This window comes from Bacillus sp. OTU530 (assembly GCF_038440375.1).
The window spans coordinates 1-57,671 of the sequence record NZ_JASATP010000017.1; the positions used below are offsets into that span (position 1 = coordinate 1).

General features: G+C 40.3%; 52 protein-coding genes, 1 tRNA gene, 2 other RNA genes, 1 pseudogene and 1 riboswitch (1 of these 57 running past the window's edge). Of the genes and pseudogenes, 35 read left to right on the plus strand and 21 right to left on the minus strand.

What is annotated here, in order from left to right; genetic code table 11:
* Nucleotides 1-445 precede the first annotated feature (445 nt).
* Nucleotides 446-835, plus strand: an RNA gene (gene rnpB / locus AAHB12_RS14030) — RNase P RNA component class B.
* 152 nt (nt 836-987) lie between these two features.
* Nucleotides 988-1,072, plus strand: an RNA gene (ffs, locus tag AAHB12_RS14035) — signal recognition particle sRNA small type.
* A gap of 14 nt (nt 1,073-1,086) precedes the next feature.
* On the opposite strand, the gene AAHB12_RS14040 is transcribed toward ffs, so the two are convergent.
* The 3 genes from AAHB12_RS14040 to AAHB12_RS14050 form a co-directional block, all read right to left on the minus strand.
* Entirely contained in the window at nt 1,087-1,875 is a 789-nt protein-coding gene (locus AAHB12_RS14040; RefSeq protein ID WP_129729197.1) for an HAD family hydrolase, read from the minus strand.
* Nucleotides 1,876-2,106: 231 nt separating this feature from the next.
* Nucleotides 2,107-2,304 (minus strand): hypothetical protein, encoded by a 198-nt coding sequence (locus AAHB12_RS14045; protein WP_342045762.1) that lies wholly within the window; start codon nt 2,302-2,304, stop codon nt 2,107-2,109.
* Nucleotides 2,305-2,700: 396 nt separating this feature from the next.
* Complete coding sequence (locus tag AAHB12_RS14050; RefSeq protein WP_129729196.1) at nt 2,701-2,865, minus strand: 2-isopropylmalate synthase; 165 nt, start codon at nt 2,863-2,865, stop codon at nt 2,701-2,703.
* 379 nt (nt 2,866-3,244) lie between these two features.
* Between AAHB12_RS14050 and AAHB12_RS14055 the strand changes: the two genes are divergently transcribed.
* The 5 genes from AAHB12_RS14055 to AAHB12_RS14075 all read left to right on the plus strand — a co-directional run bounded on the left by AAHB12_RS14055 (nt 3,245) and on the right by AAHB12_RS14075 (nt 8,290).
* Nucleotides 3,245-3,469: a hypothetical protein gene (locus AAHB12_RS14055; protein ID WP_342045709.1), complete on the plus strand. Its 225-nt coding sequence runs from the start codon at nt 3,245-3,247 to the stop codon at nt 3,467-3,469.
* A gap of 333 nt (nt 3,470-3,802) precedes the next feature.
* The gene (locus AAHB12_RS14060; protein ID WP_342045710.1) at nt 3,803-4,381 is read left to right on the plus strand and encodes a hypothetical protein; all 579 of its coding nucleotides are present in this window, start codon (nt 3,803-3,805) and stop codon (nt 4,379-4,381) included.
* A gap of 300 nt (nt 4,382-4,681) precedes the next feature.
* Nucleotides 4,682-7,372 carry a PAS domain S-box protein gene (locus tag AAHB12_RS14065; RefSeq protein ID WP_342045711.1) on the plus strand — a complete coding sequence of 897 codons (2,691 nt, stop codon included), beginning with the start codon at nt 4,682-4,684 and terminating at the stop codon, nt 7,370-7,372.
* A 253-nt stretch (nt 7,373-7,625) separates the two neighbouring features.
* Entirely contained in the window at nt 7,626-7,847 is a 222-nt protein-coding gene (locus tag AAHB12_RS14070) for a YdbC family protein (protein ID WP_129729192.1), read from the plus strand.
* Between the two features lie 143 nt (nt 7,848-7,990).
* Nucleotides 7,991-8,290, plus strand: a complete 300-nt coding sequence (locus AAHB12_RS14075) for an iron-sulfur cluster assembly accessory protein (RefSeq protein WP_342045712.1) — start codon at nt 7,991-7,993, stop codon at nt 8,288-8,290.
* Between the two features lie 71 nt (nt 8,291-8,361).
* Here the strand turns inward: AAHB12_RS14075 and zwf (AAHB12_RS14080) are convergent, their stop codons facing one another.
* Complete coding sequence (gene zwf / locus AAHB12_RS14080; protein ID WP_342045713.1) at nt 8,362-9,858, minus strand: glucose-6-phosphate dehydrogenase; 1,497 nt, start codon at nt 9,856-9,858, stop codon at nt 8,362-8,364.
* A gap of 901 nt (nt 9,859-10,759) precedes the next feature.
* Between zwf (AAHB12_RS14080) and zwf (AAHB12_RS14085) the strand changes: the two genes are divergently transcribed.
* A complete protein-coding gene (gene zwf, locus AAHB12_RS14085; protein WP_342045714.1) occupies nt 10,760-12,217 on the plus strand; it encodes a glucose-6-phosphate dehydrogenase in 1,458 nt (485 codons plus the stop codon).
* A gap of 569 nt (nt 12,218-12,786) precedes the next feature.
* Here the strand turns inward: zwf (AAHB12_RS14085) and AAHB12_RS14090 are convergent.
* The gene (locus AAHB12_RS14090; protein ID WP_342045715.1) at nt 12,787-14,064 is read right to left on the minus strand and encodes an erythromycin esterase family protein; all 1,278 of its coding nucleotides are present in this window, start codon (nt 14,062-14,064) and stop codon (nt 12,787-12,789) included.
* A gap of 466 nt (nt 14,065-14,530) precedes the next feature.
* On the opposite strand from AAHB12_RS14090, the gene AAHB12_RS14095 reads away from it, so the two are divergent.
* Nucleotides 14,531-15,415, plus strand: a complete 885-nt coding sequence (locus tag AAHB12_RS14095; protein WP_342045716.1) for a phosphatidylinositol-specific phospholipase C/glycerophosphodiester phosphodiesterase family protein — start codon at nt 14,531-14,533, stop codon at nt 15,413-15,415.
* 273 nt (nt 15,416-15,688) lie between these two features.
* Here AAHB12_RS14095 and AAHB12_RS14100 read toward each other — a convergent pair whose 3' ends face one another.
* Nucleotides 15,689-15,838, minus strand: coding sequence for a hypothetical protein (locus AAHB12_RS14100; protein ID WP_342045717.1), 150 nt, complete (start codon nt 15,836-15,838; stop codon nt 15,689-15,691).
* Nucleotides 15,839-15,978: 140 nt separating this feature from the next.
* Here AAHB12_RS14100 and AAHB12_RS14105 point away from each other — a divergent pair, with 140 nt between their 5' ends.
* Nucleotides 15,979-16,110, plus strand: coding sequence for a hypothetical protein (locus AAHB12_RS14105; protein WP_342045718.1), 132 nt, complete (start codon nt 15,979-15,981; stop codon nt 16,108-16,110).
* A gap of 69 nt (nt 16,111-16,179) precedes the next feature.
* Here the strand turns inward: AAHB12_RS14105 and rluF are convergent, their stop codons facing one another.
* Both rluF and AAHB12_RS14115 read right to left on the minus strand, forming a co-directional pair.
* A complete protein-coding gene (gene rluF / locus AAHB12_RS14110) occupies nt 16,180-16,887 on the minus strand; it encodes a 23S rRNA pseudouridine(2604) synthase RluF (RefSeq protein WP_342045719.1) in 708 nt (235 codons plus the stop codon).
* Between the two features lie 152 nt (nt 16,888-17,039).
* A complete protein-coding gene (locus AAHB12_RS14115) occupies nt 17,040-18,707 on the minus strand; it encodes a glycoside hydrolase family 13 protein (protein WP_342045720.1) in 1,668 nt (555 codons plus the stop codon).
* Between the two features lie 381 nt (nt 18,708-19,088).
* Here AAHB12_RS14115 and AAHB12_RS14120 point away from each other — a divergent pair, with 381 nt between their 5' ends.
* Both AAHB12_RS14120 and AAHB12_RS14125 read left to right on the plus strand, forming a co-directional pair.
* Nucleotides 19,089-20,735: a PTS transporter subunit IIBC gene (locus AAHB12_RS14120; RefSeq protein ID WP_129729173.1), complete on the plus strand. Its 1,647-nt coding sequence runs from the start codon at nt 19,089-19,091 to the stop codon at nt 20,733-20,735.
* A gap of 3 nt (nt 20,736-20,738) precedes the next feature.
* On the plus strand, nt 20,739-21,533 hold the full coding sequence (locus AAHB12_RS14125) for an endonuclease/exonuclease/phosphatase family protein (RefSeq protein WP_129729172.1): 795 nt from the start codon (nt 20,739-20,741) through the stop codon (nt 21,531-21,533).
* A 155-nt stretch (nt 21,534-21,688) separates the two neighbouring features.
* Here the strand turns inward: AAHB12_RS14125 and AAHB12_RS14130 are convergent, their stop codons facing one another.
* Both AAHB12_RS14130 and AAHB12_RS14135 read right to left on the minus strand, forming a co-directional pair.
* Nucleotides 21,689-22,024, minus strand: a complete 336-nt coding sequence (locus tag AAHB12_RS14130; RefSeq protein ID WP_342045721.1) for an ATP-binding protein — start codon at nt 22,022-22,024, stop codon at nt 21,689-21,691.
* A gap of 7 nt (nt 22,025-22,031) precedes the next feature.
* Entirely contained in the window at nt 22,032-23,000 is a 969-nt protein-coding gene (locus AAHB12_RS14135) for an MEDS domain-containing protein (RefSeq protein ID WP_342045722.1), read from the minus strand.
* Nucleotides 23,001-23,245: 245 nt separating this feature from the next.
* Between AAHB12_RS14135 and AAHB12_RS14140 the strand changes: the two genes are divergently transcribed.
* Entirely contained in the window at nt 23,246-23,554 is a 309-nt protein-coding gene (locus AAHB12_RS14140; RefSeq protein WP_129729170.1) for a DUF4870 domain-containing protein, read from the plus strand.
* A gap of 191 nt (nt 23,555-23,745) precedes the next feature.
* Here AAHB12_RS14140 and bluB read toward each other — a convergent pair whose 3' ends face one another.
* Nucleotides 23,746-24,387, minus strand: coding sequence for a 5,6-dimethylbenzimidazole synthase (gene bluB, locus AAHB12_RS14145; protein WP_129729169.1), 642 nt, complete (start codon nt 24,385-24,387; stop codon nt 23,746-23,748).
* A gap of 209 nt (nt 24,388-24,596) precedes the next feature.
* Nucleotides 24,597-24,904, minus strand: a riboswitch (cobalamin riboswitch).
* A 259-nt stretch (nt 24,905-25,163) separates the two neighbouring features.
* Between bluB and AAHB12_RS14150 the strand changes: the two genes are divergently transcribed.
* The 7 genes and pseudogenes from AAHB12_RS14150 to AAHB12_RS14180 all read left to right on the plus strand — a co-directional run bounded on the left by AAHB12_RS14150 (nt 25,164) and on the right by AAHB12_RS14180 (nt 33,243).
* Nucleotides 25,164-25,652, plus strand: coding sequence for a MarR family winged helix-turn-helix transcriptional regulator (locus AAHB12_RS14150; RefSeq protein WP_342045723.1), 489 nt, complete (start codon nt 25,164-25,166; stop codon nt 25,650-25,652).
* Nucleotides 25,646-27,373, plus strand: coding sequence for an ABC transporter ATP-binding protein (locus AAHB12_RS14155; RefSeq protein ID WP_342045724.1), 1,728 nt, complete (start codon nt 25,646-25,648; stop codon nt 27,371-27,373). Before AAHB12_RS14150 ends, AAHB12_RS14155 begins: the two co-directional genes overlap by 7 nt.
* The gene (locus AAHB12_RS14160; RefSeq protein ID WP_342045725.1) at nt 27,370-29,262 is read left to right on the plus strand and encodes an ABC transporter ATP-binding protein; all 1,893 of its coding nucleotides are present in this window, start codon (nt 27,370-27,372) and stop codon (nt 29,260-29,262) included. The genes AAHB12_RS14155 and AAHB12_RS14160 overlap by 4 nt, the downstream gene beginning before the upstream one ends.
* Nucleotides 29,263-29,336: 74 nt before the next feature.
* Nucleotides 29,337-29,483: pseudogene (locus AAHB12_RS14165) on the plus strand (GNAT family N-acetyltransferase); the annotation flags it as partial.
* A gap of 153 nt (nt 29,484-29,636) precedes the next feature.
* On the plus strand, nt 29,637-30,401 hold the full coding sequence (locus tag AAHB12_RS14170) for a MerR family transcriptional regulator (protein ID WP_342045726.1): 765 nt from the start codon (nt 29,637-29,639) through the stop codon (nt 30,399-30,401).
* A gap of 376 nt (nt 30,402-30,777) precedes the next feature.
* Complete coding sequence (locus AAHB12_RS14175) at nt 30,778-31,944, plus strand: glucose-1-phosphate adenylyltransferase (protein WP_129729165.1); 1,167 nt, start codon at nt 30,778-30,780, stop codon at nt 31,942-31,944.
* A 690-nt stretch (nt 31,945-32,634) separates the two neighbouring features.
* Nucleotides 32,635-33,243 (plus strand): SAM-dependent methyltransferase, encoded by a 609-nt coding sequence (locus AAHB12_RS14180; RefSeq protein WP_129729164.1) that lies wholly within the window; start codon nt 32,635-32,637, stop codon nt 33,241-33,243.
* A 320-nt stretch (nt 33,244-33,563) separates the two neighbouring features.
* On the opposite strand, the gene AAHB12_RS14185 is transcribed toward AAHB12_RS14180, so the two are convergent.
* Nucleotides 33,564-34,982: an amino acid permease gene (locus AAHB12_RS14185; RefSeq protein WP_342045727.1), complete on the minus strand. Its 1,419-nt coding sequence runs from the start codon at nt 34,980-34,982 to the stop codon at nt 33,564-33,566.
* A gap of 618 nt (nt 34,983-35,600) precedes the next feature.
* Between AAHB12_RS14185 and AAHB12_RS14190 the strand changes: the two genes are divergently transcribed.
* Entirely contained in the window at nt 35,601-35,774 is a 174-nt protein-coding gene (locus AAHB12_RS14190) for a hypothetical protein (protein WP_342045728.1), read from the plus strand.
* A 160-nt stretch (nt 35,775-35,934) separates the two neighbouring features.
* Here AAHB12_RS14190 and AAHB12_RS14195 read toward each other — a convergent pair whose 3' ends face one another.
* A complete protein-coding gene (locus tag AAHB12_RS14195) occupies nt 35,935-36,120 on the minus strand; it encodes a hypothetical protein (RefSeq protein WP_129729162.1) in 186 nt (61 codons plus the stop codon).
* A gap of 337 nt (nt 36,121-36,457) precedes the next feature.
* Between AAHB12_RS14195 and AAHB12_RS14200 the strand changes: the two genes are divergently transcribed.
* The 3 genes from AAHB12_RS14200 (at nt 36,458) to AAHB12_RS14210 (ending at nt 39,000) form a co-directional block, all read left to right on the plus strand.
* On the plus strand, nt 36,458-37,432 hold the full coding sequence (locus AAHB12_RS14200) for a Gfo/Idh/MocA family protein (RefSeq protein WP_342045729.1): 975 nt from the start codon (nt 36,458-36,460) through the stop codon (nt 37,430-37,432).
* A 693-nt stretch (nt 37,433-38,125) separates the two neighbouring features.
* Nucleotides 38,126-38,554: a VOC family protein gene (locus AAHB12_RS14205; RefSeq protein ID WP_129729160.1), complete on the plus strand. Its 429-nt coding sequence runs from the start codon at nt 38,126-38,128 to the stop codon at nt 38,552-38,554.
* Nucleotides 38,555-38,601: 47 nt separating this feature from the next.
* The gene (locus tag AAHB12_RS14210; RefSeq protein WP_129729159.1) at nt 38,602-39,000 is read left to right on the plus strand and encodes a VOC family protein; all 399 of its coding nucleotides are present in this window, start codon (nt 38,602-38,604) and stop codon (nt 38,998-39,000) included.
* A gap of 77 nt (nt 39,001-39,077) precedes the next feature.
* On the opposite strand, the gene htpG is transcribed toward AAHB12_RS14210, so the two are convergent.
* A complete protein-coding gene (gene htpG / locus AAHB12_RS14215) occupies nt 39,078-40,958 on the minus strand; it encodes a molecular chaperone HtpG (RefSeq protein WP_129729158.1) in 1,881 nt (626 codons plus the stop codon).
* 344 nt (nt 40,959-41,302) lie between these two features.
* Here htpG and AAHB12_RS14220 point away from each other — a divergent pair, with 344 nt between their 5' ends.
* Nucleotides 41,303-42,373 carry a PTS fructose transporter subunit IIC gene (locus AAHB12_RS14220; protein ID WP_129729157.1) on the plus strand — a complete coding sequence of 357 codons (1,071 nt, stop codon included), beginning with the start codon at nt 41,303-41,305 and terminating at the stop codon, nt 42,371-42,373.
* 131 nt (nt 42,374-42,504) lie between these two features.
* Nucleotides 42,505-42,978, plus strand: a complete 474-nt coding sequence (locus AAHB12_RS14225; protein ID WP_342045730.1) for a phage holin family protein — start codon at nt 42,505-42,507, stop codon at nt 42,976-42,978.
* 443 nt (nt 42,979-43,421) lie between these two features.
* Here AAHB12_RS14225 and AAHB12_RS14230 read toward each other — a convergent pair whose 3' ends face one another.
* Both AAHB12_RS14230 and AAHB12_RS14235 read right to left on the minus strand, forming a co-directional pair.
* Nucleotides 43,422-44,186, minus strand: a complete 765-nt coding sequence (locus AAHB12_RS14230) for a hypothetical protein (protein ID WP_342045731.1) — start codon at nt 44,184-44,186, stop codon at nt 43,422-43,424.
* A gap of 38 nt (nt 44,187-44,224) precedes the next feature.
* Entirely contained in the window at nt 44,225-44,362 is a 138-nt protein-coding gene (locus AAHB12_RS14235; protein ID WP_342045732.1) for a hypothetical protein, read from the minus strand.
* A 126-nt stretch (nt 44,363-44,488) separates the two neighbouring features.
* Between AAHB12_RS14235 and AAHB12_RS14240 the strand changes: the two genes are divergently transcribed.
* The 5 genes from AAHB12_RS14240 (at nt 44,489) to AAHB12_RS14260 (ending at nt 49,305) form a co-directional block, all read left to right on the plus strand.
* Entirely contained in the window at nt 44,489-44,815 is a 327-nt protein-coding gene (locus AAHB12_RS14240) for a nucleoside triphosphate pyrophosphohydrolase (protein ID WP_342045733.1), read from the plus strand.
* The gene (locus AAHB12_RS14245; protein WP_342045734.1) at nt 44,808-47,228 is read left to right on the plus strand and encodes a DEAD/DEAH box helicase family protein; all 2,421 of its coding nucleotides are present in this window, start codon (nt 44,808-44,810) and stop codon (nt 47,226-47,228) included. The genes AAHB12_RS14240 and AAHB12_RS14245 overlap by 8 nt, the downstream gene beginning before the upstream one ends.
* Before the next feature lie 192 nt (nt 47,229-47,420).
* Nucleotides 47,421-47,675 carry a DUF1292 domain-containing protein gene (locus AAHB12_RS14250; RefSeq protein ID WP_342045735.1) on the plus strand — a complete coding sequence of 85 codons (255 nt, stop codon included), beginning with the start codon at nt 47,421-47,423 and terminating at the stop codon, nt 47,673-47,675.
* Nucleotides 47,676-47,777: 102 nt separating this feature from the next.
* Complete coding sequence (locus AAHB12_RS14255) at nt 47,778-47,927, plus strand: hypothetical protein (protein WP_342045736.1); 150 nt, start codon at nt 47,778-47,780, stop codon at nt 47,925-47,927.
* Nucleotides 47,928-48,276: 349 nt separating this feature from the next.
* Nucleotides 48,277-49,305, plus strand: coding sequence for a phosphotransferase (locus tag AAHB12_RS14260; protein WP_342045737.1), 1,029 nt, complete (start codon nt 48,277-48,279; stop codon nt 49,303-49,305).
* Between the two features lie 185 nt (nt 49,306-49,490).
* Here the strand turns inward: AAHB12_RS14260 and AAHB12_RS14265 are convergent, their stop codons facing one another.
* Together AAHB12_RS14265 and AAHB12_RS14270 are read right to left on the minus strand one after the other, a co-directional pair.
* Nucleotides 49,491-50,093 (minus strand): YczE/YyaS/YitT family protein, encoded by a 603-nt coding sequence (locus AAHB12_RS14265; protein WP_342045738.1) that lies wholly within the window; start codon nt 50,091-50,093, stop codon nt 49,491-49,493.
* A 209-nt stretch (nt 50,094-50,302) separates the two neighbouring features.
* Entirely contained in the window at nt 50,303-51,082 is a 780-nt protein-coding gene (locus AAHB12_RS14270; RefSeq protein WP_129729150.1) for an AraC family transcriptional regulator, read from the minus strand.
* Nucleotides 51,083-51,433: 351 nt separating this feature from the next.
* On the opposite strand from AAHB12_RS14270, the gene AAHB12_RS14275 reads away from it, so the two are divergent.
* The 3 genes from AAHB12_RS14275 (at nt 51,434) to AAHB12_RS14285 (ending at nt 54,298) form a co-directional block, all read left to right on the plus strand.
* On the plus strand, nt 51,434-52,204 hold the full coding sequence (locus tag AAHB12_RS14275; protein WP_342045739.1) for a sugar phosphate isomerase/epimerase family protein: 771 nt from the start codon (nt 51,434-51,436) through the stop codon (nt 52,202-52,204).
* A gap of 82 nt (nt 52,205-52,286) precedes the next feature.
* Complete coding sequence (locus AAHB12_RS14280) at nt 52,287-53,333, plus strand: Gfo/Idh/MocA family protein (protein WP_342045740.1); 1,047 nt, start codon at nt 52,287-52,289, stop codon at nt 53,331-53,333.
* On the plus strand, nt 53,330-54,298 hold the full coding sequence (locus AAHB12_RS14285; RefSeq protein ID WP_342045741.1) for a sugar phosphate isomerase/epimerase family protein: 969 nt from the start codon (nt 53,330-53,332) through the stop codon (nt 54,296-54,298). Before AAHB12_RS14280 ends, AAHB12_RS14285 begins: the two co-directional genes overlap by 4 nt.
* Before the next feature lie 336 nt (nt 54,299-54,634).
* Here AAHB12_RS14285 and AAHB12_RS14290 read toward each other — a convergent pair.
* Nucleotides 54,635-54,705 (minus strand) — tRNA-Ala (locus AAHB12_RS14290).
* Nucleotides 54,706-55,186: 481 nt separating this feature from the next.
* Between AAHB12_RS14290 and AAHB12_RS14295 the strand changes: the two genes are divergently transcribed.
* Nucleotides 55,187-55,408: a hypothetical protein gene (locus AAHB12_RS14295; protein ID WP_129729146.1), complete on the plus strand. Its 222-nt coding sequence runs from the start codon at nt 55,187-55,189 to the stop codon at nt 55,406-55,408.
* A 117-nt stretch (nt 55,409-55,525) separates the two neighbouring features.
* On the opposite strand, the gene ku is transcribed toward AAHB12_RS14295, so the two are convergent.
* Nucleotides 55,526-56,359, minus strand: coding sequence for a non-homologous end joining protein Ku (gene ku / locus AAHB12_RS14300; RefSeq protein WP_342045759.1), 834 nt, complete (start codon nt 56,357-56,359; stop codon nt 55,526-55,528).
* A gap of 82 nt (nt 56,360-56,441) precedes the next feature.
* On the minus strand, nt 56,442-57,671 hold the 3' portion of the coding sequence (locus AAHB12_RS14305; RefSeq protein WP_129729145.1) for an MATE family efflux transporter. It continues 132 nt past the right edge of the window; the window shows 1,230 of its 1,362 coding nt (coding positions 133-1,362); its start codon lies beyond the right edge, outside the window; the stop codon is at nt 56,442-56,444.

Consider the following 57,671-nt stretch of genomic DNA (forward strand, 5'->3'; position numbering starts at 1 on the left):
GGTTAAGCTCTTCAGCGCCGATGGTAGTTGGGGGTTTCCCCCTGTGAGAGTAGGACGTCGCTAGGCATAAAAAACCTTGTTTTGCATCATGCAAAACAAGGTTTTTTATGTATGAATAGGAAGAATATCAAAGGGTAGATTGAAAAGAAAAAAGTCGGACAGGACATCGGTATAGGAAGTTATACTATATGATGTAAAACTAGTTGCCTTGTGACTATTTGTGTTTATATGATATATGATTGCCGGTATAACGCAAATATCGAGGGAATCTGGAAAAAATTATACATTTATTAATTTTGTTTTATAGATTATTATAAGAATGTACCACAGAGGTGATACAAACGAAAGAAAAGGCAATACAGTCGCTTGTTCTCTCACAGTGCTAAGCCTGTAGAGCACTTGCGTGAAAGTTTCTTTTATGGAAATATTATAGATAATCATATCGCACTCGAGAGAATCGCGCAGGCTCTTTAGAGAGCCTGTGAGGAAAGTCCGTGCTCGCACAAGCTGAGATGCTTGTAGTGTTCGCGCCTGGCGAAACCGTAAGCTAGGGCAGTCAAGTATTTGGCTGACGGCAGGGAAAAAACCTAAGTCCAATAGGGATATGGTTCGACTACCTTGAAAGTGCCACAGTGACGAAGCTCTGATGGAAACGTCGGAGGTGGAACGAGGTAAACCCCGCGAGCGAGAAACCCAAACAATGGTAGGGGAAGTGTCTGAAGGGAATTGGAACTGACAGACACCGTAGCAATTATGCTGCGAGATAGATGATTCTCCATCCTATGCGAGGATTTGATCCGTTTGCAGCACAGGATGAACAGAACACGGCTTACGAAGGTCGATATGATTGTATATCCTATAGAAAAGGACAGAAAGAATCCTGCAATTCTTCCTGCCCAATTTCACCTAATTATGGAGCTATAGCCAAGAGGTAAGGCGGACAGATTCTAACTCTGTCGTTCGTTGGTTCAAATCCAGCTAGCTCAGTTTATCGTCCAATTGTAAAACTGTGAACGGGTCAGGGCAGGAATGCAGCAGCCATTAGCAGGAAAGCAATGTGGGCGGTGTTTACATAATAAAGATTATTTATTCTAAGAGCCCTAGTGATTCTAGTCCATTATAAATTCCAGACTCTGTTACGCTTGTTGTTGTATGCTTTGCATATGGAAATAGATTAGGATGTGCATTCCCCATCGCAAATCCTTCACCTACATAACTTAACATTTCTTTATCGTTCATGCCATCACCAAAGGCAATTGCGCTCTCTTTAGGAATACCGAGGCGCTCTAGAATCATCTGAACGGCTAGACCTTTGTTCACCGTGTCTCTGATCACGTCATAGCTATGGCGAAAACCCTCAATATTTACCTGTGATAAATGAATTTCAGCATCCTCTTCATATAGTACATGTTCATTTTCACTTAAGTTGATAAGGGTGATACCTAAAACTTGATTGAGAATGTCATCTGTGATGGTATCATTTTTATACAGATGAAATTTTTTCATAAATTCCTTTGTAATTGGAGCCTCTAAAGAAGTAAATGCATTCTTGTCACTCGTATACAGAACAGCTTCATGACCATGTGATTTGGCAATGTCTAGAAAGTGTTTTACTGTATCCTTGTTCATTGTTTCACGGAAGATTGTTTCACCTTTATAGATTGCGAATGCTCCGTTATAGCCGATAAAGGAGTTGATATTGAGCTCTTCTCCGATGTTTGCGATTTCGTGTAGAGGTCTTCCTGTTGCAAGAAATACTTCCAGACCCTTTTGCTGTAACTGGGCCACAGCCTGCTTCGTAGAATCTTGAATCGTATCATCAGGCGTAAGAATTGTTCCGTCAATGTCTAAAAATAAAATCTTGTAGTTTATCATTGGCTCTCTCCATACTCATTGCATTTTTTACAGCAGTTTGCTAAAGCTGTATAAGGGCATTCTATCATAAAACATGATTTGGCAAAACAAGGATATGAAGGTGGAGGAGCTGTTTGGTACGGATAGATGCAGGAAGAAATTTAAGTAGGAATAGAATGAAACAAAATGATGGGACACCTCTGACTATTGCCATGTAAGCATAGTTAAAGGTGTCCTATTATGCTGGCCAAGTTATGAATTTTCGTTTTGTTGTCCTAACTCCTTTTTAGCTAGAAACATGTTGGCAATCTCTAGGCGTTTATGCTCATTAACGGAATCGCCTGGATATATCTGTTCTGTTTTAGTAGGATGCTTTGTGTCCAAAGCAGATGTAACTCCTACCGTTGCTTCTTTTGGTGCATTCGTTTGTAAAGACTTATCTTTCATCATGTCCATATTCCTGGTTCACAAAACTTACTAAAAGTTACAATTCAACATTGAACTTACAAGCTTTGCATCTCCTTTCGGAAACGTGTGCTTCACAGGATTCGCACACTAGAGGACCGCTCTCGCTCAGTCAATAAGGGATATTCTTGTTCCTTATTATAGGTGTAACCTATCTCTGTAAAGATAACCGCAACCTTCTTCACGATGTTCCAGTTAAACGGTAATCTTATTATACATCCTGTATCCACAAGCTATCAATGGATTTTGTATAATTCTTCCACTTTTAGTGTTGTTTTGCAACCAATCTTCACCTCCTTTTGAAATAATATTTAATCATTTTTGCGAACTTCCAGCAGCTTATTTGCAGCTGTTGTAACCTCCTTATTAAAGTACGCTGCGTTATCGTAAAGAAGAAAGGAGGAGAAGCAGAATAAAGATGAACACAGCTAAGCCTGGGAAGAGGGGGGACAGCTTACTTCCTTCTTCCTTCCGGACATCTTGGCGGCTGCCGGGTGAAATTTCCTGTGCAAACTCCTCGTTGAAATTGTTTTGATCGTCTTTCATCGGTTATACTCCCATGTTGCGGTTTTTTGCACTTTAAAGGATAAAGTTCTAGCAGGAAGACAATTCGGCGTAGTTAGAAGTTTTAAGAATACAGTGTAAATGCAACTACGCCTCTGTCTTCGCCCAAGAGCGGGGCTCGCCAATCGGCGAGTTTTCTTTACACTGCAAGAAAGTATAAATTTCCAGCTAGGTGAGTCAGGCTATTGCAATGCCTAAAATACAATTTTAGATTGAACAAAAGCAGTGTTTCTCATGCATGCGATAGCAGTAAAAATGATTTGTAGTTGTTTTACTTGGTATAGAAAGCAAATCCTGCATAAAAATATGCTGTATAAAAGGGATAAAAATAGCAGAGTATAGAGAGGAAGGGGGACTTTATATGAAGATAAAATCAAAAAATATGCATGGTCAAGCATCCAATCTAGATGGACGTCTTGAAGGGCCCATTAATGATGCGTTTCCGGATTCAGGACGCCAAATGGGAGTTAGGATTGATGCTGATCCAACTTTGCCTAAGCAGTCGATAAATCCGTTTCATGCGACTCCCCAGACTGACCCGGGTATGGAAAAGCTGCACGAGATAATGAATGCTAAAGAAGTATAGAGAAGAGAACGAGAGGCGAGAATAGGCTTCTATACCACTGTAGGAAAGTATAAATTTCCAGCTGGAAGATTATTCGACGTAGTCGGAAATTTTAGGAATACAGTATAAGTAGGGCTACGCCTTTGTCTTCGCCTAAGGACAGGGCTCGCCAATCAGCGGGTTTTCTTTAAATCAAATTTGATGAGATGTGGAAGAATAAATTATAGAAGAAGCTGTTTCTATCAAAAAATAGAAGCATTTTCTTCTATTTTTTATTTAGATGGATAAATATACAATCCAATCTATTACATTTTAATAGAATATAGTACAACTGAATGAGGAGGGAAGATAAAAATGACAGAGAAGAGAGTGTATGTTAATGCTGAGGTGCAGGGAGAGCGAACTGTTACAGAATACGATGTAAACGGAAAATTGAAGCTTACTGTTGTGATTAACAATCAATTTACAAATGCTCCAAATACAACACAACTTGCTAGCGGAGCAGGGCGCAGCAGCACAGCTGGAAATAATGCTGCAATCGATTCATCAAATACGGAGCAGCAGCAAAGCGTGGGCGGACAAGGACAAGCGAAAAACGAAGGTATGAAGGGTGAGCAGTTTCAGCCGCAGGACAAGCATGCGGGTTATCATGATAATGATGAAATTGTGTTTGTTATCAATAATCAGATTCATTGCAGCGGAGAGACTGATGCGGCTGCTACCCAAGTAGCAAGCGGCGGCGGTGTATACAGCGCAGCTGGCACAAATGCTGCGGTTGAAAGCACGAATACGAAGCAGCAGCATGCTGTTGGCGGCGATGAAACAGGTCGGGCAGTGAATACAGGTATGAATAATAAGCAAATCGAAAAGCAGAGCAGCTTTCATGAAAAGCAGCAGCAGTCGATCGATGGACTTAGGCTTTTTTTGAGATAAAATAGGGAGTACACATAAAAAGGAGAGTACGACACTCTTCTTTTTGTACATAAAAGGTAGAAAAAGGATATTGATAAAAATTTATGATCTTCACCATTGTTTGAAATAGGATGGTTTGTTATATAAAATAAACATGACATAGCAAAGCAAAGGAAAGATACGCATCCTAAAGAGTTTTGCTCATCATTTTTTCCTTTTTTATGCTAAAAAATGAAAATTTATCTTTACTATTCCTATTCTTGTTTTCTATGATAGTCGTAAGAGAGACCTGCAGCAAATTGGATGTGGAGGAACGTGAAAATGGAAAGAACAAGGGCTGTGAGCGAATCATTTCAGAAGTTATATAAGCAAATCCCTATCCCCCTTGTTGTACTAGATACAAAAGGAAGGATTGTCTGCCAAAATCCTCTTATGGATGATTGGCTTGATGTAAGAGAAGATAGCACAGGTCCTAGCTCAATTTATGAGTTGATCCATCCAGAGGAACGGGAGCTGTGTAAGCACATTCTTGATGAAGGGTTAGAATCCATGTTAGAATCCATCTCTTCACCTGTCTCAATCGAAACAAAGTGGATTGGAAAAGGAAGGGTAAGGTTTGTGCGGCTTTATGCTTCTTTCATAGAAGAACAGGGTGAAGCATTTATGGTAATGCAGCTTCAGGATATGACAGAGCAAAAACAAGTACAATCTCTGTTATATATGAAAAAGATGATATTAGAATCGATTGTCAAACGGGAATCTTTATGTCATATTTTGCGAATACTTTCGACAGAGATAGAACAACAGCTTAGCAGGGTTACGTATTGTTCCATTTTGTTATTAGATGAGAGCGGAACAAAGATCAAGACTTCTATGGCTCCAAATTTGCCAAGCTCCTTTAGCGAGTCCTTGCTGAATATTGAAATAGGGCCTAATGTAGGCTCCTGTGGTACAGCGATGTATCGAAAGGAGAATGTGATTGTTTCTGATATTGCTGCTAGTCCGCTCTGGAATGATTATGGATCTAGGGCATTAGAGTTAGGGCTTCATGCTTGCTGGTCCGTTCCTATCCTTATAGATGAGGAGGTTGTCGGCTCTTTTGCGTTATATCATAGAGAACCCTCTTGTCCTACCGAGTTGGAGCTAGAAACGGTAGAAATGTGTGCGGATTTGGTTGGACTTGCTGTGGAGCGGAGCCGCATTGAGGAGCAGATTGTAGCGGAGCAAGAAAGGCGATTTCAAGCACTAATTGATGCGCTTCCAGATCTTGTTGTTTTTAAAGATCAGGACGGGAGATGGTTGAATCTTAATCAGGCTACCATACAACAATTTCCTGTGTTGGGTAATATTCCATACAAAGGAAAATCAAATGAAGAGCTGACGCAAATCTTTCCAACACAAAAGGAGCTCTTAGAATATTGTCAAATGAACGATTATCGGGCATGGACAACAGGAGAAGCTGCCCGGATTGAATGGAGCTTGACAAATCAAGCTGAGGAAGAGCGTACATTTGATTTTATGCAGGTGCCTCTTTATGGATGCAGTGGAATAAAAGACGGAATTCTTGTAATAGGGCGAGATATTACAGAGAAGAAAAAGGAAGCGCTTCACCTTGAGGAGAGCGAACAAAAATATAAATCGTTGTTTGAGCATAATCCGAATGGAATTTATTCTATGGATGCAAGCGGGCGGATTACGAGTTTAAATGCTTCTATGCAAGAAATGCTTGGTCTGAAGCAGGAGGATGGATTGCAATCTCTTGTGCCCTTTATAGCTCCAGATTATGTAGAACAGATGCAGGAGCACGTTCTGAAGGCATTAAAGGGAAAAGCACAAACCTATGAAACGGTAGCAATCGATAAGGAGGGGCATCCTGTATTTTTTAAGGTTACGAACATTCCTATTATTGTACAAGATGAGATTGTCGGGGTATACGGAATTGCTAAGGATATTACAGGGCAGAAAGGAAAAGAAGAGGAACTGCGACAAACAAAGGAGCTGCTGGAGTCGCTCTTCCATCATAGTGCAGATCCGATTTTGCTTCTCTCGCTTGATAGCGTTGTACAGGACATTAATGAAGCGGCAAAAAATGTATTTGGTTGGGAGGTTCATGAAGCAAGGGGGCTGTTTTGTCCTATGGTGCCGGAGGATCGGAAAGAAGAGCTTCAGAGAGTTAGAGAAAGCATTCAATCTGGCAAGGAGGTAGTAGGGCTAGAGACCATTCGAAGGAAAAAGGATGGTTCGCTTATCGATGTTAGCATTACCTTTTCACCGTTAAAGGATGGAAAGGGGAATATTATCGGGATGGCGGCTATCGCAAGAGATATTAGTGAGCGAAAAAAGACAGAGGAACTATTAAGCAGATCTGAAAAGCTGTCAGCCATTGGCCAGCTTGCGGCATCTATTGCGCACGAAATTCGGAATCCGCTTACATCGATTAAGGGATTCATTCAATTTTTCCGCGGAAACATTCAGGAGCAATTCGTAGATCTTATGTTATCGGAGCTAGAAAGAATTGAGTTGATTGTGACTGAATTTTTACTGTTGGCAAAGCCGCATGCCACGCATTTCATTGAAAAAAATATCAACTCTATTATTCGCCATACCTTACCAATCATTGAAGCGCAGGCAATTATGAATAAGGTTAATATTGTAGCATCACTAATGAATCCAATTCCGTTAATCCATTGTGATGAGAATAAAATTAAACAGGTATTAATTAATGTGTTTCAAAATGCAATTGAAGCAATGCCAAATGGTGGAACAATTCATGTCAGCACGGAGCTTCAAGAAAATGAAGTTTTAATTCAGGTTACAGACGATGGGTATGGAATACCAAATGAACGAATCAAAAAACTAGGTGAACCGTTCTACTCCAATAAAGAGAAGGGAACAGGCTTAGGGCTCATGGTATGCTTTAAAATTATGGAGGAACACGGGGGCAGGATGGAATTTGAAAGTAAGGAGGGTCATGGAACAACGGTACGTATATTTTTACCCGTTGGCGCTTAGAAACGGTGTTGTCTAAAGCAGTTTGAGAATTTCGAGCTGCTGTTTTTTTGATATTATGTAGATTCCGTGGTTTGCTTCTGGCTTCTACAAAAGCTTCCTGGAATAGGCTTTTCATGAATCTCGAGAACTGTATTTACAGGGGCTATACCCTTACTATGCAAAAAAGTCTGCCATAGCAGCCTAGATAAATTTGTTGTAGCTGGAAGCAACCCTTATAATGGATGAGAGAATGAAATCAGCGGAGGTGCAAGAAATGGCCGAGATTAAGTTTGAAATTCAAGAAAAGTTTGGTATGTTGTCAGAAGGATCAAAGGGATGGCAAAAGGAACTTACGTTAATCAGCTGGAATGGGAGAGAACCGAAATATGATATCCGTGATTGGTCGGAGGATCATGGGAAAATGGGGAAAGGCGTTACACTTTCAAAGTCTGAGCTTATTCAATTGAAGAAGTTATTGAATGAAATGGATTTGTAATATGTTGAACAAGGGGGATCGTAAGCGAGAAGGACAATATTCATGTTAGAGCGATGTGAGAACCTTTACAATCCTTGCGCTTTTCGTTTCTAACCTACTGATGCAATACATAATAGTGAATCGTGAGAAGAGGAGCATTGTCCATGAAATGTAAAATTAACCGAAATGCTGCTAAAGTATTGAAAAAAATGCTTGAAAGTGAAGAAGCAGAAGGGAAAATGGTTCGTGTATATGTTACACAGCTGCACGGAGAGCATGCTCATTATGATATAAAATTAGATACACCAACAGAGCATGACGAAATTGTGAAAACCGATAAGGATATTGATGTGTTGCTTGATACACGGGATGAATTTTTAGATGGCGTGTGGATTCAATATTTTTACGTTCCGAGGGAAGAGATGGTAATTACGAATTCATCCAAAGGAAGTCATCGTCACTAAAGTCAAAAGATTAGAAATAAAAAGCGAGGTTTGACTATAGAGCCAAACCTCGCTTTTATAGTTGGATTTCTTTACTTACTGCTTTTTGAAACAGGCCACCAAGAGAAACCCTCCTTTTCCAGCAGTTCATCAGCAGCTTTCGGCCCCATTGAGCCGGATTCATAGTTAGGAAAGCTGACTGAAGACGTTTCCCATGTTTTAGAAATGATATCAACAAACTTCCAGGATAGAGCGACTTCATCCCAGTGTGTAAAGTTTGTCGCATCCCCTTGGATTGCATCATATAGAAGCTTTTCATATGCTTCTGGTGTATTGATTCCATCCTCGCAGTTATTACAGTAATCTAGCTTTACTGGTATTGTTTCTTCAGAGGCACCAATTCGTTTTCCGTTTAAAACAATTGAGATGCCCTCGTCCGGTTGAATGTGAATAATAAGGAGGTTTGGACGGAGCTGCTCCTCGAATTTATTGTATAAGTTCATCGGCAGATCCTTAAACTGAACAACAATTTCAGTTGATTTCTCCTTCATTCGTTTTCCTGTTCGAATATAAATAGGAACTCCAGCCCAACGATGATTATCAATCAACAGCTTTCCGGCAACGAATGTTTCTGTTTTCGAATTTGGGTTGACTTTCTCCTCGCTGCGATAACCCGGAACCTCTTTCCCACTGACTATTCCCGGGCCGTATTGTCCGCGTACAAAATATTGGTCAACTTCTTCGGCTGTCATGGAGCGAAGGGAACGCAATGCTTTAATTTTTTCGCTTCGTACCTCTTCTGTAGCTAAACGAATCGGAGGTTCCATCGCAAGCAATGCAACCATTTGCAGCATATGATTTTGTACCATATCCCGCAGTGCCCCCGAGGTATCATAATAGCCGCCGCGGTCTTCCACGCCTAGAGATTCGCTAGAGGTAATCTGAACATTAGCAATGTGCCGGTTATTCCACAGTGATTCAAAGAGAGCATTGGCAAAACGAATAACGCCGATATTTTGCACCATTTCTTTTCCTAGATAATGATCAATGCGATAAATTTCATCTTCTTCAAATGCGTGACGAATTTCATCATTTAATTTTTGGGCGGATTCTAGATCCCGGCCAAATGGTTTTTCAATAATTAACCTCGTCCATCCTTTTGTATTTGTAATTCCTTCTGATTTCAGGTATGAACCAATTGTTCCGAAAAACTCAGGAGCCATAGCCATATAAAAAATTCGATTTCCCGGAATTGTGAATTCTTCCTCTACATTACAAAGCAGCGCATTTAAATCCTGATAAGACGCAGCATTTGTAACATTCAACGACAAGTATCGGAAATGAGTTAAAAATCTCTCTAGATCCTGCTCTTCTGCGGTTATGTTTGCTTCTTTGATGGAGGCAGACACGTTCTGACGAAATACTTCGTTGCTCCATTCACGTCTTGCTACACCGACTACAGCGAAGTGCTCAGAGAGCAGCCCTTTTCTATACAAATTATAAATGGAGGGAAATAATTTTCGTTTTGCTAAATCGCCTGTTGCTCCAAAGAGAACTATTGTGCAATATGTATGATTATTGTTCGTCATTCTGCATCCTCACCTTTGTTAATTTACACTATTATAGTATCCCGTAAATTTAAGATGTAACACGCATTTCCATTAAATGTTATTTTTTTCGTATATTGCAAGCGATTGGATCAATTTTATTTTGTGAATTTGTTAAGAATTTGGGGTGAGAGCAGTCTGTAGAATGATGCCGAAGAGGAATGTTTCCTCCTTTTTATATGTAATTATTTCCATAAATATTATTATTTGGAGGTTGAAATGTTTTTTGACAAAAATGTATACCCTTACATTTCATTTTCTGCTGTATAAAAAAAACTGTATACTTTAAAAATTCAGTCACACAAATTATACTAACATTTATGGGATTGTTTTTTCATAAGGGGAGGGATGAACTGCATCGTATGATTAGATTTGTATCAGAGGGAGGGTATAAGCAACAACTACTTTGTCTAGCTAGTCTTCTAGCTTGCATGTTCATTTCCTGACGGTTCTATAGTTTGACTGGATAAAACACAGAGGAAGGACGGGTATTGATGGTACATGTGAAAAAGGGTCATCGGAAAATTTGCGAAAGATGCTTAGCTATTGCTAGTGATACTATCTGTCCCCGCTGTGGTTATACGCGGTTAAGTGAAGTGAGTATCGCTCTACATGATGGCAACAATAACGATGCATCAAAATTGACTAAGTCTCAGAATAAGATTTTTCGATTAGAGCAAAGCGGGTAGTAATCATTGAAACAGTTGAAGCAAGGTACAAGGTAAGAAAAAACGGCATTTTTATTGAGGGGAATCTTGTCAGAAACAAGAAAAACCAGCCATAATGTGGTATTATGTTTTAAAATGATTTTATCATCATAATGAAGAAGTTTGTCGCGTATCATGCGGACGAACGATCGATGCAAACAGTGGAGGAATGAAGCGTGAATTCTATGACTTTTGTTTTATTTGGGGCAACGGGGGATCTGGCGAAACGAAAAATTTATCCAGCCCTGTACAATTTATATTTAGACGACAAGTTACCGGACTCGTTTTCCGTGATTGGTCTAGGAAGAAGAGAATGGACTAATGATATATTTCAATCATCTGTAGAACAATCATTAGAGAGCTTTTCTAGACGTCCATTAGCTGATTCAGCTAAGATGGAGAAGTTTCTTCGTGCGTTTCACTACCACGCTCTAGATGTAGGGGATACAGAAGGATATAAACAACTTCTTGAAGTTATCCAGCAGCGTGAAGCGGAGTTAAACATTCCAGAGAATCGTCTATTCTATTTATCCGTTGCTCCAGAGTTCTTTGATATCATTTCATCGAATATTTATGCAAGCGGTTTGGGCTCTACAAAAGGCTGGAAGCGCCTCATTATCGAAAAGCCATTTGGGCATGACTTGCAAACAGCACGGGAGCTAAATGCAAATCTAAGCCGCGCGTTTGAAGAAGATGAAATTTATCGCATTGACCATTATCTTGGAAAGCCAATGGTTCAAAACTTGGAAGCTTTAGGCTTTGCTAACCCTATACTTCAAGCGCTGTGGAATAATGAGTACATTGCTAATGTTCAAATCACAGCTAGTGAAACAGTTGGTGTAGAAACGAGAGCCGGTTACTACGATCAAGCCGGAGCGATTCGTGATATGTTCCAAAACCATATGATGCAAATGCTGATGATGACAGCGATGCAGCTGCCAAAGAGGATTAGTGCAACAGATATTCGCAATGAAAAGAGAAAAGTAATGGATGCTCTTCGTCTGTTGACAAAGGAAGATGTTATTACAGAGGTTGTACGTGGTCAATATACATTTGGCGAAATGGGAGCAAAGCCGGTTGTTGGCTATAAGGACGAGCCGGGTATCGAAGCTTCTTCTACAAATGATACATTTATTGCTGCACGTTTATGGATTGATGATGAGTTCTGGAAAGATGTTCCATTCTATATCCGTACAGGAAAAAGAATGCATGAGAAATCTACAAAGATTGTCATTGAATTCAAAAATCCGCTAAAAGATTTGTACGCACACGAAGACAAGGAAACTGCTCCGAATCTTTTGGTGATTGAAGTAAATCCTGATTCACGTGTTTCTTTGCAATTAAACAGTAAAAATCCATTGAACGACGGAAAGCTTGAGACGATAACAATTGATTTCTCTGCTAACTTAGATGAGGTTCCTGAAGCGTATGAATTATTAATTTTTGATGCTCTTCGCGGCGATGCAACCTTCTTTGCGCACTGGCATGAAGTTGAATTATCCTGGAAATGGGTACAGCCTGTTCTAGAGGCATTTGCTGAAAATATTGTTCCGCTTCATCCATATAATGCAGGTTCTATGGGACCAGAAGCTTCTCGTGAGCTATTGGAGCAAGACGGCTTTAAATGGTGGTAAAATTTTTTAAATATTAAAATTTCTCTGCTATTTAGTAGATAAAGAGACTGATATGCTTATTGTGTCAGTCTCACAATCTTTTTATAGTAATGCATTTGATTTCTATCATGCAGAAACTAGTTTTAAAATTGCTATAGAATTAAGAGGCTATTACATATAATAATTTATCAAAACGTCTTTGCAGTTCTAGAATAATTATGAGCAAGTGAGTATAGCTGCAGAAGCGAAATGACAAAAGAGGAGAAGGACAGATCTTGTATAGATTTGTTCTTCTCCTCTTTATTGTAAAAGGTATATGAAATATCTCGTTCCACTGTAGGAAAGGATAAAATTCCAGCTGGAAGGTGAATTCGACGTAGTCAGAAATTTTAGGAATACAGTATAAGTAGGGATACGCCTCTGTCTTCGCCAATCGGCGAAGATAAGAAAGAATAACTTTTTGGGATGATGTCTAGCTCCCAAGTCCCAAAATGGCAGACTCCAGGCTGAACCTCCGCAAAAGGAAAAAAGCGCCTTTTACTCCGGCCCATCCCTACGCTGCCATAAAAGACGGGACTTGTCCGCTTTTCTTACGTGACAGTTAGCTTTTGTACACTTAATGGAGACAAAGCATTTGTTTCCTCTATGTGAATAAAGGCATCGTATCTGTCTGATAGACGAGAAGGAACGTAATTTCCAAGATGCTCCATTTCAGGGTGATACACGACCCCGATAGCGCGGTGCCCGATTGTACGCTGGAATACCTTGCGATTTTCCTCTGTAAACATAATATATTTATTAAAAGCACCAGCTTGATGGAGGGTATCTTCCCAGCTGCCTCGTTTCGCTTTTGGCACAATCATTTTCTCGAGCGGATCACCCCAGCTACTTGCAGCAATTACAGTGCCGTGATGCGTGCCGAAACCAATAGAGTAAATATGTTCTTGTCCATATTTTTCACGAGTGAGCTGCCCGACATTCTCCAGACCTTGTCTTGCCATATCAGTAGCCCGAGCATCTCCGATATGGGTGTTATGCTCCCAAACGATTCCATTTGCCTCTGCACCATAATAATGTCCGATAAAGTCAAGAGCCTCAACCATATGTCGGTCCCGAATATTCCATGATTTATCATCATGAGTGACCATTGCATGATAATAGGCTTCTGCATTGGCTGTTACGAGCGCATTGATTTGCATATTTAATGAAGCTTCAGAGTCGCTGTTATAGGTATGCTTGTTTTGTTGAATTGTCTGCAGAAGCGCTACGACTTCTTCCATGCAATTCTCTCCATATAAAGCGGCAGACACCCCATACATTTCTGCCTTTCGATGAAACGGCTCAAAACATGCAAATGCTTGTTTGGCTTTTTCAACATCAGGAGATTGAATTTTTTCTAAGTATTGAATTATAGCTTCCATCGACTCCCATAGACTGTACACATCCATACCGTAGAATCCGACTTTTTTATGCTCTGTCGTTAGCTTTTGATTATAGGTGTAAAGCCAGTCTATAAGCTCTACAATTTCCTCATTTGCCCACATCCAGCTTGGCCAACGGTTAAAGGCCTGTAATGCTTCCGTTGCATTTTTATACTCTGGTGCATTTCCTTTTACATAGCGGTTCACTTCATAGCAAGAAGGCCAATCTCCTTCTACAGCGATAAAGGAAAAACCGTGCTTTTCAATAAGCTGCTTTGTAATAGCGGATCGAACCGTATAAAATTCCGATGTTCCATGAGAAGCCTCTCCAAGCAATACGTATTTGGCGCTACTCGCGGTCTGAATCAAGGGCTTTAGATGAGATTCGTCAGTAAAACGAATAGCATCTTTCTCAATTTGCTCTACATATAAATCTGTTCCAATCATTTGTATCCTCCTTTTTGTTAGAGAATAGGAAAGTGCAATTCTGGGCAGTGCTAGCCGTATCGGTTAGCTCGCTGTGGAAGAAAGCCTTTTACTCCGGTCCGCCCCTACGCTGCCATAAAAGGCGGGCCTTGTCCGCTTTTTTTAGTATGACCTTTGTGTTTGGCTTTTGGATGCGGTGAATTATGGTATCTCTCTTTATCATCAGGGTAACGATTCTAATTGTTATAAGATTTGTATTTCTCATGAGTGGGAGTGAGAAGAGGGAATCGAGCATGGAGGAAAAGGGAAGGCTTTGTTATAAGTCATGTGTCTCACATGATAATGATTATATTATTTAGGAAAGGAGGTCGCGCAGGATTGATTCTGCTCCGAAAAACATGGCAGTTCAAGCTTTCTTGTGCGGTTGAATATGAAGACCTTCCTGCTAGCCACAATCCTGTTAGTTAGCCTTTTTTTAGTTAGCCCCATGAAAGGTGAGAAGGCAAACGCCGCACACAATCATAAAGTGTCATCAACTGGGCTCGTCACTTCTTTAGTGCCGCAAGAGGCGGCGTGGAGAGAGGCAAGCAATGTGAGTAAAAAGCCTGCGCAGTCTATTCTACATGATTTGCCAGTCGTTGTTCATGGTCTTGGCTTTATCGAGGGGCACTATGTGACAAACTCTCTGGATGCGCTTCTCGTCAATTATAAACGAGGATTTCGTGTGTTTGAAATCGATTTAAATATGACGTCAGACGGCCATTTAGTAGCCCGCCATGATTGGACACCAGGACATTATCAATATTTAGGGCAAGCATATCAGCCTGTTGCAGGACCCATTCCGTTTGAAACCTTTATGTCGCTAAAAATTCATGGCAAATATCAGCCTGCATCTTGGGAAGACATTTTACAGGTAATGCAGGAGCATCGGGATTTATATGTTATTACCGATACAAAGGAAAGAGATAAAAATCAAGTTCACCAGACATTTTCTTATTTAGTGAAAGCAGCAAAAAAGGTAGATCCGAAAATATTGGATCGTGTTATTCCGCAAATTTATGATCCGGCTATGCTTAGCTATATTCAATCGCACTATGATTTCAAACATATCATTTACACCTTGTATCATCATATCAATATCCAATCTCCAGAACAGTTGGCGGATTGGAGTGCACGTAACCATATTACGGCTGTTGCTGCGTTTCCTTTTCGTCTCAAGGATGATATGCGCACAGCTTTACAAAAAAGAGGGATTCTCGTCTATGCCCACACGATTAATGATCCAGCGGAGGCTGCTGCGTATAGGGCGCAGGGGATTGGGATTTATACAGATTATTTGTTTTATGACGGGATAAGCTTTGTTGGACCATAGGAGTAATTCGCGATAGGTTTAGTAGTTAAAGAAGCGGATCGCCACGCAATCAGTGCAATGGGTTATGATCGGGAGCTGGGTAAGCCTTTAAGAACTTCTCAATGGAATTGGCTAAGATTATTCAGTTAGGAGCATACCCCTTTTATTATGCTGCGTGACAGGTATGCTCCTTCTTCTGAGTTGTACCTATTTCTAGTATTTATCCAATTTATCTGTAAAGCAGATATAATTGTTGATGTTTGCTTATGAGGAATTTTGAGCTCTTTAAGATCTTTATCTCCACTCATCCCAATAAATATTGACATACTCTGGCTTATGTTCTTTCTTCATCTCGTCAATACTTGCGATTATATCTGATGCTTTCTGTTGACTTGCAGGTGCATTATAGTTTCCTTTTTGTTTTACTCCCTTTTTATTCAACATATAAACTCTCCTTTTTATCATTTTTTTATAGTTTGTATCCAAGTTCTTCTTTTCATTCTTTAGGACATACATCTTGCCCTCACTAAAAAGAATAAAACCAGATAAAACATCCAAAATACAAATAAAAAAGGAAAAGACATTTGAAATTAGTTACGGATGGTGTGATAGCCAGAATTGGGATGTATCTATTCTGGCTTTTGCTGAAGGGGAAGAGCATATTGGCTGCTGCTTTGATGGCAGGTACTACAACGCAATTTCCAAACCAATTTTAAAAAAGGAAAAACCTAGAAAGCACATCATATGCTTTGTAGGTTCTTCCTTTTAACTCTTGGGAATCTATTTTACCTTTGCTTCGGTTTATAACGTAATTCCTTAAACAACTGATCCAATTCATTTTTGGTTAAATCTCTCCATTGTCCGATAGGAAGACTGCCTAAGTGAATGTTCATGATGCGAACACGCTGTAGCTTGCGAACCTTGTAGTCGAGCGCTGCACACATACGGCGAATTTGACGGTTTAAGCCTTGGGTTAAAATGATTTTAAACACATATTTGGACATTTTTGTTACCTTACAAGGCAGTGTTACCGTATCTAAAATCTCGACACCTTCTTCCATTGCTTTTACGAAGGAAGGAGTGATAGGGCGGTCTACCGTTACGATATACTCCTTTTCATGTTTATTTTCTGCTCGCAGGATTTCATTTACAATGTCACCATCATTGGTGAGGAGAATTAAACCTTCTGATTCCTTATCGAGCCGGCCAATGTGAAAAATGCGCAACGGATGATTGACGAAGTCAACAATATTGCCTTTCACATGTCGTTCGGTTGTACTTGTGATGCCCACGGGTTTGTTTAGCGCGATATAGACATGCTGCTGCTGAGTGACAATCGGTTTATTGTCAACACGCACATCATCGCCAGGCTCAACCTGGCTTCCTAGTTCTGCAACAACTCCATTAATTGTTACTCTTTTACTCGTAATCCACTTGTCGGCCTCCCGCCGAGAAGTAATGCCAGACTCACTAATATACTTATTAATCCGCAAATGAAACACACCTTTAAATAGAATTATGTCTTTAAGATAACGCAAATTCCCTTTTTGTACAAATAGGGAGTGCTAATGAAGCAATAAAGAAAACTCGCCAATCGGCGAGTTTTCTTTAAAAAATCTTGCTCGGTCATTCATGTATGTGATTCTTATACTAGTCTGTAAACTCTAGCTTCATAAGGCTGCAACAATACATTTTGAATATCCGTATTTTCTGTATCATGGTTGCTCATTAATAGCTCGGCTGATGTATATGCTATATTGGCAGGCAAGATAAAGCATGCCTCTTGATCAGAAATATTTGTAAGGATGAGTATCGTTTCATTTTTCCATGTTCTTGTATAGGCATAAATTTGTGTGTCTTCCTCTAGTAGCACATCATAGGCGCCATATATAAGGGCTGGATTGTTTTTGCGCAATTGAATCAGTTTTTTGTAATAATGATAAATGGATGCGGGATTCTCAAGTGCACTTTGTACATTAATTTCCTGATAATTTGGGTTTACCTTGAGCCATGGAGTTCCTGTAGTAAATCCGCCATTTGGCTCAGCGTTCCATTGCATTGGTGTTCTGGAATTATCACGCCCGCGCTTCCAAATAATTTCCATTACTTCATCGTGCGTTTTTCCGTTTTCTAATTCAAATTTATATAAGTTTTTGATTGCAACATCATTATAATCTTCGATTGAATGAAATTGGACATTTGTCATGCCAATTTCCTGTCCCTGATAAATAAAAGGTGTTCCTTGCATCAAGAAATACATCGTTGCAAGAGCTTTGGATGATTGGTCCCAATACGCTGTATCATTTCCCCATGTGGAAACAGAACGAGGCTGGTCGTGATTTTCAAGGAATAACGCGTTCCAGCCGATACCTTCAAGCCCTTTTTGCCATGTGGTAAACGTTTTCTTTAACGCTGGAAGATTGATTGTATTTTCGATACTTCTGCCCCATAGCTCTAAATGCTCAAATTGGAATACCATATTAAATTTTCCATGCTCTTCTCCTACCCATAGGTGGGCATCCGCCGGTGTGACGCCATTGGCTTCACCAACAGTCATAATATCATATTTATCAAATGTTTCTTGCTTTAGCTCTTCTAAAAATACATGAATACCTTCACGATTCATATGACCGTCTAAGGAAGGCACATAGCGCTGCTTCTCTGGATTTGGTAGCTCAGGGAATCCTGGTACCTTTTTAATATGGGAAATGGCATCGATACGGAAGCCGTCAATTCCTTTATCAAGCCACCAATTGACCATTGCATACAAGTCTTGGCGAACTTTAGGGTTTTCCCAGTTTAAATCGGGCTGCCTTGTTGCGAAAATATGCATATAGTACTGCGCTGTTTGTTCATCGTACTCCCAAGCGGAACCGCTGAAAATACTTTCCCAGTTATTGGGCTCCGTGCCATCCTCTTTCGGATCTGCCCAGATGTAATAGTCCCGTTTTGGGTTATCCTTGCTAGAACGAGATTCGACAAACCATGGGTGATCGGCTGAGGTATGATTGATAACAAGATCCATAATAATCTTCATTCCTCGTTGATGAGCTTCTTCCAATAGCTGATCAAAATCCTTCATAGTTCCAAACTCATCCATGATATCTTGATAATCTGAAATATCGTATCCATTATCTTCATTTGGAGATTTATAGATTGGACAAATCCAAATCACATCAATTCCCAAGTCCTGCAGATAATCTAATTTAGAAATGATTCCTTGCAGATCACCAATTCCGTCTCCGTTGCTATCCATAAAGCTGCGCGGGTAAATCTGATAAGCTACTGCTTCTTTCCACCATTTTTTTTGCATAAAAAATGTCCTCCCTCTCTATATACCACACAGATTATCATATTTACGAAATGGATGGCAACCGTTTGCGCTAAAAATAATTTTTTCTAAATAAGATACTTGTGTGTTTTTTGTATAGTGAAAATTTTTTCTGCAAAAAGAAGGGGAAATAAGTATCAGTAAACGTTGGTACGCAGCAAGTATTTAAGTTCCTTTCCAGCTTTTTTGTATTTTGATAGGATTCAAAATTATGGAATAAAAAAATAGATATAGGGTTGATTTATGATACGACTTTTATTACAATACATCCATGCAACCGTTTGCTTTTGGGAAGGACTGTTGTTTTATGGTTTCTTGTAAAGAATGTTTTAGGAGATTTCTAAAGTTGGGGGTTAGTAGAAAATGAAACTTGCTTCGTTTGATTTCTGGCAGAAATTTGGAAAGGCTTTAATTGTAGTAGTAGCAGTGATGCCAGCTGCCGGGTTGATGGTTTCAATTGGTAAGTTAATTGGTATGATGGGTGGCGACATGGCTATTGTGGAATCGATTGCACATGTGGTCGAGGACATTGGTTGGGGTTTAATTGGAAACTTGCATATCTTATTTGCTGTTGCAATTGGGGGATCTTGGGCAAAGGAACGTGCAGGCGGTGCGTTTGCCGGGTTGATTGCTTTTATCCTCATCAATCGTATTACAGGAGCTATTTTTTCGGTGAACAATGAGATGTTAGCAAATCCTGATGCAACAGTTACCTCTTTGTTTGGAACTGAATTAGTAGTAAAGGATTATTTCACATCTGTCCTTGGAGCGCCAGCATTAAATATGGGGGTATTCGTAGGAATTATTTCCGGTTTCTTAGGAGCAAGCTTATTCAATAAGTATTATAACTTTGATAAGTTACCGCAGTCTCTTTCTTTCTTTAACGGTAAGCGCTTTGTACCGTTTGTTGTAATTGGCGGCTCTGTTGTAGCAGCTCTCTTATTATCTATCGTATGGCCATTTATTCAAGGGATTTTAAATGATTTTGGGAACTGGATTGCATCATCCCGCAGTTCGGCACCATTTATTGCTCCGTTTATTTATGGTACGCTAGAGCGTCTATTATTGCCGTTTGGTTTGCATCATATGTTAACGATTCCAATGAACTACACAGACCTAGGCGGCACATATAAAATTTTAACTGGGTCTAATGCAGGAAGCATCGTATCGGGGCAAGACCCATTATGGCTTGCTTGGGTTGCGGATTTAAATAACTTGCTTGCAGCAGGGGATACAGAGGGCTACAAACAATTATTGCATGATGTGACACCAGCACGTTTTAAAGTAGGACAAATGATTCTTTCAACTGTAGCGCTGCCGGCGATTGCGTTAGCGATGTATCTAAATGTTGATAAGGAAAAGCGGTCGAAATATAAATCAATGTTTCTTTCTGCGGGATTGGCAGTATTCTTAACAGGTGTAACAGAGCCGATTGAGTTTATGTTTATGTTTGTCGCTCCTGTTTTATATATTGTGTATGCAATTATGACAGGGCTTGCATTTGCAGTTGTCGATTTGATTCATATTCGTATTCACTCCTTTGGATTTATTGAGCTGCTAACACGTACACCAATGAGCATTAAGGCCGGCTTATGGTTGGATTTGGTTAACTTTTTAATTGCTTGTGCAGTATTCTTTGCGTTAAACTTTTTTGTAGCAAACTTCCTCATTAAGAAATTCAACTATGCAACTCCTGGCCGTGCAGGAAACTATATCGAGGAAGAGACAAGTGCAGCAACACAAGGCAGCCAAGCTGAGAATACTGGGGATGATTCCCTTGCTGCCACAATTATTGGTTTGCTTGGCGGAAAAGAAAATATTGAAGATGTAGATGCTTGTATGACTCGTTTACGTGTAACTGTAAAAAATATTGATAGCGTTGCCGCCGAGCAGCAGTGGAAGCAAAACGGTGCACTGGGGCTTATCTTGAAGGATAAGGGGGTACAGGCCATCTACGGACCGAAGGCGGATGTATTAAAATCTGACATTCAAGACCGATTAGGAGCGTAAAGAATGAAATTATTAACATTAAACTGCCATGCATGGCGGGAAGAGAATCAGCTTGGAAAAATTGACACTCTCGCGAAGGCTATTCAAGAAAACGCTTATGATGTGATTGCGTTACAGGAAGTAAGCCAGCCTACTGATGGACAGGTGGTACGAGAAAACGTCAAAAGCGGCAATTATATTATTGTTTTACTGGAAGCACTGCAAAGGCTTGGTGTTACTGATTACGAGTATGTATGGGATCTTTCTCACTTTAGCTATGGGGCATATGAAGAAGGGCTTGCGATTCTCTCAAAGCATCCAATCGAAGGAAAGCATTCGTTTTTCGTTTCACAAAGTCAAGATATTATGAAGTGGAAAACAAGAAAGATTGTTGGTGCAAGCATACGTTATAAGGAGGAGCTGGTTTCCTTCTACTCCTGTCATCTTGGCTGGTGGCATGATGAGGAAGAACCATTTGTGCATCAAGCAAAATCTCTCCTTGAGCATGTGCAGGGGGAAGAGCGATTTTTCCTGATGGGTGATTTTAATAATCATGCCGACTTGAAGGGTGAGGGATATGAATATCTTATACAGCATGGCTTGTACGATATTTATAGCCTTGCGAAGGAAAAGGATAGTGGTGTAACGGTGCAAGGAAAGATTGCCGGCTGGGATCAAAATAAGCAAGATTTGCGAATTGATTTGATTTTGACGAATCAGCCGTGCCAAGTAGCCTATTCACAAGTGATTTTTAACGATGTAAATCGATCGGTCGTCTCTGATCATTTTGGGGTAGAGGCTTTGGTGGATGAAGAATAATGTTTGTTATAAAGAAAACTCGCTATTTGGCGTAGCCCCACTTACACTGTATTCCTAAAATTTCTGGCTACGTCGAATCACTTTTAGTTGGAAATTTATACTTTCCTATAGTGTAAAACAGGCTGTGGAGCAAGTTGCTCTACAGCCTGTTTTGCTTATTGCTTTAACGGTAATTCTACTATAGCCTCTGTTCCTGCACCAAGCTGGCTATCTATGCGGATGAATCCTTCAAAATGGTCGATAAGTTCCTTTACCATATACAGGCCTATTCCCAAACCGCTTTTATGAGGATTGAATTTCCCGTATTTTTTAAATAATGCCCTTGTTTGTTCTTCAGTCATTCCTATCCCGTGATCCTTCACTTTCATGACAATTTTATCATGAGCAGCTAAAACGGAAAGTGTAACGATGGATTGTTCATAACTATATTTAATGGCATTGCTTAAGAGATTTGATAAAATTAGTTTTAAACCAATCTTATTCGTATACATCTTTTCGTTACCTTGCAAGTCGAGCGTATGTTGAAGCTCTAGATTTTGCGTACGTACGTGCTTTAATGGTCATAAATTCAATGACGTCTCGAATCACAGGTAATGGCTCAACAAGTTCTTTCTTCCAAAGCAAATCATTGGACAGCATCTGTTCTGTATGAATAATATAATTCATTTCATTATCAATTACATCGACATAGTCTCTTATATCTTTAATTTTACTGAGGTTCTCTTCGATGGAATTCAATCCTTGCTCTAATATGATAGAACAATATGCTTTGATTACAGTAAGAGGATTTCTCACCTCGTGGGATACAACATGTACAAAATCTAGTTTTTGCTTATATAAATCCATTTCCGATTGCATTTTAATTTGGACAGAAAGCGAAGGGAAAATTACTGTTTTTTTTGTATTTCTATACAAGTAAGACCGAGTAAGTTCTTTGTCTGTCATGAAATATTCGTGACTGCGCATTAAATCCATTTGAAGAGGAACAGTTAGCGTATGAGCGTCATAAGCACAAACAGAAACGAGTCCTGCATCTTTTATACAACAATCTGCCCGATCTTCAAATTCTTTAAGAATGGAAGCTATATTATCTTGTTCTTTCCAATCAACATGTGCCCATGTACGGATAGAGATGTCTTTCTTGAAAAAAGGCTCTAATATTTGCTCAAAATGATTTACAATGCTCTTCACATCAAAATTTCCATGCATCTGATAAAAATCAAAGTTATCTGTGTAATGTACCATGGCTAGCTTTTCCTCGGGAAGGATGTTTTCCAGTTTTTGATTAATAAGTAGTAATAGTTCCCGATTATCTACCACCAATAGATGATGTTTTTGCTCGAGACCGCTAACTATATACGACACTGCATTGTTTACATAACATTCTGTATCTTCATAAACATATAGTATATGACCACCATTTGATAGCTCTATTATTTCATTTAATTTTACAAAATCATATTTCATTTGTATCTCCTGTAGAAGAAATATAAAATGTATACATTTTTGACTATTCAATTAAATTATACTTAAAATACATCGACTTTTAAAGGAATAATCTTTTCCACTTTCGCGTTCATCCAAGCTGGTATGAAAAATTACTAAGGTGATTGATAAAAAATCAGTCTTAGGTCTTATGAACTTGAGTTATGAACTGTTGTATAATAAAAATATAGCAAAACAAAATATAATTAAAAAGGAGTTCAGCTCAAATGGAACATAAGGGACTTAAGATCCTTGTTCATGCTAGCACATGGTTTGCACCGGTGTTAGTTCCTATTATCGTATATTTTCTTAGCTCAAATCGAGAAGTAAAAAGCTTATCGCTGCAGGCAGTAATTTTTCACCTTGTTATGGGTGTATTGATTTCCATTTCAATATTCTTTTCTTGGATTTTGATTGGCATACCATTTCTTATCGTGTTTGGACTGATGGCATTGATTGCTCCGATTATGGGCATTATCCGTGCGCTGGATGACCGTCCATTCCGCTATCCGATTATTGGTGCATTGTTTGCCTAATAATTAATAGAAAGAAACGGGTGTCTCCACGCTGAGACACCCGTTTTGCTTTTGTATTACATATTTAAGAATGTATAAATTTCTAGCTAGAAGCCAACTCGACGTGGCGAGAAATTTTAGGGATAAAGTATAAGTAGGGCTACGTCTCTGTCTTTGCCAGGGAGCAGGGCTTGCCAGCCGGCGAGTTTTCTTTACTGTCCCCATTTTTCATGAAAGATAAGCTTCTCTAATGCCCGCCTTTTCTCCCAGTTCGCTGTTTCTAAAATAGGAGCTGTCGGATATGTGTCCGTGTATCCAATAGAAACTAAAGCTATTGGATCAATATGAGGAGGAATTTCTAAAATGTCTCGAATATCCGACTTTTTATAAAAGCTCACCCAGCCCATCGCCAACCCTTCAGCACAAGCGGCTAACCACATATTTTGAATAGCACAGGCGGTTGACATGATGTCAGTTTCAGGAATCGAATTACGACCTAGTACGTGCGAGCCTCCCCGGGAAGGATCGCATGTAACGCAGATTGTTAAAGGCGCCTCTTTCATGCCCTCAATTTTGAGATTAAGGAATTTTGCGGCCCGCTCATCTTGTTCATAATGGATCGCAAGTGCCCGTCTTTCTTTATCTGCGGCCCAAGCTAAGCGATTTTTCAGTTCATCCGATTGGATTAAAATAAAATTCCAAGGCTGCATAAATCCAACCGAAGGTGCATGATGCGCAGCTTCTAATATACGTGCCACTGCTTCCTGCGGCACCGCGTCAGGGAGAAAACTTCTAATATCTCTTCTCTTTTCTATTACTTTATAAATCGCATCTTTTTCTTCATGAGTAAACAAAGCTTCAACACCACCTAGTCTTATTTGTATTTGTACGGAAAGGTATAAGTTTCTTAATAGCAGCTGATATGCTCTTCTTGCGTGAAAGGAGTATGTAATACAAAAAACCTTAACCATTGAAGCTAAGGTTTTCAAATAAGCATATTGACAGAATATGGGGAGATTCTATCAATATACGTATGAAATCCTTTCCTTCCCACCGAAGAAATTGGAACTAGTATATAAAAGCAGGTCTCCTGGCTTCGTAACTACCCGATTGTCTTTCTTTCCGGGCAATGCTATTTCACACTGTGGGAAGGTATAAATTTCTAACTAGAAGTGAATGCGACGTAGCCAGAAGTTTTAGGAATACAGTGTAAGTAGAGCTGCGCCTCTGTCTTCGCCCAGGGAGCAGGGCTTGCCAATTGGCGAGTTTTCTTTAACGTTTACAGTAGCGGGGGCTGCGTTGGATTTTCACCAACTTCCCTATTATCTCGTAACAGATTCTGTCTTGAGCACTTTTATATTTTTATTCGTTTCATTCATTATAAACTATGGTTACATATGGTTCGCAAGCTAATTGTTACATATCATCAACAATGATTTTTAGCATATAATCTTCACGGTTTGTGCAGTGAATCCTTACAAGAATAATGAAAGGGAAGATAAGCAAACTAGCGTTATTTCCTTGCATATTTTGGATGTTACATATACAATTAATTCATTAGGTTAATTATCCTTTTTAGAACAGTTTTTATTAGAATGGTTCAAATATGAACAAGGAAGAGAGGGAGCATATGAATGAAAATAACCCACAATTAGAACAAACCATTCAAGTGTTGCGATCTTTTTGGAGGATTCAACGAAACTTTGGACGATGGGGGCAGGCGAGCATCAAAAACAGTAATTTGAGTATGCCGCAGTTTTTGATTTTACAAGCAATGTTCCCTGCACAAGTGATTTCGCAAAAGAGTTTGGGCGAACGGTTGCTATTTCCGAAAAGTACGCTGAGTACAAGTGTCGATGGCTTGGTAACGCTAGGATTTCTAAAGCGCAGCATCCCAGAAGAAAATCGTCGAGAGGTAGAGCTTGAATTAACTGAGGCTGGCAGAGAGCAAGTACTGCTTATGCATAATGAGCCAAATGGAGTATATCAAAAAATGATGGGTGTCCTGTCGCAACTATCAGAGGAATCCATCCACACATTATTAGAACTCCACCAGCAATTGTATGAATTGATGATAGATACAGAAACGACAGAGAACGGAGAGGATGCTCGTTGTTAAAACTATTTCGTCAGTTACGGCCATTTGCTGGGATGATTGCGGGAGTGCTGGTGCTTGTCTTCATCCAGTCCATGTCTGATCTCTATTTGCCAACATTAATGTCAGATATTATTGATACCGGTGTTGTAAAAGGAGATACGAACTATATTTTGCGAATCGGCGCTCTTATGCTGCTCATTGCGGCGATTGGGGCAGCTTGCTCAGTGGTTGCCAGCTATTTTTCATCGAAGGCTGCAATGGGGTTTGGCAAACAGCTGCGCAAACGGGTTTTTTCACGTGTTGAGGCATTTTCACTTCAGGAATTTGACAAGATAGGAACAGCTTCCCTTATTACCCGAACAACGAATGATATTACGCAAGTACAGCAAGTGCTTGTGATGCTCATGCGGATGGTGCTTAGCGCCCCGATTATGTTTGTTGGCGGGGTGATCATGGCAGTGACAAAGGATGCAAAGCTATCACTTGTAATTGTAGCAATTATCCCAATTTTGGCTTTGACGATTTTCCTTGTTATGTCCAAAGGGCTTCCGCTTTTTAAAGTCATGCAAACAAAACTCGATACGCTTAATTTAATTCTTCGCGAGGGCTTAATGGGAGTTCGAGTTGTACGCGCCTTTAATCGCGATCCTTATGAACAAAAGCGGTTTGAAACAGCAAACTATGATTTCATGAGCGTTTCTATTCGAGTGAATAAAATTATGGCATATATGATGCCGGCAATGATGCTGATTTTCAATTTAACGACAGTCGCCATTCTTTGGTTTGGCGGACTTCGCGTTGATACAGGCAATATGCAAGTTGGTGACTTAATGGCGTTTATGCAATATGTGACTCAAATTATGTTTGCACTCATTATGGCTTCGATGATGTTTATTATGGTGCCGCGGGCTGCCGCATCAGCAGCCCGCATCAACGAAGTACTTGGTATGGAGCCGAGCATTGTTGATGCAGACGTTACAGCAACAGCGGATGAAAACTGCGGTGATCTCGAATTTGACCGAGTCACCTTCCGTTATCCTGGTGCGCAAATGCCTGCGTTATCGGAGATTTCATTTCGAGCAAAGCCTGGTCAAGTAACGGCTATTATCGGCGGGACAGGTGCCGGCAAGTCCACGCTCGTAAACCTAATTCCTCGCTTTTATGATATTGATGCGGGAGAAATTCGTATAGGCGGTGTGAATATCCAGAAAATGAAGCAGACGGAGCTGCGATCTAAAATCGGTTTTGTCCCGCAAAAAGCAGTGCTATTTTCAGGAACCATCCGTGAAAATATTCGCTATGGCAAGGAGGATGCAACAGACGAGGAGATTATACATGCTGCTCAAATTGCACAGGCCGCAGGTTTTATTGAACAAATGGAGGAGGGCTATGAATCCATTATTGCGCAAGGTGGAACAAACCTCTCAGGCGGTCAAAAGCAGCGCTTGTCAATTGCGCGGGCGCTTGTTCGTAAGCCGGAGCTATACATTTTTGATGATAGCTTTTCAGCGCTTGATTTTAAAACTGATGCGAAGCTGCGCAGTGCTTTAAAGATAGAAACAGTTGATAGGGCAGTATTAATCGTTGCTCAACGTGTTAGCACCGTACTGCATGCTGATCAAATCATTGTGTTGGATGAAGGAAAAGTAGAAGATATTGGTACACATGAACAATTGCTTGAGCGATGTGGGGTATATCGCGAAATCGTTGCATCACAATTGTCAGAGGAGGAAAGTGCATGAGTACGTCAGACAAACATCCGCGTCCTGGCGGTCATCCGGGCGGCTTTAGGCCAGGCTTTGGTCCCGGCGGCAATATGATGGTGCAAGGTGCTAAAATCAAAGATTTTAAGGGCACATTTCGCCGTTTGCTCACGTATTTGCAGCCGCGTCGGCTGCATTTAATGGCTGTGTTCCTCACGGCGATTCTCAGCACGATTTTTTTAATTGTCGGTCCGAAGCTGATGGGAAAGGTCACGACAAAATTATTTGAAGGCGCCATGATGAAATGGAAAGGGCTTCCTGGTGCAGCCATTGATTTTACCTATATTAAAAATATTCTGCTTCTATTGGTCGGGCTGTATATTATCAGTGCATTGTTTAGCTACCTGCAGCAGTATATTATGTCCGATGTTTCGCAAAAGGTTGTGTATGATTTACGGACGGAGGTCAGTGAGAAGCTATCAAGGCTGCCGCTGAAATACTATGATGAACATTCTCATGGTGATACGCTGAGCCGGGTAACAAATGATATTGATACAATCGGTAGCACACTTCAACAAAGTATTACACAATTTATCACCTCGATTGTTACAATTATTGGAATTATTATTATGATGTTAACCATTAGTCCGGTGCTTACTTTAATCAGTGTCGTGTCCATTGCGCTCTCGATTTTCGTTTTAAAACCAATTATGCTGCGTTCGCAGAAGTATTTTGCCAACCAGCAAAAGTCACTGGGACAATTGAATGGGCATATTGAAGAGATGTATACCGGACATCAAATTATTAAAGCATTTGGACATGAGGAAAAGGCAAAAGAAACATTTGATGAAGTTAATGAAAAGCTATACGATGCCGGCTGGCGTGCCCAATTTATCTCTGGCATCATTATGCCGCTGATGATGTTTGTCAGCAATCTTGGCTATGTATTCATCTGTATTGTCGGCGGGATTTATGTGACCAAGGGCTTTATTGCAATTGGTGATATTCAAGCGTTTATTCAATACTCCAGGCAGTTTTCGCAGCCGATTACCCAAACAGCAAATATTGCTAATATTATTCAATCAACTATTGCTGCAGCAGAGCGCGTTTTTGAATTGCTGGATGAACAAGAGGAAGTAAAAGAAGCAACGAATCTAACAAATCTAACAAATCTGCCGACAGTGAAGGGGCATGTGGTATTTGAGCATGTGGACTTTGGCTATAAAGAGGCTGCGTTGCTCATTCAAGATATGAATCTGGATGTAAAGCCAGGCCAAATCGTAGCAATTGTTGGTCCAACTGGTGCTGGCAAAACGACACTCATCAATTTGCTCATGCGTTTTTATGAACTAAAGGGCGGTGCGATTACAATTGACGGGGTGGACACGCGCAAGCTATCACGAGAAAATTTGCGGGCAATGTTTGGAATGGTACTGCAGGATACATGGCTGTTTAACGGTACTATTCGAGAGAATATTGCATATGGCAGATTGGATGCAACAGATGAGGAGATACGGGAGGCAGCAAAAGCGGCGTATGCCGATCATTTCATTCGAACGCTGCCTAATGGCTACGATACTGTGCTTAATGAAGATGCATCTAATATTTCGCAAGGGCAGCGACAATTGCTTACAATCGCCCGTGCTATTTTGGCAGACCCTGCGATTATGATTTTAGATGAGGCAACGAGCAGCGTTGATACACGAACAGAAGTGCATATACAAAAAGCGATGACCAGACTCATGCAAGGGCGCACGAGTTTTGTTATTGCGCATCGTCTCTCCACGATTAAGGATGCGGATTTAATTTTGGTAATGAATCAAGGGACAGTTATTGAGCAAGGAACGCATTATGAATTGCTGCAGCAAAATGGATTTTATGCTGACTTGTACAACAGTCAGTTTGGTGAAGAAGAGCCTGCTATGTAAGAAATAAGGGACTGATGCAGAGGATATAGGATATATATCTTTTGATGTCAGTCTTTTTGTCTTTGTCAAATAGGATTGAAAGTATCAAAAGTAGAGCTTTTCCAGAGAGACTAGGTTTTCTATTTGAACGACAAATAAGACAAGCAGAATGGCTGTGTGACTATGACGTTGATCATATCGTTTATGGGATGCTGGAAATAAAATGGAAGTCAATTAACTAAACAAGAAACTCAGATAAAAGGACTAATGGCTACACAAGGTCCTTTTTCTTCTTGTTGAATTCCTAATCATCATTTTTTAAAACTATTTTTCAAAAACCTATTCACCTTGACGTTACGTCAAGGTATATAGTGTTTATATCAGGAGGTGAGAAGATGGAATACACAGTGCAAAGATTGAGCCAAATGGCAGGTGTGAGTACGAGGACGCTGCGATATTACGATGAAATTGGAATTCTAAGGCCGGCAAGAATCAATTCGTCAGGGTATCGGATTTATGGGCAAGAGGAGGTTGATCGACTTCAGCAAATTCTGTTTTATCGGGAGCTAGGGGTAAGCTTAGAAAATATTAAGAAGATTACTACCTCCCCATCCTTTGATAGCACTCTTGCGCTGAAAGAACATCGGGAGCAGCTTCTGGTAAAACGAGAACAGTTAGATCAATTAATTGCGAATGTGGATAAAACAATAGCTGCAGCGGAAGGGAGTATAACAATGACAGATAAAGAAAAGTTTGAAGGCTTTAAGCAAAAGTTGATTGATGATAATGAAAAGAAATATGGGAAAGAGATTCGAGCAAAGTATGGGGATGAGCAAGTCGATAAATCTAACCAAAAGGTAAAAGGGATGACAGAGGAGCAGTATGCGGAAGTAGAAAAACTGGCCGCTGATGTTCTAGCTACATTAGCCGAGGCATTCGCAACAGGTGATCCTGCGGGAGAATTAGCCCAAAAAACCGCACATTTACATCGGCAATGGCTCTGCTATTATTGGGATAGCTATACGAAAGAAGCACATGCAGGCCTTGCGCAAATGTATGTAGACGATGAGAGGTTTACAGCGTACTACGATAAAAACCAACCAGGAACAGCTCTATTTTTGCGGGATGCGATTCATATTTATACAGGATTGAAAAAATAATGAGTAAAAGCGATTGGCGAAAGCCGGTCGCTTTTTTTCATTGTAGGAAAGTATAAATTTCCAACTAGAAGTGAATTCGACGTAGTCGGAAGTTTTAGGAATACAGTATAAATAGGGCTACGCCTCTGTCTTCGCCCGGGGAGCAGGGATCGCTAGTCGGCAAGTTTTCTTTATAAGATAAGTATAACTTTTCGGGGTGATGTCTAGCTCCCAAGGCCCAAAATGGCAGGCCTTGTCCGTTTTTCTTATGCTTTAAAATTTGTAAACGTTATCTTTACTTAACGTTATAAAATATTCACATTTTTGAAACATAAAACCGGATTTCCGTGCTTATTTTATAACTAAGTAAGATTATACCGTGTGAGGAGATGGTCTCTTGGCAAAAAAACAATGCATTGCCATGTTATTGGCAGGTGGCAGAGGCTCTCGTTTGAAAACATTAACACAAGACATTGCTAAACCAGCTGTACCATTTGGCGGGAAATATAGAATCATTGATTTTGCCTTAAGCAACTGCAAAAACTCAAACATTAACACAGTGGGAATCCTCACTCAATATCAACCTCATGTACTGCAAAACTATATAGGAAATGGATACCATTGGGATTTAGACAGAAAGGACGGTGGCGTGTCCATTTTACCTCCCTTTCAATGTCAGGATCGAGCACGATGGTATGAAGGAACGGCAAATGCTGTGTTTCACAACCGAAAATATATTGAAGAACAAAACCCGGAGCATATCTTAATTATTTCAGGCGACCACATTTACAAAATGGATTACAATGAGATGCTGGAGCAGCATATCCACACAAATGCGGATGTTACCATTTCAGTTGTGAATGTTCCGTGGAGTGAGGCGAACCGTTTTGGGATTGTAACAAGTGATAAGAGTGGCAGGATTATAGAATTTGAAGAAAAACCAGTCCATCCAAAGTCTAATCAAGCATCGATGGGAATCTATATTTTCAAACGTGAGGCTTTACAAATGTTTTTGGAGCAAGATAGTTACTTAGATACACCGGCAGACTTTGGGAAGGACATTATTCCCGCTATGATCAAAGGATCTATGCATGTATTTGCATTTCAGTTCAAAGGCTATTGGCGGGACGTAGGTACGATTGATAGCTATTGGCAATCCAACATGGATTTATTATCAGAAGAAAAGAACATTTTTTTATGTAATACGAATTGGAACGTCTATACGAAGGAGCAAAACCATTCCCCCTTCTTTTTAAGTGAAACAGGGAGCATTATGCGTTCATTAATTAGTGAAGGATGTAACATTGCTGGGAGAGTAGAGCATTCCGTTCTTTCTTGCGGAGTGAAGATTGGGAAGCATGCTGTTATAAAGGATTGCGTGATTCTTCCGAATACAGTGATAGGAGATCGTGTATATATTGAGGGAGCTGTTATTGGAAGCAATGTCACGATTGAGGAGGGAACTGTCATGAAGCCTCATTCCTCGAAACAAAAGATTGCACTTATAGATAATAGACGATTATCTCCTGAAGAAAGCTATAAGAAGCAAGCAAACATTATTTGATAAGACCGTGGATCCTTTTATCGTAATTTGAAAGAAGTTCCCTTTTTCCAGGAAAGCGAAGGGCGGAGCCTAGCTAGTAGAGAAGGGGAATTTCATTCAGGCATAGCCTGAAAAGTTTAACTGAGAAAGGTTAATTTCTCATTCTGATGATTGAAAATGCATATTGAGACAAGTTATTCTCAAATAATAAAAACCCTTTCCCATATATAGGAGAGGGTGTTGAGGCCCCATTAGGGACTGTTCGAATACTGTTAATGTGTAGGGTGGAGATGGTTGTACGAGTATGGCAATGGATTGATCTCTCTCTCATATATGATATTCGAGGCAGCATGATATGGTATAGGTATATGTGAATGTATCCTTAATTGGGCTATCATCCTGTCCTGCTGCTTTATGATAGCTGATTGTTCTGAACAAATGAAATATAAGGTGAACTTTATGTGTTGGTATAGCACTAATTAGTACTTCAATGTTTCGTTTGGGTCGATTTAAACATCGGGATACATGTGCAAACAAACAAAAACATTACAAATGCAAGTATACCTGCTCATTTTATACTAACAGTTTATGCAGAGGCCCATTGGTTGGAGGAAAATACAATTGGATAGGAAAACCCCTTATCCATTTGATATACTTGCAGTAAGATTATGTTGTGCATATTCATCGGTATAACGAGTATAGGAGTCAATCATGAAGGAAGAGTTGTATGATGCTTTACTGAACATTAAAACAACGGGAGATCAAAAGGGATTCAATCAATCTCTACATTATCATCGCTATGAAGCAACGCCATACTTTGCATTAGAACTATTATGTAAAACATACGAGTTCAAAAGCAGCGATCGTATCGTGGATTTTGGTTGTGGAAAAGGCCGTTTAAATTTCTATATAAATCATGTTTTTGATGCAACTGCTGTCGGAATCGAAATGAACGATGGTTTCTACCGGGAGGCAATGGAGAATCGGAATCGCTATCTAAAGAAGAAGAAACATAGCAAAGATAAAATTTATTTCCACTGTTGTCTGGCTGAGGAGTATGAAATTCATCCAATGGACAATCGGTTTTATTTTTTTAATCCATTTTCTACTCAAATCTTTATAAAGGTTATTAATCGGATATTGCGCTCAGTCGAAACATCACAGCGAGAGGTAGAATTGATTTTATATTACACATCAGAGGATTATATCTATTTCTTAGAAAACAATACCTCCTTTGAGCTGAAGGCAGAAATTAGATTGCCGGATGCATATGAACATAATCCGAATGAGAGGTTTTTAATATATCGGTTAGCATACTGAACGGGGTTCATTCTTATGGAGACTAACCAGATAACAATGGGATTACAATGAAATATCTACAAAAAACACCATCCTTTTCAATAATTCTGCGAAAAGGATGGTGTTTTTGTCGTTTGAGGAATATGATGTTTCCTCGGGTGCTGGGTGATAGGGAGGAGAATGCCTCTATTTTTACACTGTAAGAAAATATAAATTTCCAGCTGGAAGTCAATTCGACGTAGTCGGAAATGTTAGGAATACAGTATAAGTAGGGCTACGCCTCTGTCTTCGCCCAAGGTCAAGGCTCGCCAATCGGCGAGTTTTCTTTATTTTATAAGAAATCAACTTGTTTTTTCGCCTTGGGACCCAGCAAATTCCTGATTTAGATTGCTATGCTTTCTTGAATATGATACATACAAGATAGTTCCTGCCGCAATCCAAATTACAAAGCAAATCCATGTGATAGCAGGCAAGCTCAGTGATAAATAGATACATAAAAGTGCGCTAACAACTGGCAGGACAGGAACAAAAGGCACTCTGAATGCTGCTTTTAACTCTGGCTGTTTCTTTCGCAAGACAATAACAGCGATAGAAATGAGGGTGAAAGCAGCCAATGTTCCCATGTTTACAAGATGGGCAAGAGTTGTTAAGTCAACAAATCCAGCAATTCCTGCCGCAATAAATCCTGTAAGCCATGTATTTTTAAAAGGCGTTTGGAATTTTGGGTGTACCTTCGCAAATACCTTTGGTAATAAACCGTCTCGGCTCATTGCGTAGGTTAAACGGATTTGAGAATACAATAGCGCTAGCAAGACAGTCGTGATCCCTATAATAGCACCAACTGAAATAATACCAGCTATGCTATTTTGGCCGACAAAGTTAAGAGCAAACGAAACAGGGTCTCCGACATTCAGCTTTGTATATGGAACCATGCCTGTGAGCACAAGTGAAACTACAACATACAAGAATGTACAAATAGCTAAAGAAGCTACAATTCCGATTGGCATATTCCGTTGCGGGCGTTTCACTTCTTCTGATGCATTAGCAATTACATCAAAGCCGATGTAAGCAAAGAAAACAGTGGCCGCACTTGTAACGACTCCCTCTAAACCAAATGGCATAAATGGTGTCCAGTTTTCCGGCTTTACATATTTAATCCCTGTAAAAATAAATAATAAAACGATGCCGATTTTAAGGAGAACAATCACGTTATTAAAGCGTGTGCTTTCTTTTACGCCTTTACTTACAAGAGCTGTGATTAATAAAATAATAATCATAGCAGGCAGGTTGACCACTCCGCCTTGATCGCTCCCTGGTGCAGAGGCAAGGATAGCAGGAACATGAAGATTAAATCCGGCAATCAACGATTGAAAATAAGCGGACCAGCCTGTTGCAACAGCAGCAAGCGCAATAATATATTCGAGCATTAAATCCCAACCAATTAAAAAGGCGATAAGTTCTCCCATTGTAGCATACGTATACGTGTATACACTCCCAGATACTGGTATAGAAGATGAGAATTCAGCATAACAAAATGCAGCAAGCGCGCAGGCGATACCTGCGAGAATAAACGAAAGAATAATAGCTGGACCTGCACTTTTGGCAGCAATTACACCGGTGATAACGAAAATACCAGTTCCAACGATACAGCCGACTCCAAGAAGTATTAAATCGAGCAGGCTAAGCGCACGTTTTAGCTCTTTGTTGTGGCTTTGAGCTATTAAATCGGCAATAGACTTCTTTCTAAAGATTTTGTCCATTTAGTTGTCCTCCTATTTCAAAAAATAAATTTCCAAAAATATCTATATAAATCAATTTCACAATAAATAAGCATAGCCATAAAAATGTTAAATGACTCTAAATTGGTACAGTCTATTATAAGATGGCTCTCATCGGTATTGAGCAGGCTTTTTAACTCCATTCACTTTTATTTCTTAGCAGACCATTTATGAAATTGACTGATATAAGTTTAATTAAAGTATATACCTTATCTCTTCGTATAAACCATGGGCTTTTCTAAGTGCAGGTTCAGATCGAGGTACAGAATAGTATATAAAAATCAAAATTAACTTATATGAAGAAATCTTCTGACTTTTTTTAAGTTAATTGTATGCCGCACTTATTATAGCACGGGTGAATTGATTAAAAAAGAAAAAAAGTTCGCGAATTGAATACAAAAACAAGTTTTTACAATGATTGCTTATGTAAACGATTAAATAAATACGCGTTATGCGTATATCTGAATGCTACAACTTGTCTGCAAACATATCAGACAGTTAGAATCAATCGAAAGCTTGAAAAAAAGTATTTTAGACAGTTTGTTTTTAAATTCGACAAATTGCGACTTATGTTTCTTAATTTTAATACAAAATGGGAAGATGTTCTATAAGAAAATGAATTTTGAAGCGAGATTACAGCGAAGTACAGTATACAACAATGCAGCTACTTTAAAAAAGTACATTGAGGAACGTATTCGTGAGGTGGAAGAAGATATACTATCCATCCATAGAACAGCTAAGCAACAAGAAGGGATGGAGTTCTTACGCTCTTAGCTTGAAAAGTTACAATTGCGAATGGCAAAAGAGGAAGGGGATACAAAGGCTAACAAGGAAATATTATTTAATTAACAATAGAGTATTGATAATTTTTAGGGGGAATTTGCTTTGAAGATTAATAAGAAAAGCACCCATCCGAGTGCTTTCCTTATTAATTCTATTTATTAAACAAACTTCTTACCCCTTTGTAAATTAAAACAAGTGAGAAGATTATAACAGTTAATATGCCAAGGGTATCAGTAACAATTGAAACGCTTTCAAGAAATGAGTTAGCTAAAGGAACTTTAATAAGTGCAAAGCCAGAGAGAATCGTAGCAAGGAATAAAAAAATCCGATTATCCATGGGTTTTTCCTCCTTCCTAGGTGATTGATAAATTATATGTCCTTGGTATTACAAGTATGTCAGTTTTGTAAATTGAGAGCATACCTGTAAAAGTGAGAATTTATTTGAGGAAAAGGTAGGGGAATAATTAGAGTTATTAACTGGTATAAATAGGGTCACTAGCTCTTCAATGTCTTTAAATCATTTAGATGGAAGGGAATAAAACCGCATGGAAAGTATTGTTTTTCTACCCCACCAAATGCAAATGGATTGAAAAAGAGGGATATATAGGAGGATAGGCGAAACTTATGTATGGAGAAAGATGCATTTATAGTTTGCTAATGAGAGGAAGTAAATCATGCTTAATATCGGAATAGTGGGAACAGGTTGGTTCAGTGGTGTACATGCGAAAATTCTATGTAGGATGGAAGGAGTACGTATTGGGGCGATTTGTGGTACAAATCAGGCGAAGGCCGAGGCGTATGCCGCACAATTTGATCATGCAAAAGGATACGGGAATGTTGTTGAGATGCTGGATGGAGAAAAACTGGATGCAGTTTATATTTGTGTGCCTCCATTCGCTCATGGAGAAATTGAAGTACAGTTAATTGATAGAAGGATTCCGTTTCTAGTTGAAAAGCCTCTTAGCGTAGACCTAGAAACGCCACAATACATATTGTCTAGGCTACAAGAGCAAGCAGTGATTACATCTGTCGGCTATCACTTCCGCTATCGTGATTCCGTAAGAATGTTAAAACAGGAATTGCAGGAAAGCACCCTCGGCATGGTAACAGGCAGCTGGATGGACTCTATGCCAACGGTTGGTTGGTGGCGCAATCAAGCAACGTCAGGCGGACAGTTTATCGAACAGACAACCCATTTGGTCGATCTCCTGCGATATACTGCGGGAGAAGTAGAGGAAGTGTATGCAGTGTATGGTAATCGTTCAATCGGCCAGATGTATGACCATGTAACCGTTCCTGATGTGGGGACAGTGACGCTTAAAATGAAAAATGGTGTAGTAGCCAATCTCTCTAATACATGTGTCCTTCCAAATGGCGATTGTAAAGTAGGCTTAGACTTTTATCATAACAAAGGCATATTACATATTGACCGTAATGGACTAGAGAAAAGTGCAGAAGGCGTGAGAACGATATGGACGGATACGGTTGATCCGTATGTGAAGGAAAATGAAGCCTTTATCCATGCAGTACAAACGGGAGATGCTTCACGGATTCTGTCTGATTACAGAGATGCATTCCGTACTCAGGAGGTTACGGTTGCCGCTTTACAGTCAGCTCAAACTGGAAAGCCTGTTACGATTAATGAATAGATAAATAATATGAAGCGAGAATAAATACTGTTCCGAATCAAAAGGGGCTTCTTCTAGGGATTATTTTACTGAGGAAGCCCTATTATTTTACACTTTAAGAAAGTATAAATTTCTAGCTGGAAGACAATTCGACGTAGTGGAAAATTTTGGGGAACAAAGTAAGTATAAGTGCAACTACGCCTCTGTCTTCGCTCAAGAGCGGGGCTTGCCAATCGGCGAGTGTTCTTTATGGATGTTCTTGAACCGCTGAGATTCTAGGAAATTACGGATTGTACATAATTAAAAACTTGAATTCAAAAATTTTTGTTTAGCTATTGAAAATATAACTTCTTTATGTTTATAATAGATATAGAACAAATGTTCTGTATCGAAGGGACATAATGAGATATGTCAATTCAACAAGAAAATGAGTCTCTCGTGAGAGGCTACAAGCAGCAGCTCTTATCTAAAATCCCTTGTGTATTGCCAATCTTTTAGGATTGCATTCTGATGTAAGCAGAAAATGTGCAAAGTAGGGGGAGAGGCCGTGGCAGAAAATAACGAAACAAACAGCATCATGGTAGAAGCAGATGAGAGTGAGCTTGTAGCTAAGGTATAGACTGAGTCTGAGCATCTGAAATAATGGTGGAAAGCTTTCAGCTAGATGAAAATAAGCAATAGTAGTAAAAAAATAATTTTAAAGAGGTGTTTGCAATGATTTTAGGAATGCATCCGTACTTAGTACTCAATGGAAATGGACAAGAAGCTATTAGATTTTATGAAAATGCGCTTGATGCCAAAGTGCTTAATGTACAAAAGTTTGGAGATATGCCGGAGAATCCAGAAGCGCCTACTCCTGATGCTGTAAAAGAACTGGTTTTAAATGCTCATTTGAAGGTCGGGGACACTGATTTGATGCTTTCTGATACATTCCCAGGTCAAGAGCATTCCATTGGCACGAATGTAACGATAGCGCTTATGCCGAATGACATTGAAAAAACAAAAGAAGTATTTGAAAAATTGCAAGATGGCGGCCAAGTCAAATTACCGCTGCAACCAACATTCTGGAGTCCATTATACGGACAGGTAGTTGATAAGTTTGGTGTGTTCTGGCAAGTCTCAACAGCTGCTCCTAATAACTAATAGTGAATTGTGTCGAAACACTAATTCTACAAATCATAGGGGGAACTATGCCTGACATCAAAACTTTTCTTATGTTTGACGGTAAAGCCGAAGAAGCGATGAATTTGTATACCTCTGTATTTGATAATTCAGAGATTATTAGGATTGTTCGCTATGGAGCAAATGAGGCTGGTGCTGAAGGAACTGTGCTGCAAGCCGTATTCTCAATCAATGGACAGGAGTTTATGTGCATGGATAGCAGCATAAAGCATGATTTTACCTTTACTCCTTCCATGTCATTGTATGTTACGCTTGAAAGGGAAGAGGAAGTTGATCATGTTTTTGAGAGGTTATCTCAAGGTGGAGCGGTCTTGATGCCATTGGCAGCTTATCCGTTTAGTAAAAAATTTGGCTGGTTAACCGATCCATACGGTGTTTCCTGGCAGCTTAATGTTGCGGGTAGATAGTAAAAGATACTTCCATGAGAGAACATACATAGCAAAAGGAACCGTCATTCGGTTCCTTTTGTTGTATCAACTCAATATTACACCATGATTTTGCAAATATCGTTTGTGAATTCCACTGGATCTTGGATTGGCAATCCTTCAATAAGAAGCGCTTGGTTATATAATAGGCTTGTGTATAAAGCCAGCTTCTCTTTATCATTCGCAAACGCATCCTTTAACGATTGGAAGACCTCATGGTTTGGATTGATTTCTAATACCTTATCTGCTTGGACATTTTGGTTGTTCGGCATGGATTTTAGTATTTTTTCCATTTCGATGGTCACTTCGCCCTCGGCAGATAGGCATACAGGGTGTGTTTTCAAGCGCTTAGATATGCGTACATCCTTTACCTTATCTGCTAACATATCTTTCATATAAGCAAAGAGATCTTTATATTCGTCCTGCTGTGCATCTGTGTTCTGCTCAGTTTCATCCGCTTCAATTCCTAAATCACCACTGGATACAGATCTGAATTCTTTTTCTTTATAGGCCATGAGCATCTTGATGGCGAATTCATCGATATCGTCGGTGAAATATAAAATTTCATAGCCTTTCTCAAGCACCAGCTCAGTTTGCGGCAGCTTTTCAATTCGTTCGTAGGATTCTCCGGAAGCATAGTAGATGTACTTTTGATCCTCAGGCATTCTTGATACATACTCATCTAAGGTTACCAGCTTTTTCTCCTTGGAGGAGTAGAACATCAATAGATCCTGCAATACGTCCTTGTTGCTGCCAAAATCGCTATACACGCCAAATTTTAATTGGCGGCCAAAGGCGTTATAAAACTCTTCATACTTCTCGCGTTCCTCTTTCAGTAAGCTTTGCAGCTGATTTTTGATTTTACTTTTAATATTTTTGGCAATCAGCTTTAATTGTCGGTCATGCTGCAGCATCTCCCTTGAAATGTTCAGAGATAAATCCTCTGAGTCAACCATTCCTTTCACAAAGCTAAAATAGTCAGGAAGGAGGTCCGCACTTTTGTTCATAATCAGTACGCCATTGGAATATAGCTCTAATCCCTTTTCATATTCCTTTGTATAATAGTCAAATGGGATTTTCTCCGGGATAAATAAAATGGCATTATATCTTACAGCGCCATCAACACTGATATGGATATGTTTGCTTGGTTTGTCAAAACCGTAATGCTTTTCCGCATAGAATTTCTCGTAATCCTCAGAAGTAAGCTCCTTTTTATTTTTTCTCCAAATCGGAACCATACTATTGATTGTTTGTTCCTCGCGATACTCTTCAAATTCATTGTCGCTGCTTTCTTTAAGTCTTCTTCCAGTTACGTCCATTTTAATTGGATAGCGAATGAAGTCAGAGTATTTTTTGATAATCGACTTTAGTCGATACTCGTCTACATACTCATCATAGTTGTCATCTTCTGTATTTTCTTTCAGTTTTAGAATAATCTCTGTGCCGACGGAATCTTTTTCATATGATTCAATTGTGTATCCATCCGCACCTGTAGATTCCCATTTATATGCTTCGTCGCTGCCTAAAGCCTTGCTGATAACAGTTACAACGTCAGCTACCATAAAAGCGGAATAAAATCCTACCCCAAATTGACCGATGATATCATAGCCATCCTTCAGCTCATTTTCATTTTTAAATGCCAAAGAGCCGCTCTTGGCAATCGTTCCAAGATTATGCTCAAGATCTTCCTTTGTCATTCCGATACCAGTATCAGAGATTTTCAATGTTCGATTGTCTTTATCCGCAACTACTTTTATGTAGTAACTGTCTTTGTCAAACTGTAAGCTCTCATCAGTAAGTGCTTTGTAATAAATTTTATCGATCGCATCACTGGCATTCGAAATTAATTCTCGTAAAAAAATCTCCTTTTGAGAATAAATGGAGTGAATCATCATGTCTAACAATCTTTTAGATTCTGCTTGAAACTGCTTTTTTTCCATTAAAAGCTCTCCCTTCCATTTACAAATGTATCCATATTGCCAAGCTAGATATTTACTGGTTAGCACTTCGGTGATGTGAGTGCTAATTATTATTTTTATTATCATAGAATACGGGTTTTGTCAATATTATCCCGTGTACGAGGAATCACATCATCATTAAAACAAAGCTGTGCGCTTACAAAAGAAAGCACACTTTTTCTAGCTCGAAAAAGAACCTCTGCATACGTAAACAATACTATGTAAAAAGGTCTCTTTTGCAAGTGTGATGGAATTATAAACGAAATCGGCGCAGGAGATCTTTTATACAGTGTATCTGCACATCAACCAGCTTAGAGGGGGATTGTATGAAACGAAGCGGCTTATTCGAAGGGAATTCGAAAGAGAGTATACATCTCAGTATCTACCAGCATGTTATGAACGGTGTATCCCGTACCTTTCCGTTTGTCGTATGTACTGGTGTTTTACTTGTTTTTTCTTATATAGTTCATTTGCTGATAGCGAACTATGCTCATGTACCACCTGCCGGATTTACTGAACAACTCATTTCCATTACAGAGAATGGGAATCAAGCAATGCAGTTTATCATTCCGGTGTTATCAGGCTTTATTGCGATGAGTATCGCAGGTCGATCAGGTTTAATTGTAGGCTTGGTTGGCGGCTTCATCGCACTAATAAGCAATCAAGGCTTTATAGGAAGCGTACTTGCCGGTTTTCTTGCAGGATACACGATTACAGGACTGAGGCAGCTAAGCAGCAAGCTTCCGCAAATTGTAACGACCTTACATCCTGTGCTGCTGTATCCCTTATTTGGGATAATCTTTACATGTCTTATCATGATATATATCACGCGTGGTCCTATACAGGGAATTAATAATGCCCTTATAGGCTGGCTTGAGAACTTAGGAACAGAGCATATCCTGCTGCTGGGATTGCTTCTAGGCGGGATGATGGCAATCGATTTGGGGGGACCCTTTAACAAAATAGCCTTTACCTTTGGTATTACCATGCTTTATAGCGGTAACTATGCCCCGCAGGCAGCCGTTATGGCAGGCGGCATGGTGCCTCCGCTAGGTCTTGCTCTTGCAACAACATTCTTTTCTGCGAAGTTTACCGAGCAAGAGCGAAGGGCAGGGAGAATGTGTTATGTCATGGGAGCGTCATTTATTACAGAAGGTGCTATTCCATTTGCCGTAAAGAATCCAATTTGTATTGTCCCAGCCTGCATCATTGGCTCAGCAATCGCAGGCTTGCTAGCAATGTTTTTTCATATTGGCTTGTCAGCTCCTCACGGCGGTATATTCGTTGTCCCCCTTGTAATAGGAAATCCATTTTTATATCTCACAGCCATTCTGGCAGGTTCTTTTGTAACCGCTATCATAATTGGGTTTCTGAAACAAAAGCCAACGATAGAATGAGAGAGTGGATGGAAGATGCCGATCGATATGAGTATCCTTATGCTGAACAAAAAAGATCGCTTGTTTTGCTTATAAGATACGTGCAGTCGTCATCTATCTTTCTTTCTCACTTCTTGCAAAGGAGGAACCATGTGTATCTACAAGGCATCAATTTTGCGCCAGTTGCAGCATGGCTAGGGGAAGCCGGCTTATGGTTATTTGGTGCATGGGACGAAAGCTTAAAGGTTTTATGTGTGCTCGTAATTATTGATTATTTCACAGGCTTTGCCAAAGGAGTTGTATTAGGAAACGTATCACGCAGGATTGGGTGGAGGGGAATTTTTAAAAAAGCACTTCTATTTATTGCAATTATTGTTAGTCATCTATTTGACAAAATCCTATTTGAAGGTGCAAGTGTGTTAATAGCAAATGATACTCCTTTTGGTATATTCAATGAATCAGGGATGATTCGAAATATTACCATTTGGTTTTATGCAGCGAACGAAGCCCTTTCCATTATTGAGAACCTGCAACAAAGCGGTGTGAAAATTCCAAAGTTCATTGAAAGAATCCTTAGGGATTTAGAAGAACGCTTGAATGATAAAGGAGAAGAGCGTGATAATTAACGAATATACAAGTTCTGAGATGTTAGTATCTTCAGCAAGCCCGGAGTCATTTTCGCTAAAACAAGAAATGTGTATGCCTCATGGATTGCACATGCACTAGCGGATCTTGTAGCAATCGGATTATTTGTGTACGCTATGTGGGCAGGGAAGGAGCGGCATTACTATCAGTTTCATAGTGAAAAAAGAAGAAAGAGCAAAAATGAAATGATAAAAACACTAAAAGCGAGATTGTACATAACCACGCTTTTAGTGTTTTTATTCGCAACAACTAAATGAGCTTTTTTATTGCAATGGAAGTTTTTTCTTTCGCCAAGGTTTTAAGAATGAAATAATGAAAATGAAAATCGTGACGGCAACTTGAAACAATACAGCATAATAAAAACTGTTACCTTTATCTCATAATAGACGATAGTTTTAGTTAAATCCCTGTTGTGTTAAGGATTTTAGTCGGAATGTTTTTGTTTTTCCTTTTCCTTCTTTTTATTATTCATCAAGGAGAAGGTTAATGGCTGATCAGAGCCTGTCATGAATTTATAAACATAGGAAGACGTTAGTTTATAGCCATCTTCAAGTTTGGTGGCCAAATAGTTTGTTCGTTCAAAAATAATAGAACGGATATGATTGAGCTGACGAGAGATTTTTTCCGTTAATGCTTCTTGATTGTCTAATCGTTTTAGCATTCCAGCTTGAACTTCTTCCTGATTTGCCAATGTATCTACGACGTCTTTTTGTAGCTCAAGCTGCTCGTTTAGCTGCAAAGAGAGCTGCTCGTTAGTCGCCTCATTCTTCTCTAAGCGGCTTGCAATTTCGCGATTAGATTCACATAGACGATCCACTTGCTCTAGGAGGGATTGCTTGACCTGACTTTCATGTTCTAACAGCGATTGCAGACTAACACTTTTTTCCTCTAATATGTGTAACTGCTGCATCAGCTGACCTTCAAATGCTTCACGCTGACGGCTATTTGCGGTAAGGCCGTTCATTTGGTTTTGAATATGATTCCACTGATTACTTTGCTTTTCTTCAAGCTGCTCATAACGCATATTAAGCTCAGCCATTGCTTGGATAAGTGTCATAGTGGCTTTTTGCTGTTCGTTCATAAGCTCTGTTAAAGCATTACGCCGTACAATTTCTTGATTGGACGTATGAAAGGTTTGGTTATTTTTATAGATATTGGGATGATTATCTCGATTAATAAATACTCCCATTCTCTTTTCTCTCCTCTCCATTAATTTGCTGTAATATCCTATGCATGAAAAACAAAAGGGGGAACACAAGCTGCCGCACCTTCACCGGCGGCAGAAGGGTTGCCCTGCTTCCATGCCTTGTAGGTGAGAGCAAGAAGGAGGGAAAGAATTGCAATCATAACGAGTTTGTTTAGCATGGGAATCACCTCTCTATAAGAATATGAGGGGAGATGGAAAAATATTTAGGCTGTATGCTGATATGTAAGAAATAGGGATTTTGGTATGATAGAATTAGGAAATAGACGAAGGGGAGAGGAAAAATCATGCCAATTTACAATAAACTTGTACGAGATCATATTCCAGCAGTTATTGAGAGGGCAGGGAAAGCATGTACAATAAGAAGATTAGAAAAAAGTGAATACATACAGGAATTGAAGAAAAAAAGTCAGGAGGAGCTGACGGAGTATTTGCAGGCATCCGATAACGAGAGTGCGGTGGAGGAACTGGCGGATTTGCTGGAAGTGATGCATGCGCTCGCAAAGTGTCACGGCGTAGATATAGAAGAGGTAGAACGGATTCGGGAGCGGAAGGCTGAGGAGCGCGGCGGATTTGAGGAGCGGATTTTTTTAGTTGAGGTGCAGGATGCGTAAGATAGAGCTTTATACAAGCCATTTGGGAGAAGAGGTTGTTCGATATATCGAGCGATCTTCTACCATCTATATCCTAACCTCCTTCATTATGAGGTCAGGAGTTCGTTTATTGCAATCAGCACTTCAACAGGCTGCTGAACGTGGTGCGGATATTAAAATTTGCACAGGCGATTATCTGTACATCACGCAGCCGGAAGGACTAGAGGGACTGCTAGGCATTCATTCAAATCTTGAGGTGCGGATCTTTCAAAGTGAAGGGGTATCCTTTCATCCAAAGGCTTACATTTTTGCAGAAGAAAAGGAAGGGATGCTGTTTGTCGGGTCTTCTAATTTATCGAAGTCTGCTTTACGTAACGGAGTAGAGTGGAGCCTTGGGATGAACAGGGGAGCAGAAGAAGCAACATTCGAGAAGGCTGTAGAGGAGTTTATGAGGCTTCATAATCATGACAATACAGTCTCTTTAAATGAAGAAACATTAAAGTCATACAAACAGAAATACAGTGCTTACCATCAGAAACATCCAAACCTTGTGCGGAATTGGACAGATGCGGAGGAGCAAAATTTAATGCTGCCTTCCGTTGAAAAGGAGAAAGAACCAGAATTCGTGGTTGAACCCTCACGATCATACGACGAGATACAACCGCGCTTTGCGCAGATAGGGGCACTAAGAGAACTGGAAGTAGCTCTGGAAGAAGGTTTTGATAAATCCTTAGTCATTATGGCGACAGGACTTGGAAAAACTTATTTGACTGCTTTTTTCGGTAAGAGGTTTCAGCGAATCTTATTTGTTGCGCACCGTGAAGAAATCTTATATCAAGCCCAGCAATCCTTTCAAAACGTACATCGGGAAAAAACAACAGGGATTTACAATGGAAGAGTTAAGGAGCGAGATGTAGACTTCCTATTTGCTTCCATCTATACGTTAAACCAAAAGCGTCATTTACAGCAGTTTGCACCGGATCAGTTTGATTTGATTGTCATAGATGAGTTTCATCATGCAGCCGCGAATTCATATAAGAATGTCCTAGCATACTTCAATCCGCAATTTCTGCTTGGCATTACCGCTACACCGTATCGGAACGATAATCGGGATATCTTTGCTTTATGTGACGGCAAGGTTGCTTACCAAATTGATTTTTTAGAAGCAATCCAGCATCAGTGGTTAGCTCCGTTTCATTATTATGGAGTTTATGATGATACGGACTATTCTAAGATTCGTTGGATTGGGACGCAATATGATCAGGAAGAGCTTACGGCGGCTCAGATAAGAGAGGAACTATTTGAGAAAACATTGGAAGCATGGAGAAAGCATAGGCAGTCTCGCACACTTGTATTTTGCTCGTCTATTAGACAAGCACAGGCGTTAAGCACCTTTTTTAATCACAGCGGTCATAAAACGGTTGCACTTCATTCAGGACCGAGTTCTCCTTCTCGTGCGAAAGCCATTCAGCAGCTCAAGGATAGTGAAATTGAGGCTATTTTTACTGTGGATTTATTTAATGAAGGTGTTGATATCCCTTCTGTTGATACTCTCCTATTTGTACGTCCAACAGAATCATTAACCGTATTTACCCAGCAAGTCGGTCGCGGTCTTCGTCTGAATGCGGGCAAGGAGTACTGTGTTATCATTGATTTAATTGGAAACTATCGCAATGCCGATGTCAAAATGTCGTTGTTTCAGCTTCCAAGTGACAAACCAAATGTGAGGCAGGATATAAAAAACCCCATTGTGCCAGAAGGTTGTGTATTAGATTTTGAGTTAGCTGCAGTCAGCTTACTAGAAGAAATGGCATTGAAAAAAGCACCGCGTAAGGAACAATTACGCGATAATTATTTCAAGGTTAAGCAAGATTTAGGAAGAAGACCGACATATACAGAAGTGTACCAAGACGGTTTTATCGATAAATACGATATGTACCGACAGGAATTTAAATCTTATATTGGTTTTTTGCATTGGATAGACGAACTGGACGAGAAAGAAAAAGTGGCATTTAAGCTTTACGAAAAATGGCTTCGTGAAGTCGAAAGTACAGGGATGGCAAAGAGCTATAAGATGGTATTGTTGCATGCAATGCTGGAAAGGGGACTGAATAAGTGGTTCCTGCCTATTACATCACGCGAGGCCGCGCCGTATTTTCATCAATACTATATGGAAAAGAAATATCGACGTGATAAGGATTTCTCTGACTCTAAGACAAAAAAGCTGTGGGAATATGATGAGGAAAAGGTAGGTAAGCTAATTGCGGATATGCCAATGGCGAAACTAAGTGGCAGCTCCAATGGGCTAGTGCTATTTGAGGACAATACGCTTCGTCTCGGATTTGATGTATTGCCGAAGTATCAAGGGATTTTATGGAATTGGACAAAGGAGATTTGTGAGTATCGATTACGGTACTATTTCTTTTGGAGATAGCTCTTTAATAGCAGTCTGCAAGCTTCTCCACCAAGTCTTTTCCATCTTGTCCATCGGGATGGAATGGATTCAGCGGTGCTATTTCTAATTGCTATATCCCATGTTGTGCATGTGCTGATTGCCTTATCATCTTATAACCTTTGAAGGAAAAGGGAACAGTATACATAACTACTTTTAGTGAGGTGAGAGGTTATGGTGCATGATGAACCTAGGGATTATATTACAGTTGAAGATGATCGGGGTAATCGGAAGGATTTTGCTGTAGAAGCATTGTTTGACATGAATGATGAATCTTATGCGCTTTTAACGGCTGCGGATGAAACAATCGTGATGAAGATTGAGGGAGAGGAAGGAGATCAGTACCTGGTAGGCATTTCTGATCCTTCAGAAAGCGAAGCGCTTTTGGCTGCATATCAAATTGCTGTAGAACATGCACCTGCTGAATAAGTGAGTTAGTCTGGTATCTGTCTATTATGTTCAGACAAAAAGTGTAAGGTATGTATCTATAGGATAAGAAAAAAATAAGAAGGAAAAGGGGGGACAATGACTATGAATAGACAACGAATTCCAGAGCACAAACTGAACTTTACAACGACAGCAGGGCAAGCTATTGAAAATATGACGAGCAATGAATTTGCTAAGGCTGCTGCTTCAGAAAAAGCGTCCACAAAGCAAGGGAATGTAAAGCAAGAAAAGTAAAGCAGTGTGGTAAGGTAGGAACTCTGCTTCCTGCCTTTTTAGTGCTAGCCTTTCCTAGCTTAAAGCGTGATCTTGCTTCAGTCATTTCCTCAGCCGTTAGCTCATATTGAAAAGCATACATTGATAATTCCACACGTTTATCAAATTCCTGATCGGTTAACTGGCGAATTTGCATCTTAAGGTCACCTCATTTGAAGGAATTAAAATCGGTAAGCACGTACATATTCCATGCTTACCGCCTTGTTTCCTCCGATATATGAAAATATATGTATGGATAGTATTTTCTTCTGTAAAATGCTAGACTTGCTTCAAATATAGATTGTGGAAACATGGAAAGGAAGCGGAAGGATTGAAACAAGAGCAAGCATATATAGACGAGATTCTTGTCAGGTTTTTCCCTAAGGGCAGCTGGAGAACATGGGAAGGGGGGACTGGTGCAAACAATACGACCCGATTTGTAGAGGTGCAGGATGAGCGGTATGTGCTGCGTATTTACGAAACTCACCAGGATGAGGATAAGGTGCGGTATGAACATAGTGTACTACTCGCCTTAAAGGAATTGCCGCTTTTGTTTGGTATACCTGAGCCAATCATGACGCCAGAAGGAGATACGGTTGTGAGAACGAAGGACGGCAAGATTGCTGGATTATTCCGTTTCTTAGATGGTGTCAATCCAACGCTCGATGACCCGGCTCAGCTCCGTTCCTTTGGATGGACAACCGGTCAATTAACCCGGTTTTTAGCAAAGGTAGGGGTAAATCAAGCTCCGGTTTATAGACCATATTATGAAATTGAGAACACCCATCCCCGCTGTTCCCTGCAAGAGGTAATACGTTTTTGTATGAATCCTCCAGCTGAATTTACAGCGCAGGCTGCTGAACTGCTCTATATTTCTAAGCAGCTTACGGTGTTTCAGGAGAGTATTCCTATGCTTAAGCAACTGCCGCACCAACTTGTTCACGGTGACTTGAACGGGTCTAACATTCTAGTGAATGAAGCGGGCGAAGTCTCGGCAGTTTTAGATTTTGAATTTGTCACAAATGATTTGCGGGTGATGGAACTGGCGGTTTGTTTAGCTGATTGTATTCGCCCAGGTCAGGATGAGGCGATAATCTGGACAAAAATCGATGCCTTTTTATCAGGATATGGCAGTGTCATGAAGCTGACGGAAGCGGAAATAGCGATGATACCGATCCTTATCCAACTTCGGAGACTTGATGTGTTTCTTCACTTTCTCGGTCGCCATTGGGATGGAATTGACCCGGTTGAGACTGTCCAAAAATATGTGTATGAAGCTGTCAGAAGAGCGGATTGGCTGGATGTGAATCAAGACAAGCTGATTTTGATGTGCATGGATGATGTGTTAGATAAACAATGAGGCTGATAGATTTCTTCGCCCAAGGGCAGGGCTTGCCAATCGACGAGTTTTCTTTACAAAAATATCTCTCCTATGTTTCTTTAGGAGAGATATTTTATATAGACCCCTTGATTCATTGTAGAAAAGAGTTAACTTCACTTTGCAATGAGTCTTCGTATAGCCCAAATAGATAAGTTTTTGAAAATTTATGATTTTAGCAGCAGCTTTTCGGCTCCTCGACTACAAATTTGAATAAAGGCACCTAGGAAGAACACAAACACAACGCTGCCCAGTCCAACAGGTCCGCCTATGAAATAAGCAGCAAGCAATCCTGCTCCCTCAAGGATTGTTCTTGAAAAGTTCATGTTTAAACGGAAGCGTTCCACAATAGCTAACATCGTTCCATCATATGGCATGGAGGGGAACCTAGAGGTTAGATAGACCCCGATTCCGATCCCGATGAAGATCACTCCCGCCAAGAAAACCAGCCATCTTGATAATAAAGGTAAATTGGCAAGATAGACATTTTTGAGTAGAAATTTCATACAAAAATCAAGAATGAGTCCCCATAAAATAATAGTGATAGCGGATTCAAAGGCTGGCCGCTTTCTTAATAGCAAACTGTTAATCAGTAAAAATACAATTTGTCCGATAATCACGCATGTTCCGATAGAGAGTCCTATTTTTTCGGAAGTTCCCGCATAAAAGGCATCCCACGGACCTGCGCCCATATTTACTTTGATGACCAAATCTACACCCGTACAGGCCATTATCATTCCGGCTATATAAAAGATACTTCTTTTTAGCATTTTAAATCCCCCATGGTTCTGAAACCGTTTTTCTTTTGTAACTCGATTTTGACTATATATTATATAAAGTTAATGGGGAAACGGTAAACAAAATTTAACAGAATTACAAAGGATTTCTGATCGGTGGGGAAGGCCGGTATAAAGCGTACGGCGATTACATTTCTGAACCAGCCTTGCTAAAGAGCATGAAATAGTAACTTGGACAATACTCAGTCTAAGTTGAGACGTCTATAGGCTCCAGGGGCTACGCCATATTTTTTCTTAAATACCTTGTGAAAATAAGGATAGGCACCAAAGCCGCAACTTTCAGCTATCTGCTCAAGCGTCATGGTTGTATATTTCATCCGTTCCATTGCAGCTGATAGCCGGACTTCTTGCGCATATTCCATCATTGTCTTCCCAACGCTTTTCTTAAACAGGTGAACGGATCGAGAGACGCTGAGACCGGCATGCTGCGCTACTTCTTCAACTTTAAATACTGCCGTCGCATGTTCTTCAATATATCGCATCATTCGTGTTACTGTATACGGATAACTGAAGGAGGGAGCTGTTTCGTTGATGGTGCGCTCTAGAGACAAACAGAGCGACCGAAGCAAGTATTCCGTAAGCTCTTCGTTTTCCTGGGACGGCGGCCTGCGTTTTTCGACAATGATATAGCGCCAGAGGGAGAGAAGCTTTTCGTCAAGATCAATCCGGGAGACTGTTGGTTTAGCGGAACGATTCCACCATTCCTCGACCCAAGCTCCTTCACAGGCTAAGTGGTAGTCTCCGCTGTTTTGACGTTCTTTAACGAATAATTCATAGTGATCCCCTGGTTGAATGAGCAGAAGGTCTCCTTTCTTAAGTTCCATTCGTCTTCCTTTAACGACTACTTCACAAATCCCTTCCGTTTGCAGGCGGAACAGATAGACTGGGAATCCGGACTTATGTTGGGAGTGAAATTGCTGTGTATGATATGAATAGCCGCAAAAGAAAATATTTGTCGTCATAAGCTTCTCCTTTTTCATAAAATAGCAAAATAGTAGATGTTTTAATTATATCGTTTATGTTCATTTAAAGGAACATTGTGTATGATGGAATCAAATAAGTAATATATTAGCTGCATCAATAAATATGAGATTTTTGAGAAATCGTACGAATGACTGTACACACTGTGAAACAAGACGCTATAAAAAGGATTATACATTTAAATTTTTTTTACGGCTTTTTGAGAGCGCTTTCTAATAGGGGTATAGCGATTTCTTTCAAAAATCTATAGTACAGGATGTTGTTAAGAGAAGAATAGGAGAAAACAATAGCTATACGTGTTTCATACTAAATAGTAGAAATGGGGATGTAAGATGAAAAGAATTCCAGTAGCTGTACAAATGTTTACATTACGTGAGGAAAGCGGGCAAGATTTTGCAGGTACATTAAAGAAGGTTGCCGACCTCGGCTTTGATGGTGTTGAATTTGCTGGATATGGCGGATTAACTGCGAAGGAAGTAAAAGCATTGCTGGACGATTTAGGTCTTCGAGCTGCAGCAAGTCATGTGCCGCTTGAACAATTAGAAAACAATCTGGATCAAGTCATTGAAGATCAGAAAATATTAGAAAGTAAGTATGTTGTATGTCCTTATCTCATGCCAGATCGCCGGAGCGAAGAAGATTACAAGGCACTTATTGCAATATTAGATGAAGCAGGTGAAAGATGCCAACGTGAAGGCATCACTCTTTGCTATCATAATCACGATTTTGAATTGGAGCGTCTGTCTGATGGCAGAACGGCATTAGAGACTATTTTTGATGATACGAATGCAGAAAATGTGAAAACGGAGCTCGATATATATTGGTTGACAAAGGCAGGAGAACAGCCGGTTCAGTGGATTAACCGTTATACAAATAGAACGCCGCTCGTTCATTTGAAGGATATGACAACAGATGAAGAGAAATTCTTTGCGGAGCTTGGAACAGGCGGGGTTGATGTAGAAGCGGTGCTTAACTTAGGAGAAGAAGCCGGTGTTCAGTGGTGGGTAGTGGAGCAGGACGTAAGCCGCCGTACGCCGTTTGAAAGCATTGAAATCAGCATCAATTACTTGAAAACAAAGCTGCCGCATCTTTTAAATAAATAAAAGAATGGGACATGCATGGGTGTTTAATGCTTGAGTAAGAAATAGATCCCACAATGAAGAAGAAAAATGAGGAGGAACAAAAATGAGTACATTAAAGGTCGGAGTTATCGGATGCGGAAGTATCGCAAAATATCGTCATTTACCAGAGTATCATGCAAATAAAGAAGTAGAGATCGTTGCGGTTTGTGATATTGTCACTGAGCGTGCTGAGAACATGGCTGCACAGTACGGTGCTAAAGCGTTTACCGATTATAAGGAAGTATTAGAGCTTGATGACATTGATGCAATCAGCGTCTGCTTGCCAAACTATTTGCATGCACCAGTATCAATTGCCGCGCTCAATGCGGGAAAACACGTTCTTTGCGAAAAACCGATGGCAACATCAAAAGAAGAGGCAGAGGCGATGATTGAAGCAGCAAAAGTAAGCGGTAAAAAGCTGATGATTGCACATAACCAGCGTTTTGTTTCTTCACATCAAGCGGCAAAAGAGATTCTTGACAGCGGTAAGCTAGGGAAAATTTATAGCTTCAAAACAACATTTGGTCATCCAGGCCCAGAAGCGTGGAGCGTAGATGGCGCAACGAGCTGGTTTTTCAATAAAGAGCAGGCTTTTATCGGTGCCATGGGTGATCTTGGTGTCCATAAGGCAGATCTCATGCGGTATTTACTCGGAGAATTTACAGAAGTCGGCGCATTCATTGAGACGAATGCGAAGCAAAATACAGAAGTAGATGATAATGCAGTTTGTATTTTACGTACAGACAGCGGTATTATCGGAACACTCACAGCAAGCTGGGCATATGTGGCTGGCGGCGACAACTCAACAGTTATTTATGGAGAAAATGGAGTTCTTCGTTTAGAAGATGATCCAGAATACTCATTGATTGAAGAATATCGCAACGGTAATGTAGTAAACCATAAGCTTGCGAAAATCCAAACGAACGAGGAAGGTGGTCAGACAACCTCGCATGTGATAGACCATTTTGTTGAAAGCATTATTGAAAATAAAGAACCGCTCATTAATGGTGAGGAAGGTATGAAATCATTGCAAATTATTTTGGCTGCGCTTGAATCACAGGAAACGAAACAAATCGTTTCATTGCAAAAAGAAGGAGTGTCAGTGAAATGAAGTTAGGTGTCTTTACTGTTTTATTTGCCAATAAATCTTTTGAAGAGATGCTCGATCATGTAAAGGCTGCCGGACTTGATGCGGTTGAAATCGGTACAGGATGCTATCCGGGGAACGCGCATTGTCCTCTTGATGAACTTTTAGAAGACGAACAAAAACGAAATGCTTACTTAGAAGCTATTACTTCACGTGGTTTGACGATTAGCGCTTTTAGCTGCCACGGTAATCCGCTTACACCAGACAAATCCTTTGCAGAAGAATCGGATTCCGTGTTGCGCAAAACGATTAGATTGGCATCCCTTCTTGGTGTGCCGGTTGTTAACGCTTTTTCAGGTACTGCAGGAGACAGTGAGGAAGCGAAGCAGCCGAACTGGCCGGTTGTGCCATGGCCGCTGGAATACGGTGATATATTAACATGGCAATGGGAAAATAAATTAATCCCCTACTGGAAAGAAATCGGGGAACTTGCTAAGCAGCATAATATCAAAATCGGTCTTGAGCTGCATGGCGGATTCCTTGTTCATACGCCATATACATTGCTGAAGCTGCGTGAGGCGACATGTGATGCGATTGGTGCAAATCTTGACCCAAGCCATATGTGGTGGCAAGGAATTGATCCGGTTGCAGCAATTAAAATTCTCGGTAAAGCCGGAGCCATTCATCACTTCCATGCAAAAGATACGTATATTGATCAGGATAATGTGAATATGTACGGATTGACGGACATGCAGCCATACGGAAATGTGCAATCACGCGCATGGACGTTCCGAAGTGTCGGCTGTGGACACAGTATGCAGGAATGGTCAGATATGATGAGCGCGCTTCGTATGTACAACTATGACTACGTTGTAAGCATTGAGCATGAGGATGCAATCATGTCAATCGACGAAGGCTTTGCGCGCGCTGTCAAAAACTTAAATGCTGTTTTGATTCGTGAGTCTGCAGGCGATATGTGGTGGGCGTGAGGTGTGAAAAGAATGGTGCAAAGGATGTTTGAGGGAGTGAAAGATCCTTTGCGCCTTATATTGTCCCCCCTGGGTGTACTTTGGTAGAAGGAGCCTTCTGATTTCTGAAAAACAAACTTGTTAATAGGCATTGGGAAAAACAGGTTCCATATATTAAGTATAAAGAACCTACGATGAACGCTATTTCCGTTTACGTTTTCCATTCTTCTAGTTACTTCCAAAAACTTGAAGAATATAACTACGGCACCCCCGTTGATCTGGATTACAGAATAAACGGGGGTGCCGTAGTTAAAATATGAACGTTATACAACGTAGATTTTTGTCAGATATAAGGGATGGAGCCGAAGGGAATCGAACCCTCACCAACGCAATGCCATTGCGCTATTCTCCCATTAAACTACAGCCCCATAAATTTGTGATCAAGACCAGTTATACTATGTAACGGTTTTCATAATCACTATTTGTTTTATATTCTACTCATCATCCTACTAGGCGTCAAGATAAACTTCAAATATTTCCAACATCAAAAAGAAAAAAGGGACAAAAGCATCCTTCACACATCCTGAGTGTACTGAAAAAATGAGTTTGTTTAGTGAGTATCTCTATTCCAGTCCAGTCAAACGATAAGAGGAGCTGGCTATTTGTATTTGGGCAGCTCTTTTTCCAGGAGTAAGAACGCATACATTTTGGGAGCAGTGTCTAGCTTCAGTGGCCTGCTCGTTGCGGGAGAACCCTCGGATCAATGAGGAAAAAGCGCTGCATTGTCTGGAAAATTGTTTTCCCTTCCCGAGCAAAGCAGGACAATTGTGCCGTTCTGAATGCTGCATAAAAATGAAGAAATTGACAAAAGGTAAAAGGGTAAAAAGTATAGGGCTGGAGGTTATGCCGATGGTGCTCGATGAAAACGATAAGGCAATTATTGCACAGGCTTTACGAGTAGCAGTTTTGAACAGCACAGATTATGAAGAAATCACGCTGTATGAAGGCTTGCTGCACAAGCTGAGCTGGAAAAATGGTTCGCAACGCAGTATGAATACAGACGATTTAGATATGGATAAGTATAAGGATGGCTTTCGATATGATTATGATGATTCATCTGATTTGATGTAGACTGTATGGTATATACGGTCTCTTTTTACGCCTTTGTCTTCACTCAGGAGCAGGGATCACCAATCAGCGAGTTTTCTTTATGTTTACGAAAAAAGCGGCTCTATTGTAGAGTCGCTTTTAACTGGTGACTTGTGTTGGTTTGTGAACGGGTTTAGGTTTGGCGGTCGATTTTGTTTGCTCGATACTTGCATTGAGCGCTTCAATAATGGTTGCGATGCGTTCACTTGTGGGACTTAAAATCGGTTTACTTTGGACGTCGTGCTGTTCAATTTTGGATTCAATAAGGTCTAAAAGAGCGGTGCGATATTGATCTGTGTAATCTGCTGGTACAAATGGAACGGTTAATTGGTTGATAAGTGTAGTTGCGGCAATAAGCTCCTTCGTTTGGATGGTAATTTGGTCGTCCGCTGGGATGTTTGGCACCATATCGACAGTACGCACTTCATCTGGATAGTGAATGGTTTCTAGGATGAGGCAGCGCTCATGAGCACGAATGACAGCGAGATGCTGGCGGCTGCGGAGTGAGATGCTGACAATGCCTATTTTTCCGGTTCGCTCAAGTGCTTGTCTGAGTAAGACGTACGCCTTTTCTGAGCCGCCGGTAGGCGAAAGGAAATAAGAACGGTCGAAATAGACAGGATCAATTTCTTCTAATTGAACAAAGGAAATAATCGTAACAGACTTGACCTCGTAAGCCTTCTTCAGGGCTTCTAGCTCCTCATTGCTAATGAGTACATATTCATTGGGACGGTATTCGTACGCTTTAATAATATCATTTGCCTCAATACGGTCATCATCACAGCCTGGAGCGATTTTTTCATGTTGAATCGGGACGAGACAATCTTTGTGGAGACTAGTCAATTTCACGTCTTTTTCTTCGATGGCGCTGTGCAACTTTACACCGATATTGACAAGACCAAATGAGAGGTTCCCTTTCCATACCGTATGCATCATATCACCTTCACTTTTTGTCTTAGTTTGTTCCAAGAAGGAAGAATTCATGAAAATAGCTCGCCAAGGCAGCGAGCTTTCTTCATGCAGCTTTCTTTTCCTTTTGTTTTATTCGCTGTACATGTACAAGTCGTACCGATAAAAATACTGCCCCGCACGCAAGCCCGGAAATTAAACCGATCCAATAACCTGTCGCGCCAAGAGAGGTATAGGTCGCAAGGATATACCCGGACGGTAAGCCGATAACCCAGTAGGCCACGAGTGTCATAATAAGAGCGGTATTTACGTCCTTATATCCGCGTAGTGCGCCTTGCACAGGGGTAGCAATGGCATCCGATACTTGGAACAGAATAGCGAAAAATAGGAAGTGCTGTGCCAATTGTAAGACATGTGCATCCTTTGTATACAGTGACGCCACTTGTTCGCTGAATAAGAAGATAATGATTGAGTAGACAGCAGCGAAGCAGAGAGCGAGACCAATGCCGATAATGCTATACTGCCGTGCGTCTCGATATCTTGTTGCGCCGACCTCGAAGCCGACCGCGATTGTAATTGTCATAGAGAGGCTAAGCGGCGTCATATAGAGCATAGAGGCAAAATTAATGGCTGCCTGATGCGCTGCAATCGTTGCGGTATCAAAGGTACTCATCAGCAGTGTAACGGCGGCGAAAATGCTCGTTTCAAAGAAAATTGCAAACCCAATTGGCACACCGAGCTTGAGCAATTCTTTCCACGTTGCTAACGAGATGCGATACAATTTTTTAAAAATCTCATACGTAGAAAAAGATCTCTTTGTATGGATGATGAAAATAGCGATGGCGAGAATGCACCAATATGTTACAGTTGATGCAATGCCGGCTCCAACACCGCCCAATCGCGGCGCACCAAATGTTCCGAATATAAATACATAGTTCAGCGCTATGTTAATAGGAAGTGATAATAATGTAATCAGCATTGATACACGTGTTTGGCCGAGCGCATCTATAAAGGAACGAAGCACGTTATAGACGAGCATCGAGGGGATACCGAATGCAAGCATCGTTAAAAATCCTTTAGCAATGCGGCGCACTTCCGGTTCGAGTTTCATCTCTTGTAAAACAAGCGGGACGGTGAAAAAACCGACAATAATGATTATAACGCTTGCGGCGATAGCGAGGTAAATTGCTTGTATGACAAGCGGTGCGACTTCTTCCTTCTTTTTGGCGCCTGTTAGCTGCGCGACAATTGGTGTAACTGATAATAAAATGCCGCCGATACCGGTACTGACGGGAATCCAAATGCTTGTACCAATGGCGACGCCTGCTAAATCCGA

Excerpts from the sequence above, each read along its gene's own strand:
- AAHB12_RS14040 (WP_129729197.1), bottom strand. The coding sequence starts at position 1,875 with ATGATAAACTACAAGATTTTATTTTTAGACATTGACGGAACAATTCTT.
- AAHB12_RS14045 (WP_342045762.1), bottom strand. The coding sequence starts at position 2,304 with ATGATGAAAGATAAGTCTTTACAAACGAATGCACCAAAAGAAGCAACG.
- AAHB12_RS14050 (WP_129729196.1), bottom strand. The coding sequence starts at position 2,865 with ATGAAAGACGATCAAAACAATTTCAACGAGGAGTTTGCACAGGAAATT.
- AAHB12_RS14055 (WP_342045709.1), top strand. The coding sequence starts at position 3,245 with ATGAAGATAAAATCAAAAAATATGCATGGTCAAGCATCCAATCTAGAT.
- AAHB12_RS14060 (WP_342045710.1), top strand. The coding sequence starts at position 3,803 with ATGACAGAGAAGAGAGTGTATGTTAATGCTGAGGTGCAGGGAGAGCGA.
- AAHB12_RS14065 (WP_342045711.1), top strand. The coding sequence starts at position 4,682 with ATGGAAAGAACAAGGGCTGTGAGCGAATCATTTCAGAAGTTATATAAG.
- AAHB12_RS14070 (WP_129729192.1), top strand. The coding sequence starts at position 7,626 with ATGGCCGAGATTAAGTTTGAAATTCAAGAAAAGTTTGGTATGTTGTCA.
- AAHB12_RS14075 (WP_342045712.1), top strand. The coding sequence starts at position 7,991 with ATGAAATGTAAAATTAACCGAAATGCTGCTAAAGTATTGAAAAAAATG.
- zwf (WP_342045713.1), bottom strand. The coding sequence starts at position 9,858 with ATGACGAACAATAATCATACATATTGCACAATAGTTCTCTTTGGAGCA.
- AAHB12_RS14090 (WP_342045715.1), bottom strand. The coding sequence starts at position 14,064 with ATGATTGGAACAGATTTATATGTAGAGCAAATTGAGAAAGATGCTATT.
- AAHB12_RS14095 (WP_342045716.1), top strand. The coding sequence starts at position 14,531 with ATGAAAGGTGAGAAGGCAAACGCCGCACACAATCATAAAGTGTCATCA.
- AAHB12_RS14100 (WP_342045717.1), bottom strand. The coding sequence starts at position 15,838 with ATGTTGAATAAAAAGGGAGTAAAACAAAAAGGAAACTATAATGCACCT.
- AAHB12_RS14115 (WP_342045720.1), bottom strand. The coding sequence starts at position 18,707 with ATGCAAAAAAAATGGTGGAAAGAAGCAGTAGCTTATCAGATTTACCCG.
- AAHB12_RS14120 (WP_129729173.1), top strand. The coding sequence starts at position 19,089 with ATGAAACTTGCTTCGTTTGATTTCTGGCAGAAATTTGGAAAGGCTTTA.
- AAHB12_RS14125 (WP_129729172.1), top strand. The coding sequence starts at position 20,739 with ATGAAATTATTAACATTAAACTGCCATGCATGGCGGGAAGAGAATCAG.
- AAHB12_RS14130 (WP_342045721.1), bottom strand. The coding sequence starts at position 22,024 with ATGTATACGAATAAGATTGGTTTAAAACTAATTTTATCAAATCTCTTA.
- AAHB12_RS14135 (WP_342045722.1), bottom strand. The coding sequence starts at position 23,000 with ATGAAATATGATTTTGTAAAATTAAATGAAATAATAGAGCTATCAAAT.
- AAHB12_RS14140 (WP_129729170.1), top strand. The coding sequence starts at position 23,246 with ATGGAACATAAGGGACTTAAGATCCTTGTTCATGCTAGCACATGGTTT.
- AAHB12_RS14150 (WP_342045723.1), top strand. The coding sequence starts at position 25,164 with ATGAATGAAAATAACCCACAATTAGAACAAACCATTCAAGTGTTGCGA.
- AAHB12_RS14160 (WP_342045725.1), top strand. The coding sequence starts at position 27,370 with ATGAGTACGTCAGACAAACATCCGCGTCCTGGCGGTCATCCGGGCGGC.
- AAHB12_RS14170 (WP_342045726.1), top strand. The coding sequence starts at position 29,637 with ATGGAATACACAGTGCAAAGATTGAGCCAAATGGCAGGTGTGAGTACG.
- AAHB12_RS14180 (WP_129729164.1), top strand. The coding sequence starts at position 32,635 with ATGAAGGAAGAGTTGTATGATGCTTTACTGAACATTAAAACAACGGGA.
- AAHB12_RS14185 (WP_342045727.1), bottom strand. The coding sequence starts at position 34,982 with ATGGACAAAATCTTTAGAAAGAAGTCTATTGCCGATTTAATAGCTCAA.
- AAHB12_RS14190 (WP_342045728.1), top strand. The coding sequence starts at position 35,601 with ATGTTCTATAAGAAAATGAATTTTGAAGCGAGATTACAGCGAAGTACA.
- AAHB12_RS14195 (WP_129729162.1), bottom strand. The coding sequence starts at position 36,120 with ATGGATAATCGGATTTTTTTATTCCTTGCTACGATTCTCTCTGGCTTT.
- AAHB12_RS14200 (WP_342045729.1), top strand. The coding sequence starts at position 36,458 with ATGCTTAATATCGGAATAGTGGGAACAGGTTGGTTCAGTGGTGTACAT.
- AAHB12_RS14205 (WP_129729160.1), top strand. The coding sequence starts at position 38,126 with ATGATTTTAGGAATGCATCCGTACTTAGTACTCAATGGAAATGGACAA.
- AAHB12_RS14210 (WP_129729159.1), top strand. The coding sequence starts at position 38,602 with ATGCCTGACATCAAAACTTTTCTTATGTTTGACGGTAAAGCCGAAGAA.
- htpG (WP_129729158.1), bottom strand. The coding sequence starts at position 40,958 with ATGGAAAAAAAGCAGTTTCAAGCAGAATCTAAAAGATTGTTAGACATG.
- AAHB12_RS14220 (WP_129729157.1), top strand. The coding sequence starts at position 41,303 with ATGAAACGAAGCGGCTTATTCGAAGGGAATTCGAAAGAGAGTATACAT.
- AAHB12_RS14230 (WP_342045731.1), bottom strand. The coding sequence starts at position 44,186 with ATGGGAGTATTTATTAATCGAGATAATCATCCCAATATCTATAAAAAT.
- AAHB12_RS14235 (WP_342045732.1), bottom strand. The coding sequence starts at position 44,362 with ATGCTAAACAAACTCGTTATGATTGCAATTCTTTCCCTCCTTCTTGCT.
- AAHB12_RS14240 (WP_342045733.1), top strand. The coding sequence starts at position 44,489 with ATGCCAATTTACAATAAACTTGTACGAGATCATATTCCAGCAGTTATT.
- AAHB12_RS14245 (WP_342045734.1), top strand. The coding sequence starts at position 44,808 with ATGCGTAAGATAGAGCTTTATACAAGCCATTTGGGAGAAGAGGTTGTT.
- AAHB12_RS14250 (WP_342045735.1), top strand. The coding sequence starts at position 47,421 with ATGGTGCATGATGAACCTAGGGATTATATTACAGTTGAAGATGATCGG.
- AAHB12_RS14255 (WP_342045736.1), top strand. The coding sequence starts at position 47,778 with ATGAATAGACAACGAATTCCAGAGCACAAACTGAACTTTACAACGACA.
- AAHB12_RS14265 (WP_342045738.1), bottom strand. The coding sequence starts at position 50,093 with ATGCTAAAAAGAAGTATCTTTTATATAGCCGGAATGATAATGGCCTGT.
- AAHB12_RS14270 (WP_129729150.1), bottom strand. The coding sequence starts at position 51,082 with ATGACGACAAATATTTTCTTTTGCGGCTATTCATATCATACACAGCAA.
- AAHB12_RS14275 (WP_342045739.1), top strand. The coding sequence starts at position 51,434 with ATGAAAAGAATTCCAGTAGCTGTACAAATGTTTACATTACGTGAGGAA.
- AAHB12_RS14280 (WP_342045740.1), top strand. The coding sequence starts at position 52,287 with ATGAGTACATTAAAGGTCGGAGTTATCGGATGCGGAAGTATCGCAAAA.
- AAHB12_RS14285 (WP_342045741.1), top strand. The coding sequence starts at position 53,330 with ATGAAGTTAGGTGTCTTTACTGTTTTATTTGCCAATAAATCTTTTGAA.
- AAHB12_RS14295 (WP_129729146.1), top strand. The coding sequence starts at position 55,187 with ATGGTGCTCGATGAAAACGATAAGGCAATTATTGCACAGGCTTTACGA.
- ku (WP_342045759.1), bottom strand. The coding sequence starts at position 56,359 with ATGCATACGGTATGGAAAGGGAACCTCTCATTTGGTCTTGTCAATATC.